Origin of the sequence: Pseudochrobactrum sp. sp1633, assembly GCF_030376605.1 — a bacterium.
Taxonomy (GTDB): domain Bacteria; phylum Pseudomonadota; class Alphaproteobacteria; order Rhizobiales; family Rhizobiaceae; genus Pseudochrobactrum.
This window is the reverse complement of sequence record NZ_JARRAE010000001.1, coordinates 1-57,671: the sequence shown is the minus strand read 5'-3', so window position 1 is coordinate 57,671 and position 57,671 is coordinate 1. Positions and strand designations below refer to the sequence as shown.

Here is a 57,671-nt window from a genome sequence, read left to right as displayed (position 1 = left end):
TAAAGCACGGCTCAAGAGGTCCATTGTCTTTTTTTTGGTACCTAACTTTTCTATGATCGCTTTTGCGACAGCGATTGAACCGTTGCGCATTGCCAATCGTATGCTTGGTTTTGAGGCCTATCGCTGGCGTCTGGCTTCTGCAGACGGCAGGCCCGTTATGGCATCCAGCGACATTGAAATTGCCGCCAACACATCTCTGGATGATGAGCGCCGCAACCTGATCGGGGAAAACCGCCCCAGCATGGTCTTTGTTTGTGCCGGTGTGCATGTGGAAAACTACAACAACAAGTCAACACTGGCCTGGCTGCGTGAATCCTACAATCGCGGGATTTCGGTTGGCGGCCTTTGCACCGGCGCACATATCGTTGCCGCAGCCGGTTTGCTTTCCGGCAAACGCTGCGCAATCCATTGGGAAAACCTGCCTGGCTTTTCTGAAACATTTCCAAAAGCTGAGGTCTATGCCGATCTGTTTGAGATCGACAGCAATCTCTACACCTGTGCGGGCGGCACCGCAGCACTGGATATGATGCTGAAACTGATCGGCGACGACTTTGATGAAAATCTGGTCAACAGTATCTGCGAGCAGGCTTTGACCGACCGTGTGCGTAAGCCGCATGACCGTCAGCGCCTGCCGTTGCGTGCACGCCTTGGCGTACAGAACTCGAAAGTGCTTTCAATCATTGAAATGATGGAAGGTTGCCTCACAGAGCCTCTGTCGCTGCTTGATGTGGCCGGAAATGTCGGTCTGTCACGCCGCCAGATTGAGCGCCTGTTCCGTCAGGAAATGGGACGCTCACCGGCGCGCTATTATCTGGAAATTCGTCTCGACCGCGCACGGCATTTGCTCATCCAGTCTTCCATGCCGGTGGTTGAGGTCGCTGTGGCCTGCGGCTTTGTCTCCGCCTCGCATTTCTCCAAATGCTACCGTGAGCTTTATGGCCGCTCACCGCAGCAGGAACGTGCCGACAGAAAACAGCTGATCGCTGCTTAAAATATAAAAAGGCCGGTCTTACCGGCCTTTTTCTTTTGCACTCAATACATAAAAAATCACCGACATCTCAAAGGAAATACCGGTGATTTTTATCTCTGCTATTATTGAGACGTTTAAGCCTTCAAACACTCATTTTCTGGATCAAACGGTGATTCAGGCACAATGGTTGCCTTGTAGTTTTTGCCGAGAATATTGATTTCCAGCTCTGTACCGATCGCAGCATGTTCCGGTTTCACCATTGCCAGTGCAATGCTCTTATTGAGGCGCCATGCAAAGCCGCCATTGGTGGCACGGCCAACCAGTTTGCCATCTTTATAAATCGCCTCGGAGCCACGGGCATCTGCATCGTCAACATTGTGAACTTCGAGTGTCACAAAGTTCCAGCGCAGACCTTTTTCCCGCGCGGCAACCGCAGCATCGCGGCCGATAAACTCACCTTTATTCGGATGGACAAAGCGATCCAGTCCGGATTCAAAGGCGTTGTATTCAACCGACATTTCACGCGGGATCAGGCGATAGGATTTTTCAATTCCCATCGACAGCATGGCGCGGATACCAAATGGCTTGATACCAAATTCAGCACCGGCTTCCATCACCAGATCATAGATCGTGTTTTGCTGCTCAATCGGGTGATGCAGCTCCCAGCCCAGTTCCCCGACAAAGTTGACGCGCAAAGCATGGGCAGTCGCAGTGCCAACGCTGATTTCCTTACCTGTCAGCCAAGGGAAATCCTCATTGGAAAGACTGGTACGGGTGAGCTTCTGCAAGACTTTACGGCTGTTTGGCCCTGCAAGTACCAGCACACCATATTTCTGGGTGATCGGGCGCAGAATAACCGAGCCGTCTTTTGGCGCCAGCTTATAGAGATAATCGTGGTCGATACTCTCATAGGCACCGGCAGATACCAGATAGAAGCTACCAGGCTTCCACTCATAGACGGTAAATTCGCTCTGCACACCGCCTTGCGCGGTCAGCATATGGCTCAGCGCCACGCGCCCCTGCTTCTTCGGCACACGATTGGCGAGAATGCTTTCCAGCCACTGACGTGCGCCGGAGCCTGTCACTTCCATCTTGGCGAAAGGCGACATATCCAGCAGGCCGACATTATTGGTGACATTTTTCACCTCATTGCCGACATGCTCAAAATAGTTCGAGCGGCGGAACGACCAGAGTTCTTTAACTTTGCCATTGGCATCCGGCTCCGGATGGTTCTGGTTCAGCAACACGTCCGGCTTGTCCAATGAGGCAACATCGATGCCATAGCCTTCCGGTGCAAACCAGTTGGCACGCTCCCAGCCATAGACAGAACCAAATACCCCGCCCAGAGCCTTCTGGCGATCATAGGATGGCGAGCGCTTCAGAGGACGCGCAGCAGTGCGTTCTTCATCCGGATAATGCACGGTGAAAACATCGGCATAGGCTTCTTCAGCCTTTTCCTTGAGATAACCTTCGGTCACATAAGGGCCAAAGCGGCGCGGATCGACACCCATCATATCAATCGACGGCTCACCTTCGACAATCCATTCGGCAAGCTGCCAGCCTGCACCACCCGCCGCAGTCACACCGAAGGAATGGCCTTCATTGAGCCAGAAATTCTTCAATCCCGGTGCAGGACCGATAATCGGATTACCATCCGGCGTATAGGCAATCGCGCCGTTATAAACTTTCTTGATACCCACTTCACCAAAGGCCGGAACGCGCGCAATCGCGGTTTCAATATATGGCATCAGGCGTTCGAGGTCTTCCTGAAACAGCTCATATTCACTCTCATCGGACGGGCCGTCCTGATAGCAAACCGGCGCGCCGATTTCATATGGCCCGAGCAACAACCCGCCATTTTCTTCGCGCATATACCATGAGCTGTCGCTCTCGCGCAGCACGCCCATTTCCGGCAGGCCTTTGGCCTTACGCTCCACAATCGCCGGATGCGGCTCGGTGACAATATACTGATGCTCAACAGGCACCACAGGCACGGTCAGCCCAACCATTTTGCCGGTTTTGGCAGCAAAACTACCCGAAGCCGAAATCACATGATCTGCAGTGATATCGCCCTTATCGGTCTTCACCAGCCATTTGCCGTCCGGCAGCTGCTCAATTCCGGTCACCGATGTGTAACGATAAATCGTAGCGCCCATATCACGCGCGCCTTTTGCCAGCGCCTGTGTGAGATCTGCGGGCTGAATATAACCGTCATCTAGATGCTGGATCGCGCCCAGAATGCCGTCTGTCTCGGCAAGCGGCCAAACCTCTTTCACCTCTTCCGGTGTCAGCAGCTTCACCGGCACATCAATTGTCTGCGCAACACCGGCATAATACATATATTCGTCCCAGCGATCCTTGGTACGCGCGAGACGAATATTGGTGCAATTGCTGAAACCGACATTCAGTCCCGTTTCTTTTTCCAGTTCCTGATAGAATTTGACTGAATATTTATGAATCTGGCCAACCGAATAGCTTAGGTTAAACAGAGGCAGCAGCCCCGCCGCATGCCATGTCGAGCCTGAGGTGAGCTCCTTGCGTTCGATCAGCACAGAATCTGTCCAGCCTTTTTTGGCCAGATGATAGAGCGTAGACACGCCTACCACACCACCACCAATAACCACCGCACGGGCATGGGTCTTCATGAAATCTATTCCTCTGAACCGACAATGCCGCGTCTTTTTTTCAGGAGCGGTCCGGCACTGCAATACTCTGAAACAGCCTGTTATTTCACAGCCTTTATCCGGCAAGGGAGATAACGTGGCAGGGCGCAAATCTCTCGCCTTTACGCACCTGTTATCAGGCAGCCCTCAAGGTCGATTGCGCTTACTATGCTGCCAGTTCAAAGGCTTGTAAGGTCTGTTTGCGACACAGCCGAAAAGCGCCGCGACGCAGTCTGTTATCCCTTGAAATTTACCTCAATAAAAAAGCCGTAACGGACATGCACGTTACGGCTTTTCAAAATTTCGGAATGTCTGTGGAATTATTTATAGGTGCCGCCGCCATTCAGAATAGTAATGGCTTCATTGCCTGTCAGCGCCTCGCGGTCGCCATTGGGAAACGTAACAAAACAACCGCTTGGGCAAATTGTTACTTTTTCACCCGGCTGTACAGTTACCTGCTGCTTGGAAGCACCTTCAGTCACAACCAGCGTCTGCGCTGTGCTGTCGCTGTTCAGAACGGATGCAGCAAGAGCGGACACTGATCCGGCCAGAATGCCTGCAATCACAACAAGGCTGCCAAATCCGGTTTTTTTCATATTCACCATAGCACTCCCCAAACTCTGAACCTCAATGCAGTGCAAATGTCTTTCGCAAGTCACATTTTTGTCTGCACCACATCACTTCATGGGCTTATTTATAATCATTGCCGATGAACCGCAACTGAATGACCGGTTAATTAAAGCTTAATCTCGAAAAGAATCGAACAAATTTTCGGGAGAAAACACACACAATACAAACTTTTAAGCGTTGCGTTGTCTCTGCCAGACTCAGCCCGCAGGGTTTTCTTCTGAATTCACATGCAGTTCCGGCAGCGGAATTGGAGACGGTAAAGGCATAACGCTGATCCCCTCTGCCGCAAAGCGCTCAACGATTGTGAACTGCAATTCATTACGAACACCAAGCGCGCTGGTAATATCCGCAAGGAAGATACGGATTTCAAAGCGCATCATCATGTTACTGCTGACGAGTTCAGTCATATTGATCAGAAAGACCATCGGTTCCGGATTTTTCAAAACCAGCGGCGTTTCTCTGGCAATCTCAAACAGCATGGCCTGAATTCGGCGCACATCCGTGCGATAGCCGATCAAAATCTGCATATCAGAGCGGCCAAGCTTATTGCGGTGCGTCCAGTTGCCGACATTGTCGTTAATCAATGTCGAGTTCGGCACAATGATCGTTTCACGCTGGAAAGTCTCAACCTCAGTTGCACGCACACTGATCTTTTTAACAAAACCGCTGACAGTACCGGTCTGTACCCAGTCGCCTACTTTCAACGGGCGCTCGGCCAGCAGGATCAGACCGGAAACAAAGTTCGAGACGATATTCTGCAAACCGAAACCGATCCCGAGAGAAAGACCACCGGCCACCAGCGCAAAGCTGGAAAGATCGATACCTGCTGCGGAAATAGCCAGCAAGGCAGACAAAGCCAGCCCCACATAGCCGATCACAGTTTTAATAGAGTTACGCACACCCGCATCAACGCGGCCGCGCGCCATCACACTACCATCCAGCCAGTTCTGGAACAGCCTTGTGAGGAAATAACCCATCACGAACAGCAAGATACCAGTCAGAATACTGATCAGCGAAATTGAAAAACTGCCGATCTGGAAACCGGTCATAATGCGGATAAAGAGCGTGCTCATTTCCGACCACTGAAAGCCGAACTGCATCAGCACCAAAGGCACGCCGATCAGGAGCACAATCAGATTAATGACAATACCGGCAACCAGACCAAGCTGATCCAGCGTTGCCTCATTGGCATTGAACTTATCGCGTAATTTCCGCCCTAAGCTGGTATTGGCAAAGGCTTTCTCATGCGTGATTGCGCGCGCGGTGAGAAAACCGAGATACATGGTGACAATGAAAGCCCCTGTCACCACAATTTGCTGAGCGATAAAACGGGCAAAGCCGATATAGCCAAAAACAGCAGCCAAAATCGGCATCAGACCCAGCAGGATCAGAATAATTTTTGTTAGCCGAGGCCACGAACGCAACTCGCCGGTTTTCGGATTTTGAATTGGTTTCAGGAATGCAATAGCAAGTAACAGCGCTCCGACCATTGCTGTGCCGATCACGCTTTTAGCAACGGTCAGCGACAATGGCGAAGACATCACGCCGTTCAGAATTTCGAGAAAATACTCAATACTCTGTGTAATCGCCGCCGCAGTGAGCAGCCAGATCAGAATTTGAGCCGGTTTTGGCGCAACAGGCAGCAACCGCCAGTTTGGCATATCCGGACTGAGAACACCGCAAGCCAGCCTGTAGATAAACAGCACGATGAATAACAGCGTGAACAACGCTGCAAGCAATTGCGCAATATCAGGCCGCAGCAGGTTAAAACGCTGAAACAGCAGATAAACCAACCCCAAAAACACAACAACAGCCACAGACGGAATAACCGTAGACCAGAAGGCAACTGACAAGCGGCTGAGATAGCTTGGCTTCTCGTCCAGCGGATCACGCTCATACAGATCAGCCAGCCAGCGACGTGCGCTCAGGTGAATGAGCAGAGCCGGAATAACCGAAATTGCAAGCACGCCCAGCAGCGTCCAAAGACGCGGATATAAAGTAAAATCCCACCATGATTTCAGCAGATAAAAGAAAGTTTTGGTTTCATAACCGGCAGCATTCACCACCTCTGTTACCAGCTCTGTATTGATATCAACACGCTGCGACAGTGTCTGGGTGAACAGATCGCGGCGCATAGAGCCGATTTTCTCAATCAGCTGGCTGGCCTGTACCGATGCATCTTCAGTAAAGCCGATCACTGTATTGATCTCGGCTTTCTCGGCAGTCAGCCGCGCACGCTCTGTTGCAACAATTTCAGATTCCGCAGGTTTTCCCTCGGCAGGCGGCGGCCCCATCTGATCAAGGCGTGAATTAATTTCACTCAGACGCGGGCGAAAAGCCAGCCCGGCATCGAGAAGCTTCTTCGAAATGCCCTCAAGCTTGACCTTAATATTGGCCAGCGTCTCATCATTGTTTTTAGATTTATCCAGCGCTTTGCCGATATCTTCAATCTGGCGGCGCAGGTCTTCAACAATGGTTTTCTGCTGGGCAGCCACATTCTGCGGCATGCTTTGCGCCTGCGCAGAAATCCGGCCGCCACCGGCAATATCTCCTGCGGTCAGCCCGCCCAGTAGCAGCAGCGCGCATAATACAAACCGTAAGGAGATTACCGATAGGTTTTTCAAAATCTGTCTCTCAATAAATTGCTGCTTCTGATTCATTTCATTGGCTTTTTCAAAATCATAAGTCTACAAAAAACGTACAATCATTAGAACCGGCAGAAACAGGTCTTTCTTGTGTACAATATAGGCACAAATAAGAATAAGGCCACAGAAAGCCTGCACTTAATACGGCAGAGCAAATTGTTTGCTTCCCGCATTTTTAAAGTCCACCGCAAAAGCGATTATTGAATAACCAACGGCACACAAAGCGGCATCAGATCAGCTATTTTTCTTGTGATTGCAGCGGTGAATGGTTAATGAGTAAGTGAAAGTGATTTTGTTTGAACCTGAAACATTCATTCATAATCACCTTATGCCAAAGATGATTTTCGCAAATCAGCACAGAGAGCGGGCCGGAACAATTTTCAGATCCAGACTTTGCAGCGAAATAACGGGGAAAGCACGACAAGAACAGCACAGGCTGTCTCTTCGTACCCTCGTTTATTCTTTCGGTCTGCTGTGGTTTCTGTCCGGACTTCTCGCACTTCAATCAGCTTTAATTTCCGCGAATAATCAAAGTGATGCCAGCTATCAGACGGCTGCCCTGCTTCAGGATCGCCAGACTATTCAACCTTCAGACCCTGCGGGGAGAAGCCAGAATAGCTCTTTGACAGCACCGGTGCGGGCAATTCTCACACCGGCATTATACTTCAGCAGCAAGGCTTTGCCTTTCGGCGGTAACGGCACATTCATTATCACCGCGCTGTTCACAGTTTTGGCGGCTTTCTCCGCTTTGCGTTTTGCGTTCATTCAACGCAATCTGGCAGTATTGCCTGACAATATTGCCATTCGTGCACGCGCACCACCTGTTTCATCTTTCATTTAATTCTGCCTAGCAGCAGCTTTTTTCAGGTAAACCTTGTTCAGTACAAGGGTTTCCTGAACTCCATCTGTCGAACGGTATTATGCGTTTAATCAGACGTATGAATACCGCAAACACTCAGACCGGAATTCACTCATGCGTACACCCAAATGGGCTGTGTATCTCTACAGCTTCATCATATTGGCGGGCATATTAATTGCTCTGCCCAACGTCTTTACGAAACAACAGCTGGAAAATATGCCAGGCTGGTTTCCGAAAAATCAGGTCACGCTCGGGCTTGACCTGCGCGGCGGCTCCTATCTTGTTCTCGAAGTTGATGCGGCAGGTCTGAAAAAAGACCGCCTGCGTACACTTCTTGACGATGCACGCAGCAAATTGCGCTCAGAACGCATTCAGCCACAGTCTATCCGTGTGGCCGGTGATGCGGTTCTCGTCAATATTGCGGATACCGCCCAGCGGGATCGTGCAGTCACAGCATTGAAAACACTGATCAACCCGATTTCAACAAGTGGTTTCGGTACTCCGATCAATGATATTGATGTAACCACACCGGGCGAACAGATCCGTATGTCTCTGACCGAGGCCGGTTTCAATTACCGCCTTGACAGCGCGCTGACACAGAGCCTTGAAATCATCCGTCAGCGTGTGGATCAGGTCGGTGTTTCCGAGCCTTCAATCCAGCGCGTCGGCAGTGACCGTATTGTGGTTCAGCTCCCGGGACTGCAGGATCCGACACAGTTGCGTCAGCTTCTGGGTTCAACCGCTAAAATGGCCTTCCATATGGTTGCGGATGCTGATCCGAACAGCCCGCCGCCTCCGGGCGTTACCATTATGGAAGATTCAAAGAACCCGGCCATTAAATACCCGATCGAAGATCAGGTTGCGCTCAGCGGCGAACGTCTGACTGATGCCCGCGCCGGTTTTGACCAGCGTTCCAATGAACCGATTGTGTCCTTCCGTTTCGACAGTCAGGGTGCACGTCAGTTCGCAGAAATCACCACGAAGAACGTGAACCGTCCTTTCGCCATCGTACTTGATGACAAGGTTCTGTCTGCACCAACAATCCGTGAGCCGATCACCGGTGGTTCCGGCCAGATCAGCGGTCAGTTCACTGTTGAAGATACAGTGGTCCTGTCCGCACTTCTGCGTGCCGGCGCCCTGCCTGCGCCGCTCACCGTCATTGAAGAACGTACCGTTGGTCCGGATCTTGGTGGCGACGCCATTAAAATGGGTGTCTATACCGGTATTCTCGGCTTTATTCTGGTCGCAGCCTTTATCGTCATGCTTTACGGCGTGTGGGGCATGATTGCGAATTTCGCGCTGCTTCTGAATATTGTGCTGACATTTGCCGCGCTAACACTGATCGGCGCGACGCTGACCCTGCCCGGTATCGCGGGTGTCATCCTCAGTATCGGTATTGCTGTGGATGCGAATATTCTCATCAACGAGCGTATTCGTGAGGAAACCAGAAAAGGCATGGGCGCTATGGCAGCGCTCGATAAAGGCTTCAACTCCGCCTATTCAACCATTGTTGACGCCAACGTTACCTCGGTTATCGCTACTGTTCTGCTGTTTATGTTCGGTACCGGTCCGGTTCGCGGCTTCGCCATCACCATGATGCTCGGTATCGCCATTTCCATGTTCACAGCCGTTTCGGTTGTTCGCCTGATCATGGCCTGGTCTGTCCGTCGCCGTAAACTCAAAGTTCTTGAAATTGAACCTTGGGTTCGTGTTGCACCGGAAAATACCAACTACCAGTTCATGAAAGCCCGGTATTTCGGAATTATGGTATCCGTGTTTCTTTCCATTGCCTCGCTGATCCTGTTCTTCAAGCCGGGTCTGAATTACGGTCTGGATTTTACCGGCGGTATTCAGGTGGAAATCACCACTTCCCAACCGGCCGATCTCGGACAATTGCGCTCATCGCTTGGGGGCTTGGGTCTTGGTGAAGTTGCCTTGCAGAATGCAGGCAGCCCTGAAAACGTCCTGATCCGCGTTCAGCGTCAGGAAGGTGGCGAAGAAGCTCAGACCGTTGCGGTTAACAAGGTACGTGAAGCAGTTCAGTCCATTGATAAGGATGTGAAGATTGAACGTACCGAAGTCGTGGGACCTAAGGTCAGCGGCGAGCTTGCCCGTTCCGGCTTTATCGCGCTGGTGCTGGCTGCCGGTGCGATGCTGATCTACCTCTGGTGGCGGTTCGAATGGTATTTTGCCGTGGGTGCGATTGCCACACTGGTGCTCGATACAACAAAGCTGGTTGGTTTCTTTGTTATCACACAGCTTGATTTCAACCTCACGGCGATTGCCGCGGTGCTGACGCTGGTCGGTTACTCGGTCAATGATAAGGTGGTGGTCTATGACCGTATGCGCGAAAACATGCGCATGTATAAGGCCAAGCCGCTGCGCGAAATCATTGATATGAGTATCAATCAGGTTTTCGCCCGTTGTATCTACACCTCGCTTTGTACCTTCCTTGCTGTTCTTCCGATGGCAATTTGGGGCGGTAGTGCGGTAGAGAACTTCGCGATCCCGATGCTGTTTGGTGTATTCATTGCAACCACCTCGTCGATCTTCATCGCAGCGCCAATTCTGATGCTGCTTGGCACATGGTGGGAACGCACCCATAAGCGCGGCCTCGGCGATACAGACGACGCAGTTGCAGCTAAGTAACAAACACATAATCTTATCGCGCGGTTTATGAACCGCGCGATATCCCTTCTCTCCTTTGCCCTTTTTCTGAACCTGCATCCCCCTCTTGCAGTTGAGACAAATGGCAAAAAAGACACTGATCGCAAGGCGTTGAGTGCTTACGCATCACCCCTTGAAAAGTTCAAACGCCACTCGGACTTAACCAAAGCCCAATGAGTTTCACTCAATGGACTCTGGTCTTAAAAGGATAATGCCACCATGCCGCATGACACGCCTCTTATCGCAACTATTGTTGTTGGTCTGTGTCTGGCATTTATATTCGGCGCGATTGCCAACCGTCTGCGCATTTCCCCGCTGGTCGGCTATCTGCTAGCCGGTGTGGTTTGCGGGCCTTATACGCCCGGTTTTGTTGCCGATCAGGAACTGACACTGCAACTCGCGGAAATCGGCGTTATTCTGCTGATGTTCGGTGTAGGTCTGCACTTTTCCGTTAAAGAACTGCTCTCCGTCAAAGCCATTGCCGTACCGGGTGCACTCGTCCAGATTTTGGCCGCAACAGTGCTCGGCACCGGCCTTGGCCTGATCATGGGCTGGGATCTCACCGGCTCAGTCACCTTTGGTTTGGCGCTCTCAACCGCATCCACCGTTGTCCTGCTGCGTGCGATGCAGGAGCGGCGATTGATGGAAACCGACCGCGGGCGCATCGCAGTTGGCTGGCTGATTGTTGAAGACCTCGTTATGGTTCTCACTTTGGTGCTGATGCCTGCTGTTGCCGGTCTTATCCACGGCAATTCAGCAACGGTTCCAAGCGATCCGCTGACGGCAGCGCTTGGCCTTGGCATAACCGGCATTATTCTGCTGACGCTGGTTAAAGTTGCACTCTTTATCGCTTTGATGCTTGTTGTCGGCAAACGCGTTGTTCCGTGGATTTTGGAAGCGATCTCCGCAAGCGGCTCGCGAGAATTGTTCCGCCTTGGTGTGCTGGCAATTGCGCTTGGTGTGGCTTTCGGCGCAGCCAATCTGTTCGGTGTATCGCTGGCTCTGGGTGCATTTTTTGCCGGCATGGTGATGAGCGAGTCTGAACTCAGCCATCAGGCAGCAGAAGAATCCCTGCCCTTGCGTGATGCTTTTGCGGTGCTGTTCTTTGTCTCTGTCGGCATGCTGTTCGACCCGATGGTGCTGATCAATAATCCGCTGTCCCTGCTGGCAACTTTGCTGATTATCATGATCGGTAAATCCGCAGCCGCCTTCTTCATTGTCCGTGCATTTAAGCATCCGACCGGAACGGCGCTGACAATCTCGGCCAGCCTTGCGCAAATCGGTGAGTTTTCGTTCATTCTGGCGGGGCTTGGCGTGTCCCTTAAACTCATGCTGCCAGAAGCGCGGGATCTGGTACTCGCAGGCGCTATTCTTTCTATTCTCTGCAATCCGCTGGTGTTTATCGGCTTTGAGAAATTACGGCCTTTCATTGAAAGCAAACTCAATCCGAAACAATCCGCAGAGGTAGCTGAAATTGCCGGTACGGAGCAAAGCGACATCACTGATGCAACCGGTACAGCTGCAAGCCATCTGACCGGCCATACAATCATTGCCAGTTATGGAGAGGTCGGCTCCCGCGTTGCGGAAAAACTCATCGCGGAAAAACGCCCACTTATCGTGATTGAAAATGCCGAGAAACCGGCTGCAGAACTGCGTGAAACCGGAATTGAAGTCATTCTCGGCAATGCGGCGGATGGTGAAATTCTGTCCAAAGCAGGTTTGGCGAATGCACACTGCCTTATACTCGCGCTACCTTATGCTTTTGAGAGCGCGCGGATTATCACACAGGCTAATCAGCAGAATCCTTCGCTTAGAATTATTGCCCGCGCTGAATCAGTTATTGAAGCGGATTATCTGCGTGAGCTCGGCGTTGGTACGATTATCCTGGCGGAAGAGGAAATTGCGCGCGGCATCCTCGGAAAAATTGCGGATACCGATACTGAAACTGCAAAAACTGACAGAAACTTCACCTGAAGAACTCTTAAGTTCCATAAATTAATGATTAAGACATAAAAATCATTAAAAGTGGCTAAGCATTAAAACTGACAACATATGAATACCTGTTACAAATAAGTGATGTGGAATCAAACCAACAGATAACCGGCCTTTCAAAGACTGAACTCTGGCGATTGCAAAAAATACCACAACGACAACAGAAGAGTGTTATCTGATAGATGAAATGGAAAGATTACATCTGGCCGGCAATCGGTATCGGCGCGGTTATCATATCTGTATGGCTTCTCTATAATGAATTGCGCAGCATTTCCCTTGATGATGTCATTGACAGTCTTGCAGCAATTACTCTGAAACAATGGCTGCTCAGTGCCGGTTGCGCATTGCTTTCCTATATGTCTCTGGCGGGCTACGACCGCATTGCACTGAAACACCTGAACAAAAAAATCTCATGGGTGTTCATCAGCCTTAGTTCCTTTACGGCCTATGCATTGTCTCACAATATCGGCGCTTCGGTTATTTCCGGCGCTGTTGTGCGCTACCGTGCCTATTCCTCAAAAGGGCTGAGCGGTACTGAAGTCGCTGTTCTTGTGGGTTTTTGTTCTTTCACTTTTGCGCTTGGCACGCTGATCCTCAGCGCCATTGTGCTGCTGGTCGAACCGGAACTGCTTCAGCGTTTCAACAGCGATATTCCTGAAGCGCTGGCGATTGCCGCAGGTGTGCTTATTCTGGCACTGGTTGCGCTTTATGTTTTCGGCAGCTGGATGCAACTGAAGCCATTGCGCATCGGTTCCAAATTTCAGCTTTCTTATCCGCGTCTTTCTGTGGTTTGGTGGCAGTTGCTGATCGCTCCGCTGGAGCTGATCGGTGCAGCAGGTATCATCTACTTCGCTCTGCCTGAGCTGAACCATCCGGGCTTTCTGATCGTGCTGGGCATTTTTCTGATTTCATTCTCCGCAGCCCTGATTTCCAATGCACCGGGCGGGCTTGGCGTTCTGGAGTTCCTGTTCATCACCGGCCTGCCAAATCTCAATCCTGCCGATGTGCTGGCAGCACTGATCGTGTTCCGCCTGCTCTATCTGCTGATCCCGTTCGGCATTTCTCTGATTGTGGTGCTGATTTTTGAGAAGAGTGAATTCTCTAAAAAGCGAAAAACGCAAATCTGACGATACAAAAAAGCCGCGAAACTGAGTTTCGCGGCTTTTCTTATTGAATGCCTGTACGCTTATGAATGCGCCCAGTCCCAATAGAGTTTGCGGGCTTTTTGAGCAACCGGACCATAGCCCAGTTGCTTGTCATCAAAACCGATGACCGGCACAACCTTGGAGTGGTTACCGGTTGAGAAAATCTCATCAGCTTCACGGAAATCTTCAACGCGCAAAGTTGTTTCAGTGACAGTCACACCGTTATCACGCAACAAGCCGATTACGCGCTGACGTGTAATACCATTGAGGAATGTGCCATTCGGCGCAGGCGTAAACACTTCACCGTCACGCACCATAAACACGTTGGACGAAGCCAGCTCCGCCACATTGCCCAGCATATCGCAGACCAGCGCATTACCAAAACCTTTGGCACGCGCTTCGCGGATCATACGGGCATTATTCGGATAAAGGCAGGCAGCCTTTGCATCCAGCGGCATGGTTTCAATCGTCGGACGGCGGAAACGTGTGGTGGTGATGGTAAAGCCGGTCGGCTCGCCCATTGGAATTTCTTCCAGACACAGGGCAAAATCCGTACTTTCCGCAGCGGGCAGAACCACATTGGCTTCGCCCTCCTCTGCCCAATACATCGGGCGAATATAGACGGCAGCATTCTCACCGAATTTTGCCATCCCCTGACGGCTCAGTTCCATGATTTCTTCCGGCGTATAGGTTGGCTTCAACCCCAATGCCTGCGCGGAGCGGTTAACACGCGCACAATGCTGATCCAGATCCGGGATCACACCTTCAAAACCGCGCGCACCGTCAAAAACAAGCGAGCCAAGCCATGTTGCCTGCGATGACGCGCCGAGAATGCGCACATCGCCCTCATGCCACTTGCCTTTGTAAAATGTCCAGCTACGACCAATCTGGCCCATGAGAATTCTCCATATGCGAATCAGTATTTAAATCCGGTCATTTGTAACAAACAAATCTAGGGCTGTTACACCACCTTGCAGACGTCAGAGACACACAGGTTTCGTTTGCGGCTTCCGGCAGTCATGCAATACCGGCACGACGACATTACATTAAAATGATGTCCGGCAAGTGCAACAGCACAAAGTTAAAAACTATTTTTAAAAATTTATTCAGACCCCGGTTGCAGTAGCGAAATCAACACGTCATCAATTTTTTACACAAAATCATTCTCAAAGCGCATGAAGTTGGAGCACCGGTCATTGTCATAATCCAATGTGACGTAAACGGAAGACAGGCATTTCAACCTGATGAAAACACACGTCATTCCCATTTTGGTTTTATAATTTAAATACCATTTTCCACTGAAAGCGCCCCTCGGGCTTTCATGCTCAGCACGCAAGAGCTGTCGCGACCGGTCCTGTCAAACATCGGCAAAATGCTAAATTAGCAGCTTTAATATGCGACATTAATGGCAAGACAACTGCGCAATCAGCTATTGCTACCCTGCATTTCCTATGGAAAAGTTGTTACAACAAATTTCATAACAATAAACTGTGGGGAATAATCAATGAAGCTTACGCATATTGCACTCACCGCCTGCACTATACTCGGCGGCTTAGCTATGGCAGCCGGTGCCGCTCAGGCACGCGACCTCACCATTGTTTCGTGGGGAGGCAGCTATCAGGACGGTCAGCGCGAAATTTATTTCAAACCTTTTGCCAAAGAACTGGGCAAACCGGTTCTCGATGAAAGCTGGGACGGCGGTTACGGCGTTCTGCAAGCCAAGGTAAAAGCCGGCGAAACCAACTGGGATGTCGTACAGGTTGAGGCTGAAGAGCTTGAGCTTGGTTGCGCCGATGGTATTTATGAAAATATCAACTGGGAGCAGCTTGGCGGCAAAGACAAGTTTATTCCTGCGGCCGTTCATGATTGCGGCGTTGGTGCAATTGTCTGGTCAACCGGCATTGCCTATAACGGCGACACCATGAAAGATGCCCCGAAATCCTGGGCTGATTTCTGGGATGTTAAAAAATTTCCGGGCAAACGCTCCCTGCGTAAAAGCGCCAAATACTCTCTGGAATTTGCACTGATTGCCGACGGCGTTGCACCGAAGGAAGTTTATGATGTGCTGGCAACGCCAGAAGGCGTGGAACGCGCATTCAAAAAGCTCGATGAAATCAAGCCGCATATTGTCTGGTGGGAAGCCGGTGCGCAGCCGGTACAGTTGCTCTCTTCCGGTGAAGTGGTGATGGCTTCGGTCTATAACGGCCGTATCAACGCCCTGAACCGCACCGAGAACAAGAATTTCGGCTTCGTCTGGCCGGGCAGCATCTATGCTGTTGATAGCTGGGCGATCATGAAAGGCACGCCTTTCCCGAAAGAGTCGATGGACTTCATCGCTTTTGCCAGCAAGGCCGACAATCAGGCCAAACTGCCTGAATATATCACCTACGGCCTGCCGAATATCGAAGCCGATAAATTTGTCGCCGACAAATACCGCAAAGACCTGCCGACAACGCCTGCCAACATGACAGACGCAGCTTCAATCGGTGTGGAATTCTGGACAGACAACTCAGAAAGTCTGAACCAGCGCTTTAATGCCTGGCTTGCCCAGTAAGCAGCAGCCGAGAGCGGCTTCCGAAAACCAGAAGCCGCTCTGACACCGGCACAGCATGTCCGGTCAGGTATCCGTTCCGGTATTTGCAGGTCTTTCCCCCGTGAGATCTGCCTTTCATACCGGAGCGGCTTACACCTGCCGCGCAAGTGCTTTTCATATGCGCATTCCCGTTGCCACCAATACAGGCAACAGCATTCACTGCCTTGTTTTATAGCCCCGATAAAACAGCGATTGCGGTGAGCAGCTCCTATTCGAGGTTTTAAGCGTGAATAATCCATTCATACATTTTGAGAAGGTGAGCAAAGCATTCGGCTCGCTGACTGTTGTTGATAATCTTGATCTGACCATCCAAAAAGGCGAATTTGTCAGCATGCTCGGGCCTTCCGGCTCCGGCAAAACAACCTTGCTGATGCTGCTTGCAGGCTTTGAACGCCCTACAGGCGGCACGGTCAGCGTGGATGGCAAACGCATTGATCAGTTGCCACCGCATAAACGCAATATGGGTGTGGTGTTTCAGAACTATGCCCTGTTTCCGCATATGAACATTGCAGAAAATGTGGCCTTTCCTTTGAAAATGCGCAGCCTCTCCAAAGCTGAAACGCAGGAACGCGTGAAGCGCGCACTGGATATGGTTCAGCTTGGCACCATGCTCGACCGCAAGCCCTCCCAGCTTTCCGGCGGCCAGCAGCAGCGTGTGGCACTGGCGCGTGCGCTGGTATTTGAGCCGGAAGTGGTGTTGATGGATGAGCCGCTCGGCGCGCTGGACAAGCAATTACGCGAACGTATGCAGCTCGACATCCGCGAATTGCATCATCGTCTCGGCCTGACCATTGTGTTTGTAACCCATGACCAGTCAGAAGCCCTGACCATGAGCGACCGGATTGCTGTGTTCAATCGCGGCAAGATTGAGCAAATCGGCTCACCCTCACAAATTTACGACCATCCGGCCACGCAATTTGTTGCGGAGTTTATCGGCGAAACCAATCTGATCGACGGTAAAATCTCCGGCACGCAAAACGGCCAGACGCAGATCCGCCTTGCCAATGGTCAGGATATCCGTGTCGATGCACAAGCGCCTCTGCATGCAGGACAGGATATCCGCCTGTCGCTGCGTCCCGAGCGCGTGCGCCTGAATACGGATGATACGATCAGCAACAAACTGTCTGCCACTGTCAGCGATATCGTCTATCACGGCGACCATCTGCGCGTGGCGCTGGATTTTGCAGGCCAGAGCCTTGTCACCAAGGCTGATCGCAGCTTTCATAATCTGAAAGCCGGTGATCAGGTTACCCTGTCATTTTCTCCGGCGGATTGCTGGCCGATTGTAACTCAGGCCAAAAGCGCAAAGGCTGCGGCATGAGCGAAGTACGACAACAACGGTTAAAATCTTTCGCACTGGTGGCACCGCTGGCTTTGTTCCTGCTGATCTTCTTTATCATTCCGCTGATTACGATGATGAAAGAGGCCGTGTCCGATCCGGTGGCCGCCAAAGCCTTGCCGCTTACGGCACAGGCCGTTAGCAACTGGAATCCGGAAGCACCGCCAACACCGGAAATGAAAGCGGCGCTGGCTGAAGATATCCGCAACAATGATGATGCCCAGCTCTTCGGAGATCTGGTGCGCCGCCTCAACAGCGCGCAACCCGGTTTCCGCACGCTGATGAGCAAAACCCGCAATCAGCTGGAAAAGCTTGAAGAGCCGGTTGATTATGCTCAGGTTGATCTGGTCGCTATCGACAAGAAATGGGGCGAACAGCCCTTCTGGCAGGCAATTGCCTCTGCGGCTTCTACCACGCTGACAGACCGCAATCTGTTGGCAGCAGTGGATATGGAGCGCGATATTTCCGGTGAAATCCGCTCACTACCTGCTGATGCCTCTGCCAATGTCACCATTATGGTGCGTACCTTCATCACTGCCCTCAGTGTCACCATTGCCTGCATTCTCATCGGCATTCCGTTTGCAATGGTTGCAGCCTCTGTTGAAGGCTGGAAACGCCAGTTGTTGCTCGGCGCAGTACTGCTGCCGCTCTGGACATCACTGCTGGTGCGTACCGCTGCATGGTTCATCCTGTTGCAGGATCAGGGGCTGATTAATTCAGCACTCATGGCCATCGGCATCACCAGTGAACCGCTGGCGCTGATCTTCAACCGTACCGGCGTGATCATTGCTATGACCCATGTGCTGTTGCCATTCATGGTGCTGCCGGTGTTCAGCGTGCTGATCGGTATTCCGAAAAATCTGATGCCTGCTGCTGCCTCACTCGGCGCACACCCGCTACGGTCTTTCTTTCATGTACTGTTACCGCTGATTATGCGCGGCGTGGTTTCCGGCTCGCTGCTCGTCTTCATGACAGCGCTTGGCTACTACATCACCCCTGCTCTCATCGGCGGCGCTAAAGATCAGCTTATCAGCTCGGTCATCGCATTCTATGCAATGGGCGCTGCAAACTGGGGCATGGCCGGTGCGCTCGGTATGGTTCTGCTGATTGCAACCATCCTGCTCTATACGATCTATATGCGTCTCTCGACTGAGAAGGAGGTACGTTCATGAACGGCTTCAAACTCCTCAAACTCCTGTTCGGCGCTGCGGTCGTGTTTTTCCTGCTGGCACCGCTGGTGGCAATTCTGCCGCTGGCCTTCACCAGCGGAGCCTTGCTCGGTTATCCGATGGACGGTTATTCCACACGCTGGTTTCAGGAACTGGTGCAGGCCGATGCATGGCGCAGGTCAATCATCAACAGCCTGATCATCTCCGTTGGCACCACGGCACTGGCAACAGTGCTGGGCACTGTCGGGGCGCTGGGCTTGCGCGGCAATCAATATTCCTTTGTGTTCAACTCAATCAAAACGATCTTCCTGCTGCCGATGGTTGTGCCCGCTGTGGTGCTCGGCGTGGGCATGCAGTTGATGTTCGCGCAGTATAACCTGCTCAACTCCTATCTCGGCGTCATCATCGCCCATACGGTTGTTGCAGTGCCTTTTGTGGTCATCAATGTGCTGGCAGTGCTGCAGAGTGTTGACCGGCGTGTGGAGCAGGCCGCTGCCAGCCTTGGTGCACCGCCGCATGTGATCTTGCAAAAAGTAACACTGCCGCTGGCAAAACCCGGCATTATTTCCGGTGCGGTCTTTGCCTTTGCAACCTCGTTGGATGAAGTCGTGCTGACCCTGTTTGTGGCAGGCCCCAACCAGCGGACACTGGCGCGGCAGATGTTCTCCACCATCCGTGAGAATATCAGTCCGGCCATTGCAGCGGCGGCTTTCGTCTTCATCGTCGGAACGGTACTGATTGCGCTGATTATGATTTTGACGCAGCGCAAAGTGGCAAGTCAGGCACAATAAACCAAGCAATATCAAAAATATAAAAGCCGCCTTTGAATCAATTTCAGAGGCGGCTTTTTTCTATACAAACTTGCAATTAATCGACTTGTTTGCGTTCCAGCCAGACTTTTAGCAGCAGCGTCAACAGCGCCAAAACCGCCAGTGTAGAGGCGGCAGCAAATGCACCAACTGTGTTTTGATCCTGAAACAACAGATCAACCTGCAAAGGCAGCGTATTGGTTTTACCGCGAATGGCACCGGACACCACCGATGTCGCGCCATATTCGCCCATCACCCGCGCATTACACAGCACGGCACCATAGAGCAGCGCCCATTTAATATTCGGCAGTGTCACATAGAAGAAGGTCTGCAAGCCGCTGGCACCGAGCGACAGTGCCGCCTCTTCATCTTCACCGCCTTGCATCTCCATCAGCGGGATCAGCTCGCGGGCAACAAAAGGACTGGTGACAAACAGACTGACCAGAAAGATCGCCGGAACGGTGAACATGATTTTGAGATCATAGCTCTCCAGCAAGGGCCCCATCAGCCCTTGTGCGCCATAGAGAAACAGATAGGCGGTACCGGCAATAATCGGGGATACAGAAAACGGGATCTCGATAAAACTGATCAGCAACCGCCGTCCAGGAAAACGAAAACGTGTAACCAGCCATGCCACGCAAACACCGAAACCCATATTGATCGGCACGACGACAATTGCGGTCAGCACTGTCAGCCACACCGCATGCATCGTATCCGGCTTGGTGATTTCCGCCCAGAACCGCCCCATACCACTGCCAAAGGCTGCGGAGAAAATCACTGCCATCGGAATGCCAAGTACGATCAGCGACAGGAACACAGCCAGCCCGATCAACGCACGTCGCCCCCATAACCGGCGCCGGAACTGCGGTGAAACTCTGCCTGATACCGGTACAGTTAAACTTAATGTTGTCGCCATATCAGTTACGCTCCGCATAACGCAGCTGTCTTGCCTGAATGAGATTGGTCGTCAGCAACATGGCAAAGGCCATGAGCAGCATCACCATCGCCAGCGCTGCTGCCGACTGATATTCATACTCATCAAGACGGACAAAAACCAAAAATGATGTAACCTCGGTTTTAAACGGCAGATTGGCCGCGATAAAAACAATCGCGCCGAATTCGCCTAAGCCCCGCGCGAAAGACAAGGCGCTACCGGCAAGAAAAGCTGGCAGGATCATCGGCCAGATCACATGGATAAAGACCTGTAACGGACTTGCACCGAGCGTCTCCGCCGCTTCTTCCACATCATGATTCAAATCTTCCAGAACCGGCTGTACCGTACGGATAACAAAGGGAATACTGGTAAAAGCCATCGCGATAGCAATACCCGCAGGCGTATAGGCTAGGTGCAATCCAAGCGGCTCAATATATTGTCCGATCCAGCCGTTTTTAGACAGCACGGTCACCAGCGCCAGACCGGCAACGGCGGTCGGCAAAGCAAAGGGCAGATCAACGGCAGCATCCAGCAAACGCTTGCCCGGAAACTCGTAGCGCACCAATACCCAAGCCATCAGCAAGCCAAACACAGCATTGAACACAGTCGCCGCAGCCGAAGCCAAAATCGTGAGTTTGAATGTCGCCACAGCGCGCGGCGAGCTGACAATCGACCAGAAGTCAGCAAATCCCAGACTTGCCGATTTCATCACCAGAGCAAACAACGGCAAGGCCACAATCACTGTCAGATAGAGCAGTGTGCAACCAAGCGTAATACCGAAGCCAGGCATCACTGTTTTTCTGACTTTAAAAATTGGTCTCTTCATAACCGGTCTGCTCTGTGTGTTCTATGAGAAGAACCGGCGCACCTTTCAGGGCGCACCGGTTTTATAATCTGTCGTCCGGCTTACTTGGCAGTGAACAACTGATCGAGAATACCGCCCTCGGCAAAATGCTCTTTGGTCACATTTGCCCAGCCGCCGAATTCATCTTCCACACGCACCAGCTTCACCTCAGGGAAATTGGCTTTGTGCTTTTCAATCGTCGCGGCATCATGAACACGATTGAAATTGCTGGCGAGAATTTCCTGACCTTCAGGGGCATAGAGGAAATCCAGATAGGCCTGCGCGATTTTGCGCGAGCCGCGCTTATCGACAACTTTATCAACGATCGTTACCGGAAATTCCGACAGCAGGCTGATCGGCGGCACCACAACATCATACTTGTCTTTGCCAAGCAGTTTCTGTGTACCCAGCACTTCCGCCTCAAAGGTCACCAGCACATCACCAATGCCGCGCTCGGTGAAAGTGGTTGTTGCACCACGGCCACCGGTATCGAACACCGGAACATTCTTGAACAGCTTGGTAATAAACTCACGAACCTTGGCATCATCCTTGTTAAAGGCTTCACGCGCATAGGCAGTCGCTGCCAGATAGGTATAGCGCGCATTGCCTGAGGTTTTCGGGTTCGGGAAAATCACCTGCACATCATCGCGCACCAGATCATCCCAGCTTTTGATCTGCTTCGGATTACCTGCACGCACAAGAAACGCAGGGAGCGAATAATAAGGCGAAGAGTTATTCGGCAGACGGCTCTGCCAATCCGCAGGGATCAGATTGCCCTTATCATGCAACACCTGCACATCGGTCACCTGATTAAAGGTAACAACATCCGCTTCCAGCCCTTCGAGAATGGAACGCGCCTGCTTGGAAGAACCCGCATGAGATTGATTGACGGTGAGTGTCTCGCCGCTTTTCTCTTTCCACACCGGAATGAAAGCCGTGTTCACCTGCTCATAGAGCTCACGGGCAATGTCATAAGAGACATTGAGGATTTCTTTCGGTTCCTCTGCCTGAGCCACTGTCAATGTATTACCCAGACCGAGCACAAGCCCGGCCGCCAACAGAAGTTTTTTCATGAATACCCGCCGCCTGTGTCTTTGCCTGAGGCAAATGAAATGGAGTTGTTTATAGCTCCAAAGATTAAGCAGCAGCGGCATGAAATCAATACTAAATTATTGATTTAAATAGATAATTTACTTTTTGATTTAAAAACAGAAAACTATGATACGCCGAAAAAAGAATGAGCAAGATTTTGCTAAGCAATGCATATTTCGCGCAATACAATTTCTTTAACAGGAGCAGAAAATCGAGCTTTGCAGAAGGATTTACCAAATACCGCGATGACGCCAGCATCCGAATTTTTCAGACTGGTCTGGTGCAAGGCGGTTTTGGCGCCGCCGCTCAATGGTTTTCTCGTCCTGAGAAATTTCCTGCCAGAATTTTTGAAACGCCTGACTGCGTTGTTTCATCATTCCCTTCAGAGACTGAAAAAGAGGCATGAATAACACTCCTGTATCGTCAAGTTAACAGAATTAACATTCCGTTAATGTCTGCCAATGCAGTGCTATTGTCAATAATCCCATTAATTTTATGTGATTTAAGATTGCCAATCCGGTGCCGAACAACAAAAAACCGCTGCATTGCTGCAGCGATTTTTCTTTCAACATCAATAAGATGAAATCTTACTTATTGCGGATTGTCTGCAGGCCGTCATTCCAGACTTTCAGCTCCGACAAAACGGTCTTTGCACTGGCTTCAACCATTTCAGTTGCAACAAATGCGCCATTTTCATTGAGGAACTGCGGATAATTCGGCAGCGGAATACCTTCCGGCAGCGGCACCATGCGCAATGTGCTCAAATGCGAACGGGCAACCTGTGCGGAGCGCAGACCACCGGAAACACCGCCATAGCTCATAATAGCCGCAGGCTTATAGTTCCATTCTGTATTCAAATAATTGACTGCGTTGAAGAACTCAGCCGGCGGGGAATAGTTATATTCCGGAATAACAAAGACAAATGCATCACCGGCATCAATGAGCTTGCTCCATTTTTTGGTATGCTCATGCTCGTATTTCTGCGCGCGCGGGTGCGTGGATTCATCAAAGAACGGCAGTTTAACTTCTGCCAGATCAATCAGTTCTGCATCAAAATCAGAGTTTGCAGCTGCAAAATCATTAAACCATTTGGCAAATTTATCACCATGACGCGCAGAACGCGTCGCACAAATGATTGTATAAAGCTTTGGCACGGACATTTCCTTTTTCAGCAGAAAGGCAGAATGACGCCCCTCTTTTCAGCACATCTGTTAAGAGTGTTTCAGCGAAACTGCAAGTTCTCTCCTGCGACACACTGTTCACAAAATAGGACAATGTGCTTTCATAAAAAAACGCCGCATCAAAATGATGCGGCGTTTCTCTTTTAACAGTCTTCCTGCTTAATAATCATAAGCAGGTAAAGCCGTAATTTTTACTTTGGCGATATTCCGGCGTTCCATTGTCAGCACTTCAAACTCAAAGCCCTCAGCAGTGAGTTTTTCACCACCAACAGGAATATGTCCGAGGTGCCAGAGTACAAAGCCCGCCAGCGTGGTGTAACGGTCATCCTCATCCACCAGATCACGCTCAAGAATACCACTCAGGCGGCGGATATCCGTAAAGCCATCGGCAATCCAGACACCGTCTTCCTGTGTTTCAACACTTGGTGAATCCCCTTCTTCGTCCGGAAACTCACCGGCAATCGCTTCGAGAATATCGGTCGGTGTTGCAACGCCTTCAAAAGAGCCATGCTCGTCCACGATAACAGCCATCTGCACCGACGATCCGCGTAACTGCTCCATAACACGCAGCACATTGCTGTGCTCATGCACGACCAGCGGCTGCTTCATAGCACTCTGCCAGTCAATCGGTGCGGAATCTGCCAGATAAAGCAAGAGGTCCTTTGTCAGCGCAACACCGACAAATTCATCCACCTGCCCGCGTGCAAGAATAACCCGCGAATGAGCAAACTGACGCAACTCAGCACGCAGCTCTTCCTCACTCGCATCCAGATCAAGCCACTCCACTTCGTTACGCGGTGTCATGATAGAACGAACCGGACGATCGGCGAGATCAAGCACGCCGCGGATCATTTCTTTCTCTTCCGGACGGAACACATCGGCAGCCGCCGTATGCTCGGCAATCACATCAATGGTTTCCGATAGAGCATTGTCACTGCCACGGCCACCGCCGAGAAGACGCAAAACCGCACCGGCCGTACGCTCACGCAGATCATTGGTCGTCACCCGCTTCTCGCGGTTGTGACGGCCGACCTGATTGGCAGCCTCGATCAGGATCGAGAAGCCGATAGCAGCATAGAGATAGCCCTTAGGCACGTGATAACCAAAGCCTTCAATCACCAGACTGAAACCGATCATCATCAGGAAGCCAAGACACAGGATTACCACGGTCGGATGCTTGTTAACAAAAGACATCAGCGGCTTGGAAGCCAGCATCATCACGCCCATAGCAATCACAACGGCAATCATCATTACCGGCAGATGCTGCACCATACCGACAGCTGTAATCACGCTATCGAGCGAGAACACGGCATCAAGTACAACGATCTGGGCAATAACCTGCCAGAACACTGCATGAACCGGATTAACTTCTTTAACAGTATTTTCGCCCTCAAGGCGCTCATGCAGCTCCATAGTGCCTTTTGCAAGCAGGAACACACCACCGAAAATCATTATGATATCGCGGCCGGAGAAACCAAAAGAGAAAATAGTAAAGAGAGGCTGGGTAAGTGTTACGATCCACGAGATCGAAGCCAGCAAACCAAGACGCATCAAAAGCGCAAGCGCAAGACCAAGCAAACGCGCTTTATTGCGCTGGCTCGGTGGCAATTTACCGGCAAGGATCGAGATAAAAACGAGATTGTCGATACCAAGAACAATCTCAAGAACAATCAGTGTAACCAAGCCTATCCAGGCATTGGGATCGGCAATCCATTCCATGGGTTGTCGTTTCCTAGAGTTTCTGTTGCAGGGTGCGCAAGCAAGGCTGCATGGAGCCAGACAAACGCGCAAGCGCCGGATAAGCTTCACGGACATAAGCGGAGTGCAGTTTCACTCCCGCGCCTCTCATGAAGCCAAATTGCCAGACACGCTCATTCGCAGACCAATTTTGTTTTGATTTTTTCAAATCACGAGCCGTCAGACCAAAAATCTTTGCAGACTTCCGGACGGGCACGTTACAAATTGATGTGAAAAACAGGAGGAATTTGTCCCGTATGCCGGTCTCCTTATCGGAAAACAGGCATGCGATATCATCTGCCAGCATGGCAGTTTTATCACGCATGAATTTTGCAAAACGGGAAACTTGCACATAAGGCAAAACAACTGTCTGGTTATTCACAGACATGTTCCGGCTATATTCAGAGTGCAGCAGAACTGAGTTTCGGATTGCTACCAACTTGGAGCGGCAACAATCCGTAATAGACGAATCGTCAGAAGTATCTTCCGGCATAAGAGCTTTTAAAAACCCCGTTAGGCGCAGCAGCGCAGTTAAAATTCTCAATGCAAACGATATTTTGCATATAAAATTTCAGAGCACACCTCATACAACAGCTGAAGCATGCTCTGACAATTCAGATTTATAATGAGTGCAAACGCAGCCCTAATCAAGTTGTTCTGCAAAAAATTTTCAAAACAGAACAACCATAATCCGCCAGTAACACCAGTACCAACGGGTTATTGGCGACAAAACACCTATGAAAGCGCGATATTACTCTGCCGGAGCCGTTGTAACTTTATTCTTGCGAACACCGCGTCTGCGTTCATTTTTAGGGCGTGCGCGCATGAAGCGGACACCAACGATACTGACAACCGTCGCGACAACAGTCAGACCAACTGCCATCCAGACCCAGTCAGAGCCACTGAGATTAGCAAAAATTCCGGCACCTTGGCCGGCAAGCCAGCCGGGCAAAATCATGACCGGCGCCCAAACCAGCGCAGACGAAATATTAGCTGTTTGAAACCGTTTTTGATCCATCGACATCATACCCGCGACCAGCGGCACGGTACAACGAACAGGCCCAAAAAAACGTCCGAAGAACACGGCAGCAAAACCATATTTGCGAAACAGCAAACGAGCCTGCGCAATATGTGAACGGTATTTATTCAGCGGCCACTGATGGATTACGCGGCGGCCCAGCCACCAGCCAAGAAAATATGAAATAACATCGCCGATGACCGCGCCAATAACAGCGCCGATCAGAACAGGCATAGGATCAATAATACCGGCACCAACCAAACCACCAATAGCCAGCATGATCGGCGTTGCCGGAATCAGCATACCGATAACCGCCAGTGACTCGCCAAATGCTATCAATCCGACAATTGGCCCCGCCCAAACCTGATTGGCCGAGATAAACTGTCCGATATCACCGATAAAACCGTCCATTGAACCCTCAGATCATGCAAAGCATGAGGAAATGCTATGTGCTGCTGCGCCGTCGTTCTTGTAACAGATTAATACTGCCTGAAAAGCAATTTAACCAACACCGTATTGGATGCTATGCCAGTTTTTTTGTGCCTAATTATGGCACAAAAACAAAACTCTGATGACAGAGGGCACCCGTATCAACAATATTAAGCTGATAGCTTTACCGGCGAAGTGATTAATATTCCGGTTCACGGCCGATATTAAATGTAGCCTGATATACCCACACGGCAACATTGCAAGTTATATGTGCAGTTCAAAGCACGGCATCAAGACCGGCCGGGCAGTTATATCCGCTCGTCCTGCACAACAAAGCCAATTTTTCCTGCTGTTCGCAGAGCTCTAAACTTATTTGACGCAGCATTGTCCCGCCCGATACACATAATGCGTGTATTCGTTTTCTGTTCATAAGCTGCGGTGGCAACACATTTTTTTCAAAAAAATAATTTCCGGACTAGACAGAGCTAAAGTGCCCCTTTATAGAACCGAACACTTACTGAATGCGAGTTCAGAAAAGTGGGTGCGTAGCTCAGTCGGTAGAGCAGCTGACTCTTAATCAGCGGGTCACAGGTTCGATCCCTGTCGCACCCACCAAGCTTTTCAATAGCTTAGTGATTTCCCCATTAGAACGAACTGCCGTAGTTTACATCTGGTTTACAGATTTTGTGCAATCTTGCTTCCTGATCAGGTTTCGATTGAATGCACTAAAGTACTCTTTATTCATCTCTGACAGGAACATGGATGAGCTGAAAGATTGCCATGCAGTTCACGAACAACCCCATCTAAATGAAATTGAAAACCCTGTCCGATGCAAAGCTAGAGGCTGCAAAGGTCAAATGCGCATAGCAATGGTCAGGCTTGATGAAATGAACGGATTCGTCGGAGGGATGGCATGAGTGTAGAGAGCGTAGTTAATAATCTTTGCCGTTCTTATGCGTGAATTTCCAGCTACCATCATCTCTCATTACAGCCTGCAAATCATCGGATGGATAACTTACTTGATCACCAGTAGTACGATCACCTATCTCTAATATAATGCAATCGTGAGAAGTTCTGTTTTCCAGATGATGCGCAGTTCCATTTGCAGGAAAACCTGCAACCATTCCGACTTCAAGCTGCCTTTCTCCTGCATCAGTGATTAACGTCGGACGCCCCTCAAGCACATATATAAATTCATCTTGCATTGAATGGCGATGATGAAGAGCGGAAATTGAGTTTGGCAGCAAGCGCGTTAGATTAACCCCGAAATTGCTCAAGCCGAAGATATCGCCTAACGGCTGCTTTATGCGGTCTGCAACGAAAGAGGCGTATGGCTCGGGGTAATTACTTGGTTTTAGACGTGCTGGAGCATCGCAGGCAAAAATTGCATCAGGCTTTATTGGCATCATGCGCTCCACTACAAGGTTTGATTCTAACCGATACAATACTTCTTCCTATGCCTCTCAGATAGTTGTGAAAAAAGCTCATTATCATAAATTGAGCGGGCTTACGGCACGGCAAACCCACCTCTTATCATGAAGCTGACCACGCTAAGAATCAGGACGCTGATAATGAGCCATATGACCTTTGCTAGCGTATCGCTCACACCGGATATTTTCTTTTCCAGATCATTAAACCGGTTGTCCATGTGCTTCCACTGCTCATCTTTTCGGGCATCGGCCAGTTCAGCTTGTCGCTGCCATTGTTCTAGATTGGTCACAGGCAATTGACTGGAAAGTTCGCATTCCCTATATTGATGAACTAAGGTACCGGCACCTGCCGCCTGCAGACGTAAGTCACGGTGAAGCTCGGATTAACTAGACACCTCACCCTCGAAGCATTTCGCGCGGTGGGCAATGCAGGCCCCCATTCCACTTTGAAATGCCTCATATGAGGAGTGAGCGATGTCTACAAGACACGCTACCCAACAGGTTAATCCTTTTCTGACCGTCCCTATCGGGCGGTTGTTTCTGTTAAATGCCCTTCCCATGACAGTGGTTATGTCGATGGGGGGAGTTCTTAATATTGTTGATGGCGTTTTCGTCGGCCACTTCATCGGATCCGACGCACTCGCAGCAGTGAGCCTGGCCTTTCCGGTTGCTATGGTGCTTTCAGCGCTGTCGACCCTGACTGGCGGCGGCATGTCGAGCCTGATGGCGCGGCATCTTGGTGCCGGGGATCGCATAACCGCCGGGCGCGTCTTTGCCGAAACACATGGGCTGGTGCTGGCGATTTCGGTTGGTCTTGTCGTGCTATGGGAAGTGGTCGGTACTACGCTTATCGGATCTATGGCCGCAGGCAATTCCAAAATCGCCGAATTGGCGCAGGATTATCTGCGGATAATAATTCTTGGTGCGCCGGTACAACTGATGCTTGGCATCCATGCGGATGCGCTGCGCAGCGAGGGACAGGCCGGTCTGATTGCCACCCTGTCTGTGCTGATTAACCTCTTCAATATCGGCGCGAATTGGCTAGGGATCGTGGTACTTGGCCTCGGAGTTTCTGGCTCAGCCCTTGGCACGGTTGCAGCCCAAGCCCTTGGGCTGGTGCTGGTGCTTGGCGTAAGGAGATACAGCAAGAGATTGTTGCCGCTGTCAGTTCTACGCACGCAAAGCTGGCTAGGCGCTTGGTTAGAGATCATTCGACTGGGCCTGCCATTATGCCTCAGCTTCATCGGCATCGCCGTGGTCGCCAGCACCGTGATGCTATTCCTGCGACTTCATGCAGGAGCGGAATATGGCGCCTTGGTCGCCGCCTATGGTGTCGTGACGCGGCTTTTAAGCTTTGCCTTTCTGCCACAGATGGCAATCGCGCTGGCCACGCAAAGCATTACCGGCAACAATGTTGGTGCGGGGAGAAACGATCGGGCATTAGCCACGTTGCGGCTGGCGATGAGCGTAGCTTTCCTTTGGTGCATGTCAGTGGCGTTAATAGGCACTGTCGCAGGAACCACTCTCGGCAGTTGGTTCAGCTATGACCCAGCCGTAATCGACGCTGTTACGGAGATACTGCGGCCTATGATGCTGCTTTATGTATCATCCGGACCGATCCTCGTCTTGGCGTTATATTTCCAAAGCCTAGGCCAATCCGGTCGGACGGCAGCACTCACTTTGGTGAAACCTTGGCTGCTGACACCCCTATTCATATTAACGCTTTCTGCGGGCTTTGGGGTGCGAGGCATTTGGATAGCGTTTCCATTGGCGGAAGCGATCATGCTGATAATCGCTGTGTTAATCGCGCGCAACGTCTTGAGCACCACCGGCACACAAGCTTTTAATGCAGAGGAACACCGATGACCATTGATGATGCAAAAGCTCAGGCTAAAGCCTTGCGCGTAGCTCTTCAGGCACAAGGAACTGTGATCAGTCATGCACAATCGCTGGAGTTGATTGCCCGACAGAACGGCGCAAAGGACTGGAACACGTTCTACGCCCGGTTAGCAATGCGCAATGCACCGCCAGAACTGGCTCTGAATGATCGGGTGCGCGGCCGCTATCTTGGCCAACCTTTTAACGGACAGATAATCGGCCTTTCTGGCTCTAACAACTACCGGCAGATTACAATCCGCTTCGATACGCCAGTTGATGTGGTTCGGTTCGAGAGTTTCTCAAACCTGCGCCGCCAGATCAAAGCCACAATCAATGAGCACGGCCGTTCACATTACCATACCTCAGATGGTGAACCACAGTTAATAGTTGAACACGAATAAGGATAAGCTCGGTAGATAGATACGACATAGCCCGTCTATCGCATTATGTTGATAGTACTTGCTGGCATTGCCGGTCAGAGATTCTGACCGGCAATATTATTATTTGGATTGATTAATCCAGTTGATCACTTTGAGAATATTTTCATACAGCATTACTGTATCGATAAAAGTTCCAATTAGAGCGACAATCATCCATTTCATAAACCCGCCAACTGTTCGCAAGGCAATGGCCAGACGAAGCCCGTCTTTCAGTGCTTCGATAGCATCCCCACGAGATTGAGAAACGGGCCCGATGCATAACGCAAGACTGCAGAGGAAGCATGCGCATGGCAATGGTCAAGCTGGATGAAATGAGCGGCTTTGTCAGAGGGATGGCATAAGCATCTAGGCACTTAGCGTCAGCATGAGAAATAGATGATTCAATATTTTGCGCAACATGCAACTCTAAAGTATCTCTCGCTCCAAGAGTGCGATCAACCAATCAGCAAAAACTTGAACACGACGCGAGAGATGCCGACGATGTGAATAGAGTAGTGTCATTGGCAGTGGCTCAGCACGGTGGTTCGGCAAAACTTCAACTAACTCGCCTGTCCTGATATGTTCACGAACATCATAAGCGGGAATTTGGATGAGGCCGAGATCCGCAAGACAACAAGCAATATAGGCTTCAGCACCGTTCACAGTTACACGACTACGCATCCGCAGCGTTTGCAATACACCATCTTCTACCCATTCCCATGGCTCTACCCGTCCGGTTGATGGTGAAGCATAATTCACTGCCCAGTGCGTTTTCAGATCTTCAATATCATACGGGATACCATGTTGAGCTAAATAGCCAGAGCTGGCAACATTGATAAGAGGCAGTTCACCAATACTGCGCGCAATCAGACCGGAGTCAGTCAGAGAACCAACGCGCAGTACACAATCAACACTTTCCCCGATGAGATCTACTGCACGATCTGTTACACCCAGGGTCACATCAATTCCCGGATATTCTTTAAAGAAAGCTGGAAGCGACGGTGCAACGATCAACCGTCCAATTCGTCCCGGTACATCAACCCTCAATGTTCCTGCAGGTTTAGCACCCTGTCGAAATAGCCCCTCGGCTTCCTCAACATCGGCGACAACCCGAAGACAGCGTTCATAAAGCGCAAGACCATCATGGGTCGGCGAAACCTTTCGGGTAGTACGATGTAAAAGACGAGCGCCAACTCTCCCCTCTAATTCGGCTATTGCTGCCGACACTGAAGAACGTGGTAAACCGAGCAAGTCAGCAGCACGCGTGAAACTTGTCGTATCTACTACACGAGTAAAAATGCGAAACAGATCAATACGATCCAAGCTCAATACATTCCATTGTTCACGATTTCTGACATATGATGGCAGAATATCACCCTTTATGTGCCTAATCCAGACGGTAGATTACTTGAAAGCAGTCGTGGTGTGATACCGCCACTGCTTTCAAAGGGAGACCCGACCTATGAATAATCGTACAATTAGCGGCAAAACTGTGCTCATCGCCGGAGGAGCAAAAAACCTTGGCGGACTGATCGCCCGCGATTTCGCAAATCAGGGAGCAAAGGCTATTGCTGTCCACTATAACAGCAGCGCTTCAAAGACCGACGCAGAAGCGACTGTCGCCGCCATCAAGGCCAATGGTGCCGAAGCCGTCGCCTTTCAGGCCGATCTTACCACGGCCGGAGCAATAGAAAGTCTGTTTGATAAAGTCGTTGCCACCATTGGCAAGCCAGACTTCGCCATTAATACCGTTGGGAAAGTACTTAAAAAACCCATCCTCGATATTTCAGAAGCTGAATACGATGAGATGAGCGCAGTTAATGCAAAATCCGCCTTCTTCTTTTTGAAAGAAGCCGGTAAGCACCTGAATGATAATGGTGCAATTGTTACGCTCGTAACCTCGCTGCTCGGCGCATTTACGCCTTTCTACTCCAGCTATGCAGGAACCAAAGCGCCCGTCGAGCATTTTACCCGTGCAGCTTCAAAAGAGTTCGGCGGTCGTGGCATTTCCGTGACAGCGATTGGCCCTGGCCCGATGGATACTCCATTTTTCTATGGTCAGGAATCCGCAGATGCGCAGGCCTATCATAAGACTGCAGCAGCCCTGTCGAAGTTCTCTAAAACCGGACTGACCGATATTAAAGATATTGTACCCTACATCCGTTTTTTGGTGACTGAAGGCTGGTGGATGACTGGCCAGACTATTCTCGTCAACGGCGGCTACACCACAAAGTAATATGCTTTAATAGTTCGGATGGCGGCGTTTTCGGATCGCCGCCATGTTCCGGCGCGCCCCTGATCAGCTAAAAAGCGCAGGATAAAATGTGCAATCAAGATAGTACCGAGTTATATAATTCTTAACTCAAGCAAGCGGAATTGCGTGCAGACTTCATAGGCTACTGCTCAAAGTAGACATGTAGCAGCAGGGGTTACAACATTAAAAATATGTAATCTAATGCATTGGTTTCATTCATTTATGGTTCATCCGCGCCACCGTACTCTTAAGGCAACAACACAGGAGAGCCATATGTTTAAGAAATCTATTCTAGTAGCTGTAGCACTTACTTTTGTTGGCGCGCCATTGGCCCAAGCTCGGGACTATCAACCGCTGCCTAAGGCTGAACAGCATCGTTATGAGCCTAGCCGCCCAAGCTATGGCAAGCACTACAACAAGCCAAATGATCGTGGCTACAATAAAAGATGGTCAAAAGGCCAACGTTATGGTGACTGGCGTCGCCATCAAGAAGTTCGTGACTACAAACGTCATGGTCTGCGCAAGCCTGGTCGCGGCCAGCACTGGGTGAAAGTCGACAACCAGTATTTGTTGATTTCAGCTGCAACAGGTTTAATCGCAGCGATGATGATGGCACGATAATACAGGTCAAGCATTGCCGATCAGAGAGACTGGTCGGCAATGCTATTATCTGAATTGATTAATCCAGTTTAGCACTTTGAGAGTATTTTCGTACAGCATTACTGTCCCGATACACGTATCAACGACCATCCACTTCATCAGACTGCCGGCCATTCGCAGAGCAATGACATGACGCAAAAGTTAATATGCATTAATAAAACACATTCCTCTGATATTCATAACCATTGATAGTCGTTAAACTGAGACACTCCATGAATAACAATGTTTTAGCGATTTTTATTAAGAAGGAGGGAAAATTTATGTCTAATTTAAAAAGCCATCAAACACGCCTGAATTCGTTGAATAGTCCAATACAGCAAAGAAACTTTCATGCTGTAGCGGCAACAGATCAGCAGTTATCAAAGGCACATCGCACTGAAAAACCAGCAGCCCGTACCGCTGCGGACTTAGGCGCTATCTTAAAAAAGATTGGTGGCGGTCACTCACGGTCACGACAGCCAAGACACTAATGTAGTATCGCTTATCAGCCCGGCAGCCAAAGGCGAAAAGTGCATTGCATCAATGATGTGAAAAACAGCCTAATCTTCAAACCTCCCCCAAAACATCACTGGATACTGGCAGCCGGAATACCTATCATTGGGAGTAATTTGTTTTAATCTCGAATGAATGGTTTGATACCCGATTATGACGGCAATAGTTAATCAGCCTCACCCATCCATTGATAAAGCATCAATTCAGAAGCTTGTTACCACATTTTATGGACGCGCTCGTGAAGATGAATTGATCGGCCCCATCTTTGACAGGGCTGTTCATGATTGGGATCACCATATCGCGCAGATTACAGAGTTCTGGGCAGCGATTATTCTCAAAACTGGCGGATATGATGGGCGACCAATGGCACCCCATCTGAAACTCAATCTAAAAAATGAGCATTTTGACCGCTGGATCAGTATCTTTGAGCAAACCGCGCATGAAATCTTCCCTGAAGAGGCAGCAATCATCTTTATTGACAGGGCACACCGCATTGCAAACAGCTTTGAAATGGCAATAGCTACCCAAGCCGGGGAAATAGCTTCAACACGCCATTTGCGACGACCTCTTTGATTTTGCCCCCCTAACTATCCGGATTTTTTCTCCTGTGCCAACACAGCGAGCACCTGATCCAGACGCTTATTGGTCTCTCTTGCACTATCTCTCGTTTCTTCTTTTAATTCCTTCATACCCTCACGCAGTTGGTTCACATGACCATCGAGATCAACTCGGCGTACATAGTCATCACGCGTTCTGTTGATCCTCTCATGCAGCGCATCGTCACCGGCTTTGATAGACGCCGCCAGCGAACGAAATGAAGCGATCAGTGCTATGATGAATGAGACTGCCATAGAAGCAGATATCCCGATCAACCATTTGATATCCTCTCCCATCACCAACACCCCGCTTTCTTTCCATATGCATTATGACCGGCAACGCTTTTGCCTGCGCTCTGGTCATTGCCTGCCAGGTACACAGCCGTTTCCGGTTTAAGGCTTATCTTCTGCCAACCCGCGCAATTGCTCGCACTGGTCGCGCAACCCGCCAAGCTCAACACACAGAGCAACGCTATCCAAATTGTCGATTGTCTCATTAATCCCTGCCCTGTTCTGGATTGCTTGTGTCACAGCTTGAGCGGCCTTCAATGCCGCATCCTGCTTGCCGTCATGTTGCCCGAGCGCATAAAAAAAGAGGCCTGAAACTGCCCCTCCGATGACCGCGCCAGTGATGTGTTGGAGACTGATCTTCATGCCACTTGATCCTGCATGCGCTTGATGAGGAAATATGCACCGGTCGCGAATGCCCCAACCATGATAATTGCGAGCGCCCACTGCATGGGGCCGGTGCCGGAAGCCATGCCGCCAAGACCGGATAAAAGACCACCAGCAGATGCCCACGCCTCTGGTTTTTTCAGCGTTTCCATGATTGATTGATCTTTGGGGTTGGCTTTAGCCGTGGAAGCGAAAACATCAGTAGTTACTTGGAATCCCCGTATGAGCTGACGTGACTGCGCTTCCACAATGGACACGCGCTTTTGCCAACCCCGCCCGAACACCGGCCAAGTCTTCAATGTGCGCATGAACCGAAGGCGTTCAGCGGCATAAGCCGTAATGAGATCGCCCTTATATGCCTTCACAGCAGTAACAGTCTGACCGCCCACAATACCATCCGCAATCACGCCAACCACGCGTTGCAGCGACTTAACCGCCTGTGCGGGTCCACTATTCACACCATAATCGAAGGCCATGAAGTCGATACCAACCGGAAGCAGATCACCACCGGATTGAACCCAATATGAGCGTCTGTAAATCTTTGCGGCCTCTTCCATCGTGAGCGCCTTGACCTGAGTAGGCGTAACACTGGCAACACCGCGGTGCGCGGCTAATGTCTTGTGTGTGATACCGTATTTGGTAGCACCGCCCGTGTCTTTTGGGTTATTCACATATTCGCCTTCATGACCAAACATCAGGTCGAGCGCGGTCGTTAAGGTCTCACGCATAGCGTTCCTTTCAAAAAAAGAAGCCCCGCGTGAGCGAGGCTTAATATGGGCAAACGTAGAAGATGCGAAACGCGTTAATCTGCCAAACGCGGAACTTTAGATTACATTAGTAATGTACGATATTTTCCGGCGTGACTTTTTATCGATGTACATTAACTGATCAGCTTCTCGTAGAGCCAACTTCAATGAACTCAAGGATGGATCCACGCAGGCGATACCGAAGCTTGCACCTGAATATTCAAAGCTACAGCTTTCAAAGTGATATGTGCCTATCAATAATGGTGTCAACCGGTTCCGGATGACATCCGCATTTCCCTCCGGAGTGTCCGAGTTTGGCGGAGCAACCTGCCCAATTACAATAAATTCATCTCCACCAAAGCGTCCCAGCATATCATTCGCACGGAGCCCTTCTGATAAGCGTCGACCTGCTTCGATTAGAAACTTGTCTCCTACTTCGTGCCCGTAAGCATCATTTATAGCTTTGAAACCATCCAGATCGATAAAAACAACCAGAACCCACTGACCGGTACGTTTTCCCAGAGTAAACAACCGATCCAGTTCCACTAAGATTGCACGCCTGTTAGGGAGGTCTGTTAATACATCATAATTTGCTGCATAAAGCTCATCTTGACGGCGTAAAGACGAATGTCTGATCGCTAGAGCAGCTAGCAAAATAAAGACAATACCAAGCAGGCCAATGAGTGCTGTTATCCAGAAGTGTTGTCTTCGCATAGGATCAATCTGCTCTAGCGAAGCCAACGTAAACAACTGATAATGTGTACCGCTCAATGGTCTACGCTTTACCAAATACTGCTTGCCATCAATGAACCATAGATTTTCATAGGATTGGTGAGGAACGGCATGAATATCCAGCGCCTCACCCAATTCTTCTTCACCGTCCGGCGGCAAAACAGTCCCCTCTGGCATAAGTTGAGCGATATTTCGCAGCATAAATAATGATAACGACGATGTAATCACACGCCCTTGACGGTTCACGATTAATGCCGTGTGATGTCCCGTCAAATAAGTAGCGACATCTGGTGCATCAAACTTGACTGTAACTGACCCGTGCGCCTCATAATTCTCATCATCAATACGGCTGCTCACAAAATAGGACGGCGTTTTATTCAAACGCGCGATACCGAATGAAGAACCTTTGCCCGTGCGAAGTGCTTCAATAAGATAGGGGCGCCCCGAATAGATCATACCTACGATACTATCACTTTCAGCCCAATTACTGGCCGTCACCGTATCATCAGACATATTATTCATATAAATGCGGGCATAGCGAAGATCACCTGCCAATCTGTTCATTACATCGCCAACCTTGCGCACCAAAGGATCACGTGTAAATTCGACAGCCCGCTGTTGGCGGGTCATATTCGCAAATCCGGGCGGGTCTGTTCGATATTTTACTGCAAGCTTTATAACATCAGCATTTCCGGCCACCATATTGGCAATACTGGACATTTCGGTAAATACCCGATCCATTACATGCGCTGTGGTAGTTGACTCATAGTCAGCGCTCGCAGCCACATCCTTGAGCTCTACTTTTATAATGGCCTGTGATATCCACCAGCCGATACTAGCTACTGACAGCAACCAAATCATAACCGACACTAACGTTATCTTGCTAAAAGCAGATAACGTATTTTGAGCACGTGTATTTCGATGGCGCAGAACTTCGTTCACACCACCCTCACAAGACGGCAATGGAATGCGATCATCACTGTAATCAACGATTTCCCCCACTTTATAACTTGCTCAAAAATAAGCGCCTGGTGGCTTGTCCCTCAAAAAAGCATTAATTTTTATCATAAATGGATATTGAACACCAAACAGCTATTATGTCAGTTTGGTCATTTTTTATAACGTAAATATATCGTGTGCTACTTAAACCTGGCGGCGATTTTTCCAATAAAAGCATCATCTAAAATACATCATACTTAAGAGACTGTACAAAGAGCCAAACTAAACAACCTCAAACTTGCTAGCAAAAGCTGGTATTCTCGCCATCTCTACTGACATGATTATCACATTCTCCCTATTCCTGCCGACCATTTATCTGGCCACTGTTTTCGACAATATCAACATTGGCTATACTGCTAATTGCCGCGCCGCCTATGCCACCCGACGAGCCAACCAACCCATTCCCGTTATTGCCGTTTATGCCAGCGTCCCCATTGGCTCCTGAGCTTCCCCACGCACCACCATGCCCGCCATTACCACCGCGGCCGGCATTCGTTCCGCCAGCGTTACCCGAGGCACCAGCACCCGACGCCAAGTTAAAACCTTGCCCAGTTCCGCCTGCACCACCGGTGCCACCATCGGTATAAACATTCTGGTTTTGCTGGAATATGCGATAGATCTTAAAGAATGAGGTTCCGCTCACCCCACCATCCGGAGTTCCTCTGTAATATCTCGCTCCGTTTATGTCATAAAACGTTGTACTAAAACTCTGATTATCCCACCTTAAAAGCTCTTGCCCGCCCCAACTAATAATAACGCGACTGAAGTTATTAACCCAGGTCCATCCGTAACCATTGCCGCGAAGATCCCCCTCCGTTGGTTCTCTGATAGTAACATTCTGGGCATAGGTACCGCCGCCGCCCTTCCCGCCTTGCCCGCCGGATCCACCGCCGCCACGAATAATCCCCTTATTGATCAGCTGAAGATTGTTACCGTTTCTTCCTTTAAAATTGGCATGAAGAGCAATCCCGCCGTTACCTGCACCGGCTACAGTCCATTTACCGCCACCTCCTGATATGAAGGCTCCTGCCTCAACCTCAAGCATCAGTTTACCGCCGAAGGATCCGGCCTGCCCTGAAACTGCATCGGTAATAGCCAGTGCAGCTGTGCCCGAAATATTGCCAAAATCAACATCGCTGATAATAAGCCTTTTAGCCTTATCACTTACCCAGTCATCGGGTGTGAAAAAGCTCTTAATCAAGCCGTTATATTGCGCTGTGCTGGTGGCTTTAACAACGACTTCATTGGCCTTGCCATAGAAGTCACTGAACATGATCTGCCCGGATGGTTTTTCAGCTAAGGCTCGGATAGCAGGATCATTTAATGAAAAAGGTGCGTTATGAGCACGCCCTAATTCAGCATTAATCATCGCTGCAGTCATCATACCCGAAAGAGGCAGTGTCATGATACATTAGCTCCGATGTCACCGCTTGCCATGAGATCTCCGTCAATGTTCACAGTTCCTGTAAACTGAGGATTTACGTTCTTCGCATAATCGTTGAGCAGCTGGTCAATTTCCTGCTTTGTGTAATAAGTGTTCAAGTCTTCCGGCTGTACAGCGGTTTCCGCCAACTCGCCTTGTTCTGTTGTAGCCGCACCAACATCAGCAGCCGTCAGATGAACTTCAGCTTCGCTGTGACCGTTTACGCTTTTTACGCCGCTGCCGGCGTTCTCTCTGGCTTTTTCAGCCCAGTGCCAAGCAGAGAACCCTTGATGTTCACCATCATCCACCAGCTCATCAACCGATGCCTGAGCCCAGTCACGAGCAAAAGCTACCTGCTGATCGGCCAGCATCTGCGAAGCTTCCGCATCCGCTGCATGTTGTGCTGCAGACCGGTCGCTTGCAGCTGCATTACTCTCAGCTTTTTCCGCTCCGGTCTGAGCTGCAAGTGCTGCCGGAGTAACATCACCAACAGGACCTGGCACCAAAACGATATTAAGCACCTGATCCGGGCTTTCCCCTGTAATCGTTGCTGAAGGGGTATCACCTGCGGCCACAGTACCGATGGACAATCGTACCGGAACACCGTCTTTGCCTTGCGTCCCTGTAAGATAGATCGGCGGGCTCCAGCTATTCGCAATCTTCTCATAAACAGCTGCGCGTTGATCCCCTGTATCGATAATCAACACACGAAACCCTGTGACTGCACTACTATGTTTATTCAGTCCGTCCTGCGTTAGTTCCGTAGCATCCCAGCCTATCGCCGCACCATAAGCTCCGGCATCAAGCTCCTGAGCAGTCCCGATGCCAACATAGCGCCATTCACGCCCTGAGCCTTGGAAAGAGGCTGCGATATGATAAGCGCCGCCACGTACATGAAAGCTTGCCAATCCCTCACTATCAGCCTGAAACGGATTACCAAGACCGATGGCGCCTTCCCGATCCCCGTACAGTACGGCCAAAGCGCCGGTTGTTTCATCTCGCACAGTCACATATGCATGGGGAATAACATTGCCCTGCAAATTGGTGATGGTTGAATGCCACTTTGCAAATGCCATAGTTTAATCCCGTCAGTTCACACGCGGTCCGCGGATATCACCCTGACCACCTTCAAAAGTAAGAAATGAATGCCCGTCAATTGCGTTTCCGCAATCAGCGTGACCGTTACCGGCAGGAGCCCCGGCTGCACCACCTGCATAGCCAGGTGTTGGCGTTCCGGCGTTTTCAGATGTTGCTATATTTAATGGCATTTGCTGAGATCCGGCTAAATAGCCCTGACCACCGCCACCGCCATATCGGAATGTCCCACTTTGCACACGTTCGTGACCGCCACCGCCACCTGACCAAATTTGATTATTGTTTTTGATCTTGACGGGGTTACGCGAATAGAGAGCGTGCCCGCCTCTTTCACCGGCTCCGCTTGAGTTAATCCAGGCTCCGTTACCACCCTTACCCTGAATGCGACCTCTGACCTGTAATGTCAGTTTACAACCGGCTGGCCATGAGCCCACGTTGAAAGCTGGCAGATCAATGCTCTGTGAGCCGACAATGACACCAGCAGAAACAATGCAAACGATATCATCATTGGCGGTCGGCGCCGGATACAGCTGATCATAAGCCACGCGCCAGTTAAAGTTCAGCGTATTGCTGTCGATGATGATAGTCCGGTTATCCAAATCCTCACTTGAGAACTCAACAAAGCGCATTTCGTCTGCTGTTATGTCAAAGCCGGTATCAGTCGGTAGAAGTCGTGTGATCTGGATCGGTACCGCCTCCTGCTCACCCGCAGCATTCTGGAGCGGGCGTGCAAACAACCGGTAGCCGCGACCAAGAACCGGCGGCTGGATGTCTGGATCGAGAAAAGTGCTGAACCGGAACTGCCGTGGCGGATCAACAAACCGGCCGAGCATAATCTCATTCACACGCTGAGCAATCGGCCGGCCAAAGCGTGGTACCCATGACGAATAAATTGTTTTGATTGCTGCGCCGCCATAATCATCCTCTGCCTCTAAGTTCACATCGAACTGCATTGAGTGATAAGATATCGGTTCAGACGCCTTACTCAGCGGACTAGTGATACCGAAATATGTACTGACCTGAGACAAGCGGCGCTGCGGCTGTTCAGTAATCTGAAGCGAACCTTTGAGAATATTGCTGTCATCAAACACGGCAGCATCCGTCTCAATCTTGCGCAAAACCGCGAGGCGAATTGTGCGGCTGACATCATCCCACCAGACAGACAACGCTGCCTGCTCAATCAGCTCAGAGACCAGCTTATCAACGGCAGTCGGTTCAGCAATAATTCGGGTATAGAGCCGGCGCAGGAATGCACCGGTCTCCGCTTTCCAGTTATCAAGCCGGATATATTCAGCCGGCACGCCCGCATAATTCACGAACAAATCACGAATGATATCTGCCGGATCCTGACCATTGTAGCGGATACAGACCTGAACACGATCTTGCGCTTTGTGCTCAATAGCCTGAGTGCCTTCCTGCCCTCGGGTCAGGTTGCCCCTTAGCGCGACCCTTTTTTATAGCGTCAGAAAACTCTTCATGAACTCGCGCCCATTCATAGACACATTCACGAGACACACCGATCTCCCCTGCCCATGAAGCAAGTGTAAAACCCTCTCCAAGATGAGAGATCACATCATCTACATACGCGGCTTTGTATTTTGTTGGCCGACCTCCGGCATGACGATCCGCCTTATCCGCTATTTGCTTAACGCGAACCGGCGTCATATCTCATCCTTTCACCGCTTCGACCAATGCGCATTATTATACACACCCATCTTGAAAATTTTGATCGTTTTGTGTATTTATATACACATTGATATAACGGAGAGGGCAGATACTACGGGACAGTAAGAAGATTGTTAAACGCCTTGAAAGCGAAGGGTTTGAATTAATATCGGTGAAAGGTTCTCACCACAAATTCAGAAAAGGGGAGATTACCATCATAGTGCCCCACCCTAAGAAAGACCTTCCGATTGGAACGGCAAAGGCGATAGCGAAACAAGCGGGTTGGGAATAACCAGCCCCCTTAACTGTACAAGCAAAAGCCCCATACAAAGGAAAAACGAAATGAAACACTATTTCGCATTAGTGCATAAAGATGCTGATAGCGCTTATGGTATTCAGTTTCCTGATCTGCCAGGTGTCTTTTCTGCGTCCGACGAAGCAGAGGATATCGTAAAGAACGCAATTGAAGCCATTCAGCTTTACGCTGAAGATGAAACCTTACCTGACGCTTCCAGTCATGCAGATATTCTGGCACGTGATGATGTGCGTTCCGCATTGAATGACGGTGCATATCTCATCTCTGTGCCATATATTGAAGACGACAGCGCTGTTGTCCGCGTGAATGTCACTTTTGAACGTGGCGTTCTCAAAGCGATCGATGATGTAGCCAAAGGCAGAGGCTTAACCCGTTCGTCATTTTTAGCACAGGCAGCTCGGCATGAAATTGAGGTAGGCGTTTAATCGCCTGCCTTAAACATTTTCCATCCGCAATATCAATCCCCTCTCTTGAGGAGATAGTAATGAGCACCTTTCCGAGCCGTGAGGAACGGTGGGGTGAAACCGGAAAATATAAAGCTAAACACTTCTGACCACGTGCGAGCAATTAAAAAGCCGCCCCGAAAGGCGGCAAATAATAAATTCCATGTTGGTAAAATTAGAACTTATAGTTCAGACCAACCCGCACGGTGTGGAAGTTGACCTTAGTTTCTGCGGAATATTTGGTATAACCACGCTGAGCATTCAACGTATCGATCTTACCGAGATCAGTATACAAATACTCTGTCTTCAATGACCAGTTGTTATCAAACGCGTATTCTGCGCCACCACCGACAGTGTAGCCTGTCTTGGTTTTAGAAACGGTTGATTCATAGCCAGCATAGTTCATGTATGATTTTACATGACCATATGCCAAACCACCCGTCGCATAAACCATCAAGCGTTCTACAGGTGTATATCCAAGACGAACGCGCGCCGTACCAAACCAATCCACTTTAGTTTCAGCGTTGAATGTGTAAGGAGCGACACCGCCCGAGACACTTCCCTTCAGGCTGCCACCCTGAAAATCAGTCTCAACACCAACTACAAATCGGTCAAACTGCCAATTATAACCAAGCTGAACTCCGCCAATAAAGCCACTTGGAGATGAGCGATATGTAGCTTCATCCAAGATTTCATAGTCGATTTCAGATTCTGGTGTACCGGGAAGAGGTGATTTACCTTCTGGTCGTTTTGTCTGAACGTTATGCTTAAACTTGCCCCATGCATAACCTGCGTTTACACCGACATAACCACCAGTCCAAGAAAATGTGTCGGCAACTACAGGTACAGGCTCTGGAACATACGTTGCAATCGCGTCAGCTGCATAAGCTGATGACGACGCCAAAACTACACTCGCAGCTAAAGCTATTCTTTTCATGTAAAACTCCCCCAATATATTAGTATGGAGAAATTTCTACACCTAAATATATCAGGCATATATGATATTGTTGCAACAGTATAGATTTTTAATATATTAGATAAACATAAAATATACAAAAAGACAGCAACCTGCTAGCTATTACCAAGCATTGAAACCCAATGCGCTCAAGGTGTGCTGCCCTACAATTAGGCGAAGGTGAGAAACAATAAGGCAGCCATTTAGCTGCCTCTCTCATTTCCGATTGATTACATCGTCTTGCTCCGTAACTCATCCAGAGCACTACTGTAGTACCCTCTCATATGGGAACAATTTTCGTCTTGCTTTTTTTAGAAGAGTCACAACGTTTGGTTTGTATTAGACAACCATTTATTACCGAGGTGAGTTATGACAACATCCGGCTCAAGCAAAGTTATTGATATAGCTGAACGTTTCAAAGGTGCCGCACTGATATTGATTGGCGGCGTATTGCTGTTCTTTGCAATTGATAACTACATCAAAGTGACAAATGCCGTCATTGGCACGAACATACGCATACCTCGCGTATTAGAATGGAGCTATGACAATCTCGGTCTTGTTCCGTCTGTCATACTTCATGCCATTATTGCTGCAATCATTATCCTCTTTGGATTGCGAATGCTTATAAAAGGCAAAAAGTTAGCATCATAATTTTGTATTTTTATAAGGGGTCCCAATTGCCCAAACTCTCATTTACTTTAGCTATACTGCTATCCTTTTTCTCATCTCCTGCGCTCACGGCAGAACTGAGTATCAATCAGCGTGTTACAGCGGAGCAAATGAGAGAAACAGTTCTCATAAAAGCAATAACCCAGCGTATCGTTGAATTGTGTGCAGACTTTAAAGCAGATGATACGAAATTAAATTCCCGCAGAGATTTGATAACGGCTACTGCAAAAAGCCAATTCGCCTCAGGCCAGGAATTTCTGGATGCGGCTGGTATCAATGAGAAAGCAAAAACAAGCGAAGATCTACGCCGCTTCTTTCTCGATCGTGGTGTAGCATGGGATTCCTCATCAAAGGAATACTGCACATTAGGTACTGCATTGAAGGCAATTCAGGCACCTGCGAGCGAATATTTACTAAAGCGCAAGTGAACTAGGTTCAGGCGCCTGCACATAGTGCGAACCACCATTCCGCTTCTATTTACAATCAATAAAAAAACCCCGACAGGGGGTAATTGTCGGGGTTCTCTTAATGCTGCCATCGCTCAAGCTTCATGAAGAACAAATTATCATAGGTTGCAATTATGCCAACGCGGCAACTTATGGATGTATTTTCCTAATTTATTATAAAAGTACTGAACGCATATTGAATTTAAAACCCTACCATAACTGACAGATTTGAACTGGCTCCGTTTCATTGTATCGAACCATAACCGGCGTCTGCATTGGAACATTACTAGTATCACCACGTTTCCCTCTTCGTGATAATAGATGAATGAGGGATATGATGGAATCTTTTCAAGCTGCAATTTCATCTACTTTTAGCGCAGATAACTTCAATATTTGGCCGCATGTTATAGCCTTGGCTGCGGCCTATATTTTGGCTCTTCCAATCGGCTGGCATAGAGAAAGAGAAGAACGAAGCGCTGGACTACGAACCTTTCCTTTAGTGGCGGTAGCAAGCTGTGGTTTCGTTCAGGCAACCGAGGGCATTGCAAATGGTAATCCTGAAGCCCAAGCAAGGATTATTGAAGGTGTCATTACAGGCATGGGCTTTATCGGCGGCGGGGCAATTTTACGCCTAAGTACATCCGTAAAAGGGACTGCAACTGCTGCAAGTCTTTGGGCAACCGGAGCAGTTGGCATAGCATGCGCTATGGGCACGTTTGATGTCGCGATAATAATTGTGATTTTCGCTCTACTAACTTTGTGGATGTTCTCTATCGGAAAATCCAAAATTGATGACCCCAAAGCCTCAACAATAGAAGAGCCATAAATCAAAAAGGCAGCATTAAGCTACCCTTCAAATCAACAGCCATATATTGGGTATACCATCGCGTTCACTCTCCCCATTAGTGAACAATAAAAAACCCCGGCAGAGGGGTAACTGCCGGGGTTCGCTCATTAATGCCATCACTCAATTTTCGTGAATAACACCCAATCAACAGAAATTGCGCCCAGTGAAAAAGCCCGCTTGATCAGGGTCCCAGTTTTTAAAATTAGACTTTGTTGATTGATGTAATTGCTAAATTTGTAAGCTTGTTATTTGTCGCTTTTTCTTGATCAAGAATTTCACTTAGCAGCGTATGCGCTTCATCATGACCAAGTTGCTTTGCCCACTCACGCAATGAACCATAACGAGCAATTTCGTAATGCTCCACTGCTTGGCATGCCGCCAACAAACCCGCATCCAACGCAGTTCCGTTAGCTTCTTTTATCAGCCCGTCGGTTTCTTTTATGAGCCCTTCAATAGCGTGGCATTTTTCTCCTTCGGCTTTTACACCGATTGATTTGAAGACTTTTTTAAGTGTTTCGATCTGACCTTTGGTCTCCGCGAGATGATCTTCAGCGGCACTTTTCAATTTCGCATCTTTCGCAGCTTTTGCTACGTTTGGCAGAGCCTTAGATATCGCGGTTTCTGCGTAATAAATATCCTGAAGCGTATGTACAAAAATGTCTGCTAAAGTTTTCATAACAGTTCCTCCTTCAATAGAAGAGAAACGGCAATGCCACCTTATTGTTCCGAACACAAATTGTGTACTGGTGGCTCCATATATCATTATTAAAATTTGTTGCCGGACTGCCCGACAATAAAAAAGGCCGGGGCAAAACTGCACCGACCTTCCTACTCATTATTATCACTAGTGCCAGTACATCCGTGGTCAAAAGCTTTGAATAATGAAGACATTTGCGAGCGACAGCGGGTTGTCAGCGCTCTTTAGCAATGCCTATGACCAATATATAGGTGACCATTACGGCCATAACAAGACATTGATCAAATTAAAAAAGACAGCAGTTAAACTGCCTTTCAAATCGGATTACCCCGATGTTATAAACGATGACACCAATTTATGTTCTCGTCAAGTTCATGAATGAATCACTTTATGTTCATGAGCATATTTTATAATGTTCAACCAAAGCGAGCAGACCGCGCTTAAGATAACCTATCATATGAGGCATCTGCATTCCCTCCCCCCCGTCCAGTACACAGACCTTTTTAGTAATGGATGTCACCGGTTTACCTGCGAGATCCACCAGACCTAACACTGTCTCAATCTTCATAACGCGATTTGTTGCAATTCGTGCGGCATCAGGCCTGTCTGCATTGCCCAATCCGCGTACACGGGCGATATCCATTGCTTTGACACTCGGGAAAGCCCCTCGCCTGATCAGCAAAGCACAAGCCGCTAACTATTGCGGCGTAAGCCCGTCGGCCTTTGCTCACTGGGTTAAACAAGGGACACTCCCTAAGCCAGTACCAGGCACAAACCGATGGGATATTAAGGCAATCGATTATCGTCTGGATAAGCTTGCCGGCATTCCACTCACCACCAACACACCCGAACTAGAATTTGATGAAATGGAGGCCAAAATTGACGCGCGTATTGCTCAAAGGCGTTCACAAGGTAAAAAAGCGTCTCGCTGACGGATCCGTGCGCGTTTATTTCTATGCTTGGCGTGGTGGTCCATTATTGAAAGATATCGAAGGGCGACCACTTCAACCGCACGAACCAGAGTTTCATGCGGCCTATGCTGAGGCCTGTAAAGCACTAGCCAAGGCACCGACCGGCACACTCTCCTATCTTATCAAGGAATATTCACGCTCGTCGGATTTCACAGCGAAATCAGAAAAAACCAAACGTGCCTATATCCGTTTTCTTACTGAGATTGAGGACATATTCGGAGATCTGTCGCTGGAATATATCCAGTCACCACGAGCGCGCGGCAAATTTAAGCAGTGGCGTGATACTATGTCCGACCGACCACGCACGGCGGACTATGCCTGGACAACACTTGCCCGGATCTTATCATTCTCAAAAGATCGCGGAATGATTGGTGTAAACGTCTGTGAGCGCGGTGGTCGGCTATACAAAGCAGATCGCTCCGAAAGCATCTGGACGCCCGACGATATTGCGCGGTTCATGGCTGTAGCCTCTACCCCACTTCAAATAGCACTCATGATGGCCTTGTGGACTGGTCAGCGACAGGGCGATCTGCTCGCACTCAAATGGTCAGCTTATGATGGCAAAACCTTCCGCATCAAACAGAGCAAAACCGGCGCACGCGTGAGCATACCAGTCGGTCAGCCGTTACAAGAATGGCTCAAGCATCCACAAAAGCATGACGAAACAATACTAGTAAATAGCCGCGGCAACGCTTGGACAGAGGATGGCTTCCGTACATCATGGGGTAAAGCATGCGAAAAGGCCGGCATAGCCGACCTTACATTTCATGACATTCGTGGTACGGCCGTAACCCGCCTTGCTTTGGCTGGCTGCAACACCAGCCAGATAGGTGCCATCACTGGTCATAGTCTCAGAGATGTGCAGAATATCTTGGATACTCACTATCTCGGGGGGCAGCAGGAGTTAGCGGAAGAGGCAATGAGGAAGTTAGAAAAAAAGCAACAACTTTAATCAAACCATACTGAGTTTGTTAATATATCTTTACAAGCCAACTTAGTATCACCGGCATAAAACATCCCTGCCTACTCGCTTTATAATTTTTAACAATACAAATATTAAAAATCATCAAAAAATCTAAATTTATTACCGAAATCATTAATAATGACACAGATGTTATCAAAAAACATATAAACAATACTGAAAATAAAATGCTGGAAATAATAATTTTTAACTTTATGTATTAAATAAATTAAGAATCAGCAGATTGAGCCGATGATATGTCAAACTTAAAATATAATTTAGATACTTTACAGAACAAAGCTAGAGAACGAACAGTACGTACCCAGAATGTTGAGTACGACCTTGAGAGCATTGTAAAGCGCATAAAAAACAAACAAATCAAGCTTGATCCTGAGTATCAGCGTCGTCATAGATGGGATAATGATACAGCATCTAGATTAATAGAGAGCATCCTGCTCAACATCCCTATACCGGTAATATTTATATCACAAGATATTGATGCCGATACAGAGTCGGATGATGACGCCGCTCGGTTTACAATTATTGATGGCCAACAAAGACTAACCGCTATATTTGACTTCATGAACAACAACTTAAAAATGTCCGGACTGAATATTATGTCGGAGTTAAATGGTTGCTCTTTGTCTGATCTACCGCCATTCCTTTCAAGGCGACTTGATGAACGTACAATAAAGTGCCTAAGAATAGATTCAACACTAGATCCAGACGTTAAATATGACATATTTGAACGCCTAAATACTGGATCCATTAAACTTGAACCGCAAGAGTTAAGAAACGCCATAGCGCGTTGTTCATTTAATGATATGTTAAAAATTTCATCACAACTTCCAGAGTTCCGAGAAATGTTAAGGATTATAGGAACAGAAGATGAAATACATCGCAATGCAAAAGTCATGAAGATGGAAGACGTTGAGCTTACATTACGATTTTTTGCATTGAAGGACAGTGGCTACACTTCCCTTAAAAAGGGTTTTAAAGATTTTCTCACAGAGCAGTTAGTCAAACTCAATGCGCTCCCTGTTGAAGAGATACAAAAAAAATCACAAGAATTTTCCGTATACATGAAATTTATACATAACAACATTGGCACGATGCCATTTGCAAAGCTTCGAATGAAGGACGGCAAGGTAATACGTACTATGTCAACATTTAACGCTGCTGTATTTGATGCGGTGGCGGTCGGCATTGCAGATACATTCACAGCGGATGAGATCCTGGGAAATCCCGATACGGCAGCTTCACGTATTAGTGGCTATCAGAAGTTATTTGAGGATCCGCAATTCTTCGAAGACGTATCGGGTAGCGTAAATGATCAAAGTAAAGTGATAAGTCGAATAACTAAAATGATGGATTTTATCAAAAAATGACTACTGCATTGTTTGAAGTAAGTTCGCACATATCAACTCGAATTACTGAACTGAATGTAATATTAAATGCCGCAAAAGAGCTTGACGAAACGAATCCATTGCATAAAGCACTATGCAGATCGGCGACCATACTATTATCTTCACATCTTGAAGGATTCCTTAAGGATGTGTCAAAATCTGCATTACTAGATCTACAATACAATATCAGACATTACAAAGATATGCCCAAAAATATCAGAGAGACGTTTTGTCGAAAAATTGTATATTATGAGAAAATTGAAGAAAAAGATATTAGAGGTCGAATGACGCAACTTGATGCATTCTTCATGAGTAATAGTGTAAAGATAGAACTTAGTGCTTTTAATTACAATGAAAATCCAAATAAAAATCCATCACCAAAAAACATAGATCGTCCACTAAAGATATTCGGCCTTGAAGACATTTTACAAAGAATATCGACTGAAAGAATACTAAATATTTTTGAGGGCTCAGCTTCCAGCGAGTATATGACACTTAGACAAATGAGTAAATTCAGATCAACCCTTTATCGATTTCCATACAAAGCTTTACCTAGTAATTATCAATTTCTTAAGCCCAAGAAGGCCAGTAAAAAACAAATTTCACCATCGATATGGGAAACATTCCTTGATGAGGTACTAGAGAGACGGCATGCAGTTGCCCATGGTGACACTATGGAGAATATTGGGCACATCAATGTATTGAGAGAAAATGTAAAAAAACTTGAAGTTTTAATGTACGCAATACTTTATTGCGTTTCAAATAGCTTAATAGAGCCAAAATCAAACAATTTATTAGAACTTGAAATACAGATATAATTATTGCCTTTACAAAGAGTCTTATTGCACCCCTTCTTGAGGGTGCATAAGCCCACAAGCACCACTTTAAGGCATTCCTATATTTTACTAAAAATTGATCGAGTAAAACACTGCATTTTTTAAATACAGTTTAATTCACAATCATGAGTGTTGTATCTATTGCCACTGTAATTTCAACAGTTTTACTACCTCTAAAAAACCAATGATAAACGCTACTAACTCCGTTAGTATTGACTCGAATCCAATCTCCACAACAAATTGACTTCATTGATTTTTTCGACTTTTATCCTAACTCAAAGGTTGTTGTAGCTTGTAAACTATGCAAACTACAATTTCCTGAGAACGTATAACTCACTGTTTTTTTTGTGATCGTTGAATTTCAAAACAGACGTACATTTTCCAATTCTGTTGGCATCAACTGCCTGACACGATATTTTTATGGGCATTGTTAGATTGGCCTGCTCATGACAAAAACGGACGAAAGCCCCCCCCCCCCCTAGATTTTGGACATAAACTGGTGAAAGTAGCCATTCAGAAAACCTCCCATTCTAGGCAGTATTGGGCGCACCAGCAGATCCTTCAATTAGAATTTTCTCCATACAAAATCGGGTATCATAATGGGCTTTCGTGGGCAATGTAGCCGTTCTTCGCAGACCGCGACTCTACTGAAGTAGCCTCGTAAGTTGCGCTGGACGAGGTATAGCGTGCTCTGATTTAATGTCGTCATGAAAGATGTTCTCAGAATCACCAAACTAACATTCAAGGCAGGCTCCGCGCCCGGTCAACCTCCTCTATCGATCGATTGTCCGAACGTCACAGTACTTGTAGGCCCCAATAATGCCGGCAAGAGTCGCACGTTGCGAGAGATACATACGAAGTGCACGAACAAGGAAATTGATAGGTACCTATTGCTAGAAAGCATTGATCTCTCCCTACCGGATCGGAAGGGAATCGCCGCGATGATGAAGATGTTTGAGATCGCTACACCGCCAGGAAATACGACGGTCCCTGATCATACCTACTTCAAGAAACCAAGTGTAAAAATGAATGAGCAACAGCTGTTTATTCACGCCCATACGCCCAATTGGTTCGAGGATGTGGATGATGGTGGCTTTCACGCATCTGTCAAAAATAATTTTGTCCAATTTTTCACCATTCTACTGGATGGTCGCACACGGTTTGATCTTACAGACCCGAAACCCACGGGTTCACTTGAAGAGAAGCCACAAAATCATCTCTGGGCGCTTTTCCTTAATAAAGACGCCCGAGAGAAAATCAGAAAATTTACTCAGGATGCGTTCGCGAAGTTCTTCGTCATTGACCCTACAGGTATGACGCAATTTCGTATCCGCTTCAGCAAACGTGCACCTGAGACGGAAGCCGAGGAACAAGCGCTGGATACCGCAGCGCGCGCATTTCATGCAAATGCCGATCTGCTCGGTGATCTTGGAGACGGCGTTAAAACATCCGTTGGTTTAGTGTCTGCGGTGATGAGTTTACCTGATCGCATTCTGCTCATTGATGAACCTGAGGCATTCTTACATCCTACCCTTTCACGTCGCGTCGGCAGCGTCCTAGCACAAACGGCACGTGATAGAGACGCGACTTTAGTGGTCGCAACCCATAGCTCTGATTTCCTTCTAGGATGTATGCAGACGGCTCCGGAACTAAGGATCGTGCGGTTAACCCATGACCTTGAGAATGCGACAAGCCGATCTATCGAGCCTGCGCACGTTCGCACGCTAATGAACGACCCGCTTTTGAGATCAGCGCATGCGATGCGGGGATTGTTTCACCGGGGGGTAATTGTCTGTGAAGCAGACGCGGATCGAGCTTTCTATGATGAGATTAATGCTCGTTTGGTAACGGTGCATCGCGGAATTGAAGATGCATTGTTTTTAAATGCACAAAACTGGCAAACCATTCCACGTATCGCCTTGCCTTTAAGGAGTTTGGGTGTACCAGCGGCGAGCATTATGGATTTCGATGTTCTGATGGACAAAGATTTTGCGCACGTCTGGCCGTTAGTCAGCTCAGAGACTAACGTACTACAGCCTCTGCAGGTTCGTCGAGATACCTTAGCAAAGAATATGTCCAATGCAGGCAGAAAGAACTGCAAAAAACATGGGATTGAAGCCCTGCCTGTCGATGAACGCACTCAAGCAAAAGCTCTCATCGAAGAGTTTGGACGCTATGGCGTGTTTTTCGTGGCTTGTGGTGAGTTGGAAAGTTGGCTTAATGGAGTAAAAGGGATCATAAAGGTCACTAATAAAACGCAATGGTTGCTCAATACGTTCACTGCAATGGGGGCTGATCCAAGTAACGACAATTATCTGACCCCGGCCAATGACGATGTATGGAGCTTCATTGAAACGATCAAACGGTGGATCGATGATCCACTGCGGCTAGGCATTCCAAACTGAGGAATCTTAATCATCCCAGGCGCGTTATAGTGCATGCACCACGGGCAGATCATTGCACTCGTTGTGAAGCTCGGTGATTTGCACTTGAACCTCGTTGACCAAATGATCGCGCCAATTCGCGAGGTACAACTAAACTGGAACAGGGCAGCAGGTTTCCAACAGGTCTGCACACGGAAAAACAATCGCAATGAGGCAGAAATTTCACGTTTAGTCACCGCTTATGCACAAACAAATCTATAAAGACTTGTCGTGCGAAATAACCGTAAATTAGTTTGCATTATACAGATAACCTGTTGATTTACATTGAGGATTATTATGATGTTTTTGATAAATAATTATTATTTATCAATACCTTGATAAAGACTCTTAATCAGCGGGTCACAGGTTCGATCCCTGTCGCACCCACCAAGCTTTTCAATAGCTTAGTGATTTCCCCAAAAAGCAAGATAGAACAGCTCATATCTGTTTAATGTATTTGCGTTTTATTCTTACACAAAACAATTTTTCACACCTTCAAAAATCCCCCTCGATTTTACACACGCATTGGCGCAACCGCTTTGCGGCCGTGCAAAAATCAAAAGTCATTATGTAGAAGTTTTAGGCAAGCTGCCGCTTTCAGGTTGGTGTCAGCAAAGCCATTCACTTGTTTGGTCCTGAAGAGTTACCATTCAAGGACTACAAGTCATGGCATTGAATATCCCGGCAGATTTACGCCGCCCTCATATTGAGAGTGTCGCTTTAAGCATCATTGTTGCCGGCTATCTTACCGCTGTAAACAACGCAACTTTCTGGCACCGCTCGCAGGAGCTGCTGCCGACCGGTGCACTTCTGGCGCTCGTGGCTGGAATTTTCTGCTTATTAACAGCGCTCTGTATCAGCATTTCAGTAAAATATGCTACCAAACCACTGTTTATCTTTCTCATTATGGTTTCGGCCACGGCATCTTGGTTTATTGATGAATTCGGCACCATTATTGATGTGGAAATGCTGCAAAGCGCACTGGACACGACCAATGCCGAAGCCGGGCATCTCATCAGTTTTGGTTTTATACGCCATGTTGCGCTTTACGGTATTCTGCCCTCATTGCTCATTATATGGGTGAAAATCGAGCACCGTTCGCTCTGGAGCAAAGTGAAACATAACTCTGTTTTTATCTTTCCTGCTCTGATTGCTGCTGTAACGCTCTTCATGTTGAATGCCAGCACCTTCACTTCACTGGGCCGTGAACATCGGGAATGGATTGCAACACTCAATCCGGTCATGCCAATCGGCAATGCAGTCAAACTGGGTATTCGCTCCAGCAAAAATCAGAACATTATTGTTCAGCCCCTCGGAACCGATGCGAAAATCGCAAACAATACCTCAGGCACCAGAAAACCAAGACTAACCATTGTTGTTGCAGGTGAAACAGCCCGTGCAGAAAGCTTTTCACTCGGTAGTTATAAAAAGAACACCAATCCTGAACTCGCTGGTCAGGACATCACCTATTTTTCCGATACCAGCAGTTGTGGCACCATAACCGCCGTATCGCTGCCTTGTATGTTTTCCGTTTATCCGCGCAGTGACTATAGCCATGAAAAAGGACTGGCGACTGAAAATCTGCTCGATGTGCTCAAACATGCCAGTGTGCGCGTGGAATGGTGGGATAATAATACAGGACACAAAGGCATCGCCGATCGTGTGACCAACACCGCACTCTCGACATCCGACAATTCGAAATATTGCAAAAATGGTGAATGTCTGGATGGGATATTTCTGGATAAGCTCGACACGTGGCTACCTGACGTGAAACAAGACACGGTCTTGGTTCTGCATCAGCTTGGCAGCCACGGACCGGCCTATTATCTGCGATATCCTGAAGAGTATCGTCGTTTTACGCCGGATTGCCAAAGCGCGGAATTTTCAAAATGCAGTCGCGAAGAAATTCTCAATGCCTATGATAATACAATCGCCTATACGGATCATATTATTTCATCAGTCATCAACAAGCTGAAGGACAAACAGGATGTGCTCGACACATCCCTGATTTACATGTCAGATCACGGTGAGTCCGTTGGAGAGTTTGGTCTCTATCTTCATGGCGCGCCCTACTTTGTTGCACCATCACAGCAAACACAGGTGCCTTACGTGCTATGGCTCGGAAAAGATGCCAAAACCACAATCAATCCAGATTGTCTTGCCAAAGAAGCAGTTGAGCCCCAATCTCACGACAAGCTGTTCCATACAGTTCTTGGTTTGATGGAAGTAAAAACTCAAGTTTACTCACCGGCACTGGATACGCTCTCTTCATGCCGGATCAAGATGACAGATCCTATGCTTGTTCAAACATATGAACCACAGGCCACTAAATAAAACTTGAAACCTGAAATGAGGTGATGGATTGTCCGGTGATAATTCATCACAAGGCCATCTGCCGGAGCATATTGTTTGAGAGTTCTTCTTGTCGAAGACGACGACACACTTGGCCAAGCCGTTCGCGACCATGTTCTGGCCAACGGGCATGCCGTTGACTGGATGCAGACAGCCGAAGATGCGGCACTTGCAGCAACAACGGTCGGCTATGGCCTGATCCTGCTTGACCTTCGCCTTCCCGATGGCAGTGGTATCGACATTCTGAAGAACTTGCGGACCGCCAATAATCCCGTTCCTGTCATCATATTAACTGCGCATGATCAGATATCAGATCGCATTCAAGGCTTAAATGCGGGAGCGGATGATTATCTGGTCAAGCCGTTCAATCTGGACGAGCTGACAGCACGCATGCTGGCTGTATCCCGCCGCTATGGTGGAAACAGTGCATCAATTTTATCTGTTGGCGATCTGGAAATCAAAATCGCAGATCATAGCATCCTGTCGCCTGCGGGAGAGATTATATTGTCCGGCCGTGAATGGGCGGTATTGGAATGCCTGCTGCATCGCTCCGGCGCCATTGTTTCCAAAGCGCAGATTGAAGAAGCCCTCTATGCCTTTGGCTCGGAAATAGAAAGCAACACTGTCGAAGTCTATGTCAGCCGCCTGCGCAAAAAACTCGGGCATAACCGAATAAGCACTGTCCGTGGTGTCGGCTATAAAATCGAGGACAGAACATGAAATCTCCCAGTCTGATCGGACGTCTCATGTTTTCTGTGACCACTGCTGTGGTGACATTCTGGATCGTTGCCGCTGTCGGCGGCATATTGGTGATGCGTGACGAATTTGCAGAGATTTTTGACAGCGCCCTTCAGGAGACAACAGAGCGGCTGGCACCGCTGATCGTTGATGATATTGCGCTTCGCAATCACTCCGATGCAGCTTTATCGCTGGAAAACAGCTCTCAAACATCATCCTCACAATATCTGACATATCAGGCCAGAGATGCTTCCGGCAAAATCCTCGTTCACTCTTCAGACGTTATCAAAGGTCCCTTCCCAGCCCCCTTGAAGGAAGGTTTCTGGGAGGACGATACGGCGCGATATTATACTGTGGCCACAGCAGATAATACGATCTTTGTGCAGGTCGCAGACCAGATGGAAAACAGACGGGAAGCGATCAACGAAGGTGCCCTTGCTCTGTTATTGCCGATATTGGTGCTGGTGCCGCTCAGCCTCTATATTATCCGGCTGGTAGCGCGGCGCTCGGTCACCCCCATCAATGATCTGCGGCAGGCAATTTCTGAAAAAGACAGCGGAGATCTGCATCCGTTAAAAGCCGAGGGTCTGGCTGTTGAACTCCAGCCGATCGTCCATTCGGTCAATATTCTCATGGGGCGCGTGCAATCTGCTCTTGAAGCAGAACGGGCATTTACTGCGAACAGCGCTCATGAATTACGCACCCCGATTGCCGGTGCGCTGGCACATACACAATTGTTGATGACAGAAGTGCATAGTCCCTCGGGGCAAGCAAGGGTGAAACAGGTAGAAGCATCCCTGCAAAAGCTGAAAAGACTGGTCGAGAAGCTGATGCAACTGGCGCGCGCCGAAGCCAATATTGCGCATTCAGATAAACCAACAGATCTCCTGAGGGTACTCGACCTTCTGGTTGAAGAGTTTCAGCGTGGAATGCAGCAAAACAACCGGATCATTTATGAACGCAACCCTGAAGCTCGATTGTTGAAACCGGTTAATGAAGACGCCTTTGCGATTGTCATTCGCAACCTGATTGAAAATGCGTTGCTTCATGGTCGACAGAACGAAGCTGTGCTCGTCCGCGTTGAAAAAGATGGTACGATTCATATTATAAACGGCGGCAAGAGCTTATCTACTGAAGAACTCTCAATCATTCAAAAGCGATTTGGAAGAGGAACAACCACAGCACCGGGTTCCGGACTGGGGATACCTATTGCCGTAGAGATAGCAGCTCAGATGCATGCGCAATTACATTTCACATCACCGGCAACAGGGCGAGCAGACGGATTTGAGGCTACGCTCAACTTCTGAATAAAGGTAACGCTGCTTTTCTTCAGCTGCATCCGAAAACTATCTGAAGACAGACAGAGCTGCACATGGTCGCTGCTCTATGAGGCGAGCTGAGTTCAGTTGCTCGCACCTATCATTCGAAAGCAATGCATCATTTCTTTTCCTGCTCCAAGGCAACATGCCCCATCTGAACACCACTTCGTGATGACCGCAGCTCTGGCTTTTTAATCCCATGCATGATTGAGGTATCATAGGGGTTGGCCTTTGGGCTTGAGGAGTTGGTGCTGACGGATACACGCCCCCCAGCCAGTAACTGATATGCACCGTTTCAACATCATCAACGCGCTTTTGCCAACCCCGCCCAAAAGCCGGCAATGTCTTGAGTGTCTTCATAAAGCGCAGACATTCCGCGGCAGAAGCTGCGATGAGATCGCCTTTGTAAGCCTTCACAGGAGTGTCCGTCTGGCCGCAACAATGCCGTATGAGTGGTGCCTTATTGTGTGGCATCATATAAATCGGAGGCTTATTCACATAACCATAAACAT

General features: G+C 48.8%; 52 protein-coding genes, 1 tRNA gene and 1 pseudogene (1 of these 54 running past the window's edge). 29 read left to right on the top strand and 25 right to left on the bottom strand.

The features are described from left to right. Positions 1–991, top strand: the 3' portion of a protein-coding gene (locus P8H26_RS00270) for a GlxA family transcriptional regulator (protein WP_289630874.1). The gene continues 8 nt to the left of window position 1, outside the view; only the last 991 of its 999 coding nucleotides appear in the window; its start codon lies off the left edge, out of view; its stop codon occupies positions 989–991. Positions 992–1,104: 113 nt separating this feature from the next. On the opposite strand, the gene P8H26_RS00265 is transcribed toward P8H26_RS00270, so the two are convergent. The 3 genes from P8H26_RS00265 to P8H26_RS00255 all read right to left on the bottom strand — a co-directional run bounded on the left by P8H26_RS00265 (position 1,105) and on the right by P8H26_RS00255 (position 6,887). Further along, the gene (locus P8H26_RS00265) at positions 1,105–3,615 is read right to left on the bottom strand and encodes an FAD-dependent oxidoreductase (protein WP_289630873.1); all 2,511 of its coding nucleotides are present in this window, start codon (positions 3,613–3,615) and stop codon (positions 1,105–1,107) included. Positions 3,616–3,953: 338 nt separating this feature from the next. Then, positions 3,954–4,274 (bottom strand): hypothetical protein, encoded by a 321-nt coding sequence (locus tag P8H26_RS00260; protein WP_374708199.1) that lies wholly within the window; start codon positions 4,272–4,274, stop codon positions 3,954–3,956. 186 nt (positions 4,275–4,460) lie between these two features. Further along, the gene (locus P8H26_RS00255; RefSeq protein WP_289630872.1) at positions 4,461–6,887 is read right to left on the bottom strand and encodes a mechanosensitive ion channel domain-containing protein; all 2,427 of its coding nucleotides are present in this window, start codon (positions 6,885–6,887) and stop codon (positions 4,461–4,463) included. 643 nt (positions 6,888–7,530) lie between these two features. Between P8H26_RS00255 and P8H26_RS00250 the strand changes: the two genes are divergently transcribed. The 4 genes from P8H26_RS00250 (at position 7,531) to P8H26_RS00235 (ending at position 13,553) form a co-directional block, all read left to right on the top strand. Further along, positions 7,531–7,749, top strand: a complete 219-nt coding sequence (locus P8H26_RS00250) for a hypothetical protein (RefSeq protein ID WP_289630871.1) — start codon at positions 7,531–7,533, stop codon at positions 7,747–7,749. Between the two features lie 132 nt (positions 7,750–7,881). Then, positions 7,882–10,416 (top strand): protein translocase subunit SecD, encoded by a 2,535-nt coding sequence (gene secD / locus P8H26_RS00245; RefSeq protein ID WP_289630870.1) that lies wholly within the window; start codon positions 7,882–7,884, stop codon positions 10,414–10,416. Between the two features lie 237 nt (positions 10,417–10,653). Continuing rightward, a complete protein-coding gene (gene ybaL / locus P8H26_RS00240; RefSeq protein ID WP_289630869.1) occupies positions 10,654–12,408 on the top strand; it encodes a YbaL family putative K(+) efflux transporter in 1,755 nt (584 codons plus the stop codon). Between the two features lie 200 nt (positions 12,409–12,608). Next, complete coding sequence (locus P8H26_RS00235; protein ID WP_289630868.1) at positions 12,609–13,553, top strand: YbhN family protein; 945 nt, start codon at positions 12,609–12,611, stop codon at positions 13,551–13,553. A gap of 59 nt (positions 13,554–13,612) precedes the next feature. Here the strand turns inward: P8H26_RS00235 and P8H26_RS00230 are convergent, their stop codons facing one another. Beyond that, positions 13,613–14,467, bottom strand: coding sequence for a branched-chain amino acid aminotransferase (locus P8H26_RS00230; protein WP_289630867.1), 855 nt, complete (start codon positions 14,465–14,467; stop codon positions 13,613–13,615). 608 nt (positions 14,468–15,075) lie between these two features. On the opposite strand from P8H26_RS00230, the gene P8H26_RS00225 reads away from it, so the two are divergent. The 4 genes from P8H26_RS00225 (at position 15,076) to P8H26_RS00210 (ending at position 19,463) form a co-directional block, all read left to right on the top strand. Further along, positions 15,076–16,125: an ABC transporter substrate-binding protein gene (locus P8H26_RS00225; protein WP_374708190.1), complete on the top strand. Its 1,050-nt coding sequence runs from the start codon at positions 15,076–15,078 to the stop codon at positions 16,123–16,125. Between the two features lie 265 nt (positions 16,126–16,390). Then, the gene (locus P8H26_RS00220; protein WP_289630866.1) at positions 16,391–17,485 is read left to right on the top strand and encodes an ABC transporter ATP-binding protein; all 1,095 of its coding nucleotides are present in this window, start codon (positions 16,391–16,393) and stop codon (positions 17,483–17,485) included. Continuing rightward, complete coding sequence (locus P8H26_RS00215; RefSeq protein WP_289630865.1) at positions 17,482–18,675, top strand: ABC transporter permease; 1,194 nt, start codon at positions 17,482–17,484, stop codon at positions 18,673–18,675. The genes P8H26_RS00220 and P8H26_RS00215 overlap by 4 nt, the downstream gene beginning before the upstream one ends. Further along, on the top strand, positions 18,672–19,463 hold the full coding sequence (locus P8H26_RS00210) for an ABC transporter permease (protein ID WP_289630864.1): 792 nt from the start codon (positions 18,672–18,674) through the stop codon (positions 19,461–19,463). Before P8H26_RS00215 ends, P8H26_RS00210 begins: the two co-directional genes overlap by 4 nt. Before the next feature lie 76 nt (positions 19,464–19,539). On the opposite strand, the gene cysW is transcribed toward P8H26_RS00210, so the two are convergent. The 3 genes from cysW to cysP form a co-directional block, all read right to left on the bottom strand. Beyond that, a complete protein-coding gene (gene cysW, locus P8H26_RS00205; RefSeq protein ID WP_289630863.1) occupies positions 19,540–20,397 on the bottom strand; it encodes a sulfate ABC transporter permease subunit CysW in 858 nt (285 codons plus the stop codon). Between the two features lies 1 nt (position 20,398). Beyond that, entirely contained in the window at positions 20,399–21,241 is an 843-nt protein-coding gene (gene cysT / locus P8H26_RS00200) for a sulfate ABC transporter permease subunit CysT (RefSeq protein WP_289630862.1), read from the bottom strand. A gap of 80 nt (positions 21,242–21,321) precedes the next feature. Continuing rightward, positions 21,322–22,332 carry a thiosulfate ABC transporter substrate-binding protein CysP gene (gene cysP, locus P8H26_RS00195; protein ID WP_289630861.1) on the bottom strand — a complete coding sequence of 337 codons (1,011 nt, stop codon included), beginning with the start codon at positions 22,330–22,332 and terminating at the stop codon, positions 21,322–21,324. A 164-nt stretch (positions 22,333–22,496) separates the two neighbouring features. Here cysP and P8H26_RS00190 point away from each other — a divergent pair, with 164 nt between their 5' ends. Then, the gene (locus P8H26_RS00190; protein WP_289630860.1) at positions 22,497–22,757 is read left to right on the top strand and encodes a hypothetical protein; all 261 of its coding nucleotides are present in this window, start codon (positions 22,497–22,499) and stop codon (positions 22,755–22,757) included. 181 nt (positions 22,758–22,938) lie between these two features. Here the strand turns inward: P8H26_RS00190 and P8H26_RS00185 are convergent, their stop codons facing one another. From P8H26_RS00185 to P8H26_RS00170, 4 genes are all read right to left on the bottom strand, one after another. Next, positions 22,939–23,505, bottom strand: coding sequence for an NADPH-dependent FMN reductase (locus P8H26_RS00185; RefSeq protein ID WP_374708189.1), 567 nt, complete (start codon positions 23,503–23,505; stop codon positions 22,939–22,941). A 186-nt stretch (positions 23,506–23,691) separates the two neighbouring features. Next, entirely contained in the window at positions 23,692–25,251 is a 1,560-nt protein-coding gene (locus P8H26_RS00180; protein ID WP_289630858.1) for a TerC family protein, read from the bottom strand. 13 nt (positions 25,252–25,264) lie between these two features. Then, the gene (locus tag P8H26_RS00175; RefSeq protein WP_289630857.1) at positions 25,265–25,651 is read right to left on the bottom strand and encodes a hypothetical protein; all 387 of its coding nucleotides are present in this window, start codon (positions 25,649–25,651) and stop codon (positions 25,265–25,267) included. A gap of 369 nt (positions 25,652–26,020) precedes the next feature. After that, positions 26,021–26,698 carry a DedA family protein gene (locus tag P8H26_RS00170; protein WP_289630856.1) on the bottom strand — a complete coding sequence of 226 codons (678 nt, stop codon included), beginning with the start codon at positions 26,696–26,698 and terminating at the stop codon, positions 26,021–26,023. 557 nt (positions 26,699–27,255) lie between these two features. Here P8H26_RS00170 and P8H26_RS00165 point away from each other — a divergent pair. After that, positions 27,256–27,331, top strand: a tRNA-Lys gene (locus P8H26_RS00165). A 317-nt stretch (positions 27,332–27,648) separates the two neighbouring features. On the opposite strand, the gene P8H26_RS00160 is transcribed toward P8H26_RS00165, so the two are convergent. Both P8H26_RS00160 and P8H26_RS00155 read right to left on the bottom strand, forming a co-directional pair. Beyond that, positions 27,649–28,161, bottom strand: coding sequence for a cupin domain-containing protein (locus P8H26_RS00160; protein ID WP_308446645.1), 513 nt, complete (start codon positions 28,159–28,161; stop codon positions 27,649–27,651). Positions 28,162–28,223: 62 nt separating this feature from the next. Then, positions 28,224–28,436: a hypothetical protein gene (locus P8H26_RS00155; RefSeq protein ID WP_289630855.1), complete on the bottom strand. Its 213-nt coding sequence runs from the start codon at positions 28,434–28,436 to the stop codon at positions 28,224–28,226. A 184-nt stretch (positions 28,437–28,620) separates the two neighbouring features. Between P8H26_RS00155 and P8H26_RS00150 the strand changes: the two genes are divergently transcribed. Then, entirely contained in the window at positions 28,621–30,012 is a 1,392-nt protein-coding gene (locus P8H26_RS00150) for an MATE family efflux transporter (RefSeq protein ID WP_289630854.1), read from the top strand. After that, positions 30,009–30,425, top strand: coding sequence for a glyoxalase superfamily protein (locus P8H26_RS00145; protein ID WP_289630853.1), 417 nt, complete (start codon positions 30,009–30,011; stop codon positions 30,423–30,425). Before P8H26_RS00150 ends, P8H26_RS00145 begins: the two co-directional genes overlap by 4 nt. A gap of 444 nt (positions 30,426–30,869) precedes the next feature. Here P8H26_RS00145 and P8H26_RS00140 read toward each other — a convergent pair whose 3' ends face one another. Continuing rightward, positions 30,870–31,766 (bottom strand): LysR family transcriptional regulator, encoded by an 897-nt coding sequence (locus tag P8H26_RS00140; RefSeq protein WP_289630852.1) that lies wholly within the window; start codon positions 31,764–31,766, stop codon positions 30,870–30,872. Between the two features lie 139 nt (positions 31,767–31,905). On the opposite strand from P8H26_RS00140, the gene P8H26_RS00135 reads away from it, so the two are divergent. From P8H26_RS00135 to P8H26_RS00120, 4 genes are all read left to right on the top strand, one after another. Beyond that, entirely contained in the window at positions 31,906–32,679 is a 774-nt protein-coding gene (locus tag P8H26_RS00135) for an SDR family oxidoreductase (protein WP_289630851.1), read from the top strand. Between the two features lie 291 nt (positions 32,680–32,970). Next, positions 32,971–33,318 carry an RcnB family protein gene (locus tag P8H26_RS00130; protein WP_289630850.1) on the top strand — a complete coding sequence of 116 codons (348 nt, stop codon included), beginning with the start codon at positions 32,971–32,973 and terminating at the stop codon, positions 33,316–33,318. A 251-nt stretch (positions 33,319–33,569) separates the two neighbouring features. Next, positions 33,570–33,827 (top strand): hypothetical protein, encoded by a 258-nt coding sequence (locus tag P8H26_RS00125; protein WP_289630849.1) that lies wholly within the window; start codon positions 33,570–33,572, stop codon positions 33,825–33,827. Positions 33,828–34,002: 175 nt separating this feature from the next. Next, positions 34,003–34,422 (top strand): group III truncated hemoglobin, encoded by a 420-nt coding sequence (locus P8H26_RS00120; RefSeq protein WP_289630848.1) that lies wholly within the window; start codon positions 34,003–34,005, stop codon positions 34,420–34,422. A gap of 14 nt (positions 34,423–34,436) precedes the next feature. On the opposite strand, the gene P8H26_RS00115 is transcribed toward P8H26_RS00120, so the two are convergent. The 7 genes from P8H26_RS00115 to P8H26_RS00085 form a co-directional block, all read right to left on the bottom strand. Continuing rightward, positions 34,437–34,742, bottom strand: a complete 306-nt coding sequence (locus tag P8H26_RS00115; protein ID WP_289630847.1) for a hypothetical protein — start codon at positions 34,740–34,742, stop codon at positions 34,437–34,439. 96 nt (positions 34,743–34,838) lie between these two features. Further along, on the bottom strand, positions 34,839–35,099 hold the full coding sequence (locus P8H26_RS00110; RefSeq protein WP_289630846.1) for a hypothetical protein: 261 nt from the start codon (positions 35,097–35,099) through the stop codon (positions 34,839–34,841). After that, positions 35,096–35,848 (bottom strand): glycoside hydrolase family 108 protein, encoded by a 753-nt coding sequence (locus tag P8H26_RS00105; RefSeq protein WP_289630845.1) that lies wholly within the window; start codon positions 35,846–35,848, stop codon positions 35,096–35,098. Before P8H26_RS00105 ends, P8H26_RS00110 begins: the two co-directional genes overlap by 4 nt. 96 nt (positions 35,849–35,944) lie before the next feature. Next, complete coding sequence (locus tag P8H26_RS00100) at positions 35,945–37,600, bottom strand: sensor domain-containing diguanylate cyclase (RefSeq protein ID WP_289630844.1); 1,656 nt, start codon at positions 37,598–37,600, stop codon at positions 35,945–35,947. Between the two features lie 292 nt (positions 37,601–37,892). Next, complete coding sequence (locus tag P8H26_RS00095) at positions 37,893–39,002, bottom strand: hypothetical protein (protein ID WP_289630843.1); 1,110 nt, start codon at positions 39,000–39,002, stop codon at positions 37,893–37,895. Further along, positions 38,999–40,096: a hypothetical protein gene (locus P8H26_RS00090; RefSeq protein WP_289630842.1), complete on the bottom strand. Its 1,098-nt coding sequence runs from the start codon at positions 40,094–40,096 to the stop codon at positions 38,999–39,001. The genes P8H26_RS00095 and P8H26_RS00090 overlap by 4 nt, the downstream gene beginning before the upstream one ends. Before the next feature lie 12 nt (positions 40,097–40,108). Next, positions 40,109–41,431, bottom strand: a complete 1,323-nt coding sequence (locus P8H26_RS00085; protein WP_289630841.1) for a hypothetical protein — start codon at positions 41,429–41,431, stop codon at positions 40,109–40,111. Positions 41,432–41,889: 458 nt separating this feature from the next. On the opposite strand from P8H26_RS00085, the gene P8H26_RS00080 reads away from it, so the two are divergent. After that, positions 41,890–42,072, top strand: coding sequence for a type II toxin-antitoxin system HicA family toxin (locus tag P8H26_RS00080; protein WP_289631207.1), 183 nt, complete (start codon positions 41,890–41,892; stop codon positions 42,070–42,072). Positions 42,073–42,122: 50 nt separating this feature from the next. Next, entirely contained in the window at positions 42,123–42,521 is a 399-nt protein-coding gene (locus tag P8H26_RS00075; RefSeq protein ID WP_289630840.1) for a type II toxin-antitoxin system HicB family antitoxin, read from the top strand. Positions 42,522–42,714: 193 nt separating this feature from the next. Here P8H26_RS00075 and P8H26_RS00070 read toward each other — a convergent pair whose 3' ends face one another. Beyond that, positions 42,715–43,476, bottom strand: a complete 762-nt coding sequence (locus P8H26_RS00070; RefSeq protein WP_289630839.1) for an outer membrane protein — start codon at positions 43,474–43,476, stop codon at positions 42,715–42,717. Between the two features lie 387 nt (positions 43,477–43,863). On the opposite strand from P8H26_RS00070, the gene P8H26_RS00065 reads away from it, so the two are divergent. The 3 genes from P8H26_RS00065 (at position 43,864) to P8H26_RS00055 (ending at position 45,435) form a co-directional block, all read left to right on the top strand. Next, a complete protein-coding gene (locus P8H26_RS00065) occupies positions 43,864–44,145 on the top strand; it encodes a hypothetical protein (protein ID WP_289630838.1) in 282 nt (93 codons plus the stop codon). Between the two features lie 26 nt (positions 44,146–44,171). Further along, positions 44,172–44,591: a hypothetical protein gene (locus P8H26_RS00060; RefSeq protein WP_289630837.1), complete on the top strand. Its 420-nt coding sequence runs from the start codon at positions 44,172–44,174 to the stop codon at positions 44,589–44,591. A gap of 355 nt (positions 44,592–44,946) precedes the next feature. Then, positions 44,947–45,435 (top strand): MgtC/SapB family protein, encoded by a 489-nt coding sequence (locus tag P8H26_RS00055; RefSeq protein ID WP_289631206.1) that lies wholly within the window; start codon positions 44,947–44,949, stop codon positions 45,433–45,435. A gap of 223 nt (positions 45,436–45,658) precedes the next feature. Here P8H26_RS00055 and P8H26_RS00050 read toward each other — a convergent pair whose 3' ends face one another. After that, the gene (locus P8H26_RS00050; RefSeq protein WP_289630836.1) at positions 45,659–46,132 is read right to left on the bottom strand and encodes a ferritin-like domain-containing protein; all 474 of its coding nucleotides are present in this window, start codon (positions 46,130–46,132) and stop codon (positions 45,659–45,661) included. Between the two features lie 415 nt (positions 46,133–46,547). Further along, the gene (locus P8H26_RS00045) at positions 46,548–46,796 is read right to left on the bottom strand and encodes a hypothetical protein (protein ID WP_289630835.1); all 249 of its coding nucleotides are present in this window, start codon (positions 46,794–46,796) and stop codon (positions 46,548–46,550) included. A 236-nt stretch (positions 46,797–47,032) separates the two neighbouring features. On the opposite strand from P8H26_RS00045, the gene P8H26_RS00040 reads away from it, so the two are divergent. From P8H26_RS00040 to P8H26_RS00010, 7 genes are all read left to right on the top strand, one after another. Further along, positions 47,033–48,076 carry a site-specific integrase gene (locus P8H26_RS00040; RefSeq protein WP_289630834.1) on the top strand — a complete coding sequence of 348 codons (1,044 nt, stop codon included), beginning with the start codon at positions 47,033–47,035 and terminating at the stop codon, positions 48,074–48,076. 266 nt (positions 48,077–48,342) lie between these two features. Then, positions 48,343–49,473 (top strand): DUF262 domain-containing protein, encoded by a 1,131-nt coding sequence (locus P8H26_RS00035; RefSeq protein ID WP_289630833.1) that lies wholly within the window; start codon positions 48,343–48,345, stop codon positions 49,471–49,473. Continuing rightward, on the top strand, positions 49,470–50,309 hold the full coding sequence (locus P8H26_RS00030; protein WP_289630832.1) for an MAE_28990/MAE_18760 family HEPN-like nuclease: 840 nt from the start codon (positions 49,470–49,472) through the stop codon (positions 50,307–50,309). The genes P8H26_RS00035 and P8H26_RS00030 overlap by 4 nt, the downstream gene beginning before the upstream one ends. A 959-nt stretch (positions 50,310–51,268) precedes the next feature. After that, positions 51,269–52,732, top strand: a complete 1,464-nt coding sequence (locus P8H26_RS00025) for an AAA family ATPase (RefSeq protein WP_289630831.1) — start codon at positions 51,269–51,271, stop codon at positions 52,730–52,732. Positions 52,733–53,416: 684 nt separating this feature from the next. After that, a complete protein-coding gene (locus P8H26_RS00020; protein WP_289630830.1) occupies positions 53,417–55,084 on the top strand; it encodes a phosphoethanolamine transferase in 1,668 nt (555 codons plus the stop codon). Positions 55,085–55,159: 75 nt separating this feature from the next. Continuing rightward, positions 55,160–55,822 carry a response regulator transcription factor gene (locus P8H26_RS00015; RefSeq protein ID WP_289630829.1) on the top strand — a complete coding sequence of 221 codons (663 nt, stop codon included), beginning with the start codon at positions 55,160–55,162 and terminating at the stop codon, positions 55,820–55,822. Beyond that, positions 55,819–57,147, top strand: a complete 1,329-nt coding sequence (locus tag P8H26_RS00010; protein ID WP_289630828.1) for a histidine kinase dimerization/phospho-acceptor domain-containing protein — start codon at positions 55,819–55,821, stop codon at positions 57,145–57,147. The genes P8H26_RS00015 and P8H26_RS00010 overlap by 4 nt, the downstream gene beginning before the upstream one ends. Before the next feature lie 39 nt (positions 57,148–57,186). Here P8H26_RS00010 and P8H26_RS00005 read toward each other — a convergent pair. After that, positions 57,187–57,671: pseudogene (locus P8H26_RS00005) on the bottom strand (hypothetical protein); the annotation flags it as partial.

What these genes read in the sequence shown, in the direction of transcription:
- P8H26_RS00265 (WP_289630873.1), bottom strand. Translation starts at nt 3,615, where the DNA reads ATGAAGACCCATGCCCGTGCGGTGGTTATTGGTGGTGGTGTGGTAGGC.
- secD (WP_289630870.1), top strand. Translation starts at nt 7,882, where the DNA reads ATGCGTACACCCAAATGGGCTGTGTATCTCTACAGCTTCATCATATTG.
- ybaL (WP_289630869.1), top strand. Translation starts at nt 10,654, where the DNA reads ATGCCGCATGACACGCCTCTTATCGCAACTATTGTTGTTGGTCTGTGT.
- P8H26_RS00235 (WP_289630868.1), top strand. Translation starts at nt 12,609, where the DNA reads ATGAAATGGAAAGATTACATCTGGCCGGCAATCGGTATCGGCGCGGTT.
- P8H26_RS00230 (WP_289630867.1), bottom strand. Translation starts at nt 14,467, where the DNA reads ATGGGCCAGATTGGTCGTAGCTGGACATTTTACAAAGGCAAGTGGCAT.
- P8H26_RS00225 (WP_374708190.1), top strand. Translation starts at nt 15,076, where the DNA reads ATGAAGCTTACGCATATTGCACTCACCGCCTGCACTATACTCGGCGGC.
- P8H26_RS00215 (WP_289630865.1), top strand. Translation starts at nt 17,482, where the DNA reads ATGAGCGAAGTACGACAACAACGGTTAAAATCTTTCGCACTGGTGGCA.
- P8H26_RS00210 (WP_289630864.1), top strand. Translation starts at nt 18,672, where the DNA reads ATGAACGGCTTCAAACTCCTCAAACTCCTGTTCGGCGCTGCGGTCGTG.
- cysW (WP_289630863.1), bottom strand. Translation starts at nt 20,397, where the DNA reads ATGGCGACAACATTAAGTTTAACTGTACCGGTATCAGGCAGAGTTTCA.
- cysT (WP_289630862.1), bottom strand. Translation starts at nt 21,241, where the DNA reads ATGAAGAGACCAATTTTTAAAGTCAGAAAAACAGTGATGCCTGGCTTC.
- cysP (WP_289630861.1), bottom strand. Translation starts at nt 22,332, where the DNA reads ATGAAAAAACTTCTGTTGGCGGCCGGGCTTGTGCTCGGTCTGGGTAAT.
- P8H26_RS00190 (WP_289630860.1), top strand. Translation starts at nt 22,497, where the DNA reads ATGAGCAAGATTTTGCTAAGCAATGCATATTTCGCGCAATACAATTTC.
- P8H26_RS00180 (WP_289630858.1), bottom strand. Translation starts at nt 25,251, where the DNA reads ATGGAATGGATTGCCGATCCCAATGCCTGGATAGGCTTGGTTACACTG.
- P8H26_RS00170 (WP_289630856.1), bottom strand. Translation starts at nt 26,698, where the DNA reads ATGGACGGTTTTATCGGTGATATCGGACAGTTTATCTCGGCCAATCAG.
- P8H26_RS00150 (WP_289630854.1), top strand. Translation starts at nt 28,621, where the DNA reads ATGTCTACAAGACACGCTACCCAACAGGTTAATCCTTTTCTGACCGTC.
- P8H26_RS00145 (WP_289630853.1), top strand. Translation starts at nt 30,009, where the DNA reads ATGACCATTGATGATGCAAAAGCTCAGGCTAAAGCCTTGCGCGTAGCT.
- P8H26_RS00135 (WP_289630851.1), top strand. Translation starts at nt 31,906, where the DNA reads ATGAATAATCGTACAATTAGCGGCAAAACTGTGCTCATCGCCGGAGGA.
- P8H26_RS00130 (WP_289630850.1), top strand. Translation starts at nt 32,971, where the DNA reads ATGTTTAAGAAATCTATTCTAGTAGCTGTAGCACTTACTTTTGTTGGC.
- P8H26_RS00125 (WP_289630849.1), top strand. Translation starts at nt 33,570, where the DNA reads ATGAATAACAATGTTTTAGCGATTTTTATTAAGAAGGAGGGAAAATTT.
- P8H26_RS00120 (WP_289630848.1), top strand. Translation starts at nt 34,003, where the DNA reads ATGACGGCAATAGTTAATCAGCCTCACCCATCCATTGATAAAGCATCA.
- P8H26_RS00115 (WP_289630847.1), bottom strand. Translation starts at nt 34,742, where the DNA reads ATGGGAGAGGATATCAAATGGTTGATCGGGATATCTGCTTCTATGGCA.
- P8H26_RS00110 (WP_289630846.1), bottom strand. Translation starts at nt 35,099, where the DNA reads ATGAAGATCAGTCTCCAACACATCACTGGCGCGGTCATCGGAGGGGCA.
- P8H26_RS00105 (WP_289630845.1), bottom strand. Translation starts at nt 35,848, where the DNA reads ATGCGTGAGACCTTAACGACCGCGCTCGACCTGATGTTTGGTCATGAA.
- P8H26_RS00095 (WP_289630843.1), bottom strand. Translation starts at nt 39,002, where the DNA reads ATGACACTGCCTCTTTCGGGTATGATGACTGCAGCGATGATTAATGCT.
- P8H26_RS00090 (WP_289630842.1), bottom strand. Translation starts at nt 40,096, where the DNA reads ATGGCATTTGCAAAGTGGCATTCAACCATCACCAATTTGCAGGGCAAT.
- P8H26_RS00075 (WP_289630840.1), top strand. Translation starts at nt 42,123, where the DNA reads ATGAAACACTATTTCGCATTAGTGCATAAAGATGCTGATAGCGCTTAT.
- P8H26_RS00070 (WP_289630839.1), bottom strand. Translation starts at nt 43,476, where the DNA reads ATGAAAAGAATAGCTTTAGCTGCGAGTGTAGTTTTGGCGTCGTCATCA.
- P8H26_RS00065 (WP_289630838.1), top strand. Translation starts at nt 43,864, where the DNA reads ATGACAACATCCGGCTCAAGCAAAGTTATTGATATAGCTGAACGTTTC.
- P8H26_RS00055 (WP_289631206.1), top strand. Translation starts at nt 44,947, where the DNA reads ATGGAATCTTTTCAAGCTGCAATTTCATCTACTTTTAGCGCAGATAAC.
- P8H26_RS00050 (WP_289630836.1), bottom strand. Translation starts at nt 46,132, where the DNA reads ATGAAAACTTTAGCAGACATTTTTGTACATACGCTTCAGGATATTTAT.
- P8H26_RS00045 (WP_289630835.1), bottom strand. Translation starts at nt 46,796, where the DNA reads ATGGATATCGCCCGTGTACGCGGATTGGGCAATGCAGACAGGCCTGAT.
- P8H26_RS00035 (WP_289630833.1), top strand. Translation starts at nt 48,343, where the DNA reads ATGTCAAACTTAAAATATAATTTAGATACTTTACAGAACAAAGCTAGA.
- P8H26_RS00030 (WP_289630832.1), top strand. Translation starts at nt 49,470, where the DNA reads ATGACTACTGCATTGTTTGAAGTAAGTTCGCACATATCAACTCGAATT.
- P8H26_RS00025 (WP_289630831.1), top strand. Translation starts at nt 51,269, where the DNA reads ATGATGAAGATGTTTGAGATCGCTACACCGCCAGGAAATACGACGGTC.
- P8H26_RS00020 (WP_289630830.1), top strand. Translation starts at nt 53,417, where the DNA reads ATGGCATTGAATATCCCGGCAGATTTACGCCGCCCTCATATTGAGAGT.
- P8H26_RS00010 (WP_289630828.1), top strand. Translation starts at nt 55,819, where the DNA reads ATGAAATCTCCCAGTCTGATCGGACGTCTCATGTTTTCTGTGACCACT.